This window comes from Dawidia cretensis, assembly GCF_018598175.1.
GTDB classification, from domain to species: domain Bacteria; phylum Bacteroidota; class Bacteroidia; order Cytophagales; family Cyclobacteriaceae; genus Ohtaekwangia; species Ohtaekwangia cretensis.
In genome coordinates, this window is record NZ_JAHESE010000006.1 from 115,344 (window position 1) to 173,014 (window position 57,671).

A 57,671-nucleotide genomic window follows, 5' to 3' on the forward strand; every position below is an offset into this window, starting at 1 on the left:
TGCCCGAAGCATCTTCTGTCAATGTTGGTGTGGCCGGTAAAGCATGCACCGTTACGTTCACTACCGCCGATAGTGGGCTGGGGCAGCCGTTGTCTACGGAAACATCATAGCCTCCGCTCTCGTTCACCTCAATCGAGTGAGTGGTGGCACCGTTGTTCCAGTGATATTCATTAAACCCTTCCGGGACAGATAGCGTAACGCTTCCGCCTGAGCAAAACGCAAGAGGTCCGCTTGCGGTAATCACCGGCTGGGCAGGAGAACCAAACTGCAAGGTTATAGTTTGCGACACGGTTGTACCACATTCATTTGTCATTGTGCAGACCCAGGTGCCGGCATGGGCTGATGTGAAGGCCTGGAACTGGAGTGTTGTGGTGGTTTGTTTATCATCCAGTACGCCGTCGTGTTTCCAGCCGGCGGCCGTGGTATTGTTGCTGCCAAGGTCGACCGTAAAGGGGGCATCAGCACAGACGGAGTAGGTTGTTTGTTCGAGTGGTGTGTAGGCAGGCTTGCGGCAAATAGGTATCAGTGACGGAGCGTAGCCTACGCCATGGAAGCGACCTGCCGTGCGCATGGCACCGTCGGTCGGATTGTATTCAAAGACGCCATACTGCGTGGCGCCATAGAGCTTCTTGTTCTTGCCGTGGATCAGTGGCGTGGGAAAAACACCCAGGTCATAGATCGACTGGCCTGCAATCGTGAAGCTATACTTCTTCGTGAAGATTTTTGTTGCAATATCGAACTCAAACAGTATACCACCACCGGCAGGAAGGCCGGGACCCGGCTCGGGGATACCACCACCGTGGGCGGTGCCATAGAGCTTGCCATTGCCAACCGATATCAACGACTGCACCTGGTAGCTATAGGGATAATCGACGAAGTCATAAAGTTTGGTATAGGTGTTTGCGGTAGGGTTGTATTCATAGATCACGCCGCTGTTGCCCGTCCCACCGTATGCCGTCGTTCCATAGAGCTTCCCGTTTACTTCGGCAAGAGAGCCGTCGTAGGAATAACCGTCCGACACCAGACAGCCGGCCCTGAAAAACACCTCGATGCCGTTGCCATTGGCGTCCATGCGCATAAAGGAGCCCGAATATGGGCTGGCAATGGGACATTGAGAATTGGTGGACGTGGTCGCGTACCAATAGTTACCAAACTTGTAGAACCCCCGGTTTAATTTATTTTGCAAGGTGCTGTTCATGGCATCGCCCGTATAGGTTGGGACAGTGAAAGGCCTGCTGAACTCGCCCGTGTTGATGTTATAGGAAAATACATAGCTTCCCTGACGCAAAAGTCCGTATAGCACGCCGGGTCGGATCTCTGTCAATACCGGCTTTCCTTCTGCCCGTGGAAGGGTCGGATTTGATGGGAGACCGGTGATGTTGGTACCGAAGACAGCCAGTACACGAAACTGATCGGTGGTCGGGTCGTATTCGAATAGCGTACCGCTGGAATATATACCCGCCGACGCCGAGCCACCCGAGGCCGCCATGCCATAGAGCTTATTGTTACCGGCCAGTGTCAGCGCGCTGATGTTCTCGCCGTCGATGTCGGTTTTGAAATGGTGTACGATTTGCAAATTGTCGCCGATGGAGTCGGAGCGGAATATAAACCCATTGTTATAATTTCCTCCCGACATGGACGAGCCCCAAAGCTCACGCTGGGCGTATGAAGTAGTACAGATCGTGAAAAATGGCAGGAAACACAGTAGACTTTGGCGCAGGTAGAGCGGTAACACGGACGTATGGCGTTTAATTGCGGAAACGGAGAGTCTTGCGGTTATATCGTTTTCGGGCGGCATATGTAACCCGTGTACGTGTTTGCACGCCTGCTTTTTGGAACTGGAGAAATCAGGAATCCGGCTACATCCTTCGGGGGTTCGGATACTTTTGGACGCATCGTTATGTGGAGCTTTGTTTCATGAAAACAGCATTAACACACCTCTCACTCGGTAGCCAGGGGCTCATCGTCCCGGCTATCGGACTAGGCTGCATGGGCATGACCGGTTTTATGGACAACGACATGTATGGCCGGGCGGACGAGGCCGAAGCCATTGCCACCATCCACCGGTCATTCGAGCTGGGCGGCAACTTTCTCGATACGGCCGATATGTATGGTCCCTTCCTGAACGAGCGTCTTGTCGGCAAAGCGATTCAGGGGCAACGCGACCGCTATATAGTAGCGACGAAATTTGGTTGGGAGATTGACGACGCAGGAAAACTGACGTGGGCAATCAATGGCAAGAAAGATTACGTCCGGAAATCGGTCGAGCGCTCGCTTAAGAACCTGAATACGGATTACATCGATCTATACTACCTGCACCGTCTCGACAAGAGCACTCCTATTGAGGAAACGGTAGAGGCCATGAGCGCCCTGGTGAAAGAGGGTAAGGTAAAATATATCGGCCTGTCGGAAGTTTCTTCCGCCACGATTCGTAAAGCGCACGCAGTGCATCCTGTCACGGCCGTGCAGAGCGAGTATTCGCTGTTTGAGCGGAGCATTGAAGAAGCCGGAGTCAATGGCACCTTGCATGAACTGGGTATTGGCCTGGTGGCTTATTCGCCACTCGGAAGAGGTTTTCTTTCCGGACAGTTCCGGAAGCCGGATGACCTGCCGGAGAATGACTTCCGCCGCGGCATGCCCAGGTACCAGGGAGAACAGTTTCAGAAGAACCTGGAGCTGCTGCAAGCGATCGAGCAGATGGCTGCTGATAAAGGTATTGCCAGTACGCAGCTCGCCATTGCCTGGACGATTGCGAAAGGGTCGTTGCCCATTCCCGGCACCAAACGCGTGAAATACCTGGAGCAAAACATTGCCGCGACCAGTATCACACTCACGCGCGATGACCTGGCAAAACTTGAAAGTATCATTCCGCTGGGCACCGAGACGGGCAATGCTTACGATGACTTTGGTATGCAGTTAATTGATTAATTTTATCTTCTTTCCATATGAAAACACCACATTACGTAGACTCCATCTCAGCACTGCATAGCACGCTGGGGTTGAATAAACCGAAACATCCGCTGGTGAGCGTGGTCAAGCTGGACGATGTCGTTTCGGAGCTTCACCGACTGGAAGCCTTTGCATCGTATAGTTATTATTGCATTGCCCTGAAGATGAATTTCGAAGGCAAGATGAAATATGGTCAACAGTATTTCGACTTTAACGAAGGGGTGATGACTTTCACGGCACCCAAGCAGGTTATTCAAATTGAGACGCTGAGTCCGGCACCCGTGTCGGGATATCTGTTGATGGCACATCCCGATTTTTTTCAATCCTATCCCCTTGCCACCAAGATCAAAGAATACGGCTTTTTCTCGTACGCAGTATACGAAGCGTTGCACCTGTCGGATACGGAAGAGGCGATGATTGCCGACATGATGCAGAGCATCGACCGGGAGATCGCGTCTCCCATTGATTCCTTTAGTCAGGATGTAATTGTATCGCACATCGATCTGTTATTAAATTACGCAAACCGTTTTTATAACCGTCAATTTATTACGCGCAAAACCGCCAACAACGATATTCTGACAAAACTAGAGACGTTACTGGAAGAATACTTCAACAGTGACAAAATACAAGCGTCGGGACCGCCGTCGGTGCAGTACATTGCCGGCAAGCTTCACATCTCTCCCAACTATCTGAGCGATATGCTGCGCGCCCATACGGGCCAAAATACCAAACAACACATTCAAAATAAGCTGCTCGACAAAGCCAAAGAGCTTCTTACCACCACTCCCCTATCGGTAGCAGAAATTGCCTACCGCCTGGGTTTCGAATTTCCGCAGTCCTTCAACAAACTTTTCAAGAGCAAGACCAACGTGTCGCCGCTGGAATACCGGCAATCGTATCAGTAATACGGGCTATTTGCCCATGATCTTTTTACGGTGGGCAAGTCCCCAAAAGTGCAGCTCTTCCATTACCTTTTCCAGCGAGCGGCCGTGCGGTGTAATGGCATACTCTACCGTGGGTGGAAACGTGTCGAATACCTCGCGGGTGATGAGGCTGTTCAGCTCCAGGTTCTTGAGCTCCTTTGACAGGATCTTATCGGATATACCTTCCACTTCTTTCGAGATCCCTTTAAACCGTTTCGGACCGGTGGCGAGCGAAAACAAGATCAGCAGCTTCCACTTTCCTTCCAGGGCTTCTAAAGCATCCCGGATCGACATCATGTTCTTCGGGCATCCTCCGCGTGTCAGCATTCGTGTGTACGTGTTTGTGATCCATTACTATCCTGGAGGAAAGCGCTTTCCCGCAGGATAGTGCTTTCCAGGAGAAAGCAAAGATACATTACCTTTGGCCATCTTACGAACATCATGACAAATCAACACAAACCTTCTAAAGCCTTGCACACCACCCTGTGGGTTGTGCAGATACTATTAGCGGTAATGCTTCTTTGGGCCGGCACGGTTAAATTGTTTCAACCGGCACATGAAGTCGCCGCGATGTGGTCCTGGGCGGGCGAAGTGCCCCTGGCATTGCTTAGGCTCACCGGCGCCGTAGACCTATTGGGTGGACTTGGTTTGATCCTGCCCGCACTGTTGCGCATACGACCGCGGCTTACGCCGTTTGCAGCCGTGGGCATTGTTGTATTGATGATCTGTGCCGGCATCTTTCACATCGTGCGCGGAGAAGGCTCGCAGATTGGTTTTAATGTGCTCGTTGCTGTATTGGCGGCAGGTATTGCCTGGGGTCGGTTTGGCAAGGCTGCTATTCCCGCCAGGCATCCCTGAGAGGCGGTAACTTTATTCACAGCGCTATGGCTGCAGCGTACTTCGAACCGCTTCGATACCGACCCACTTCACGTCGCGCTGACTACTAAAAAAGAAATAGGCCTCATCGGGTGAGAAGTATGGACAATACTCACGCGTGCCGGTATTAAACGTCGGGCCAAAGTGAACGGCGGGTTTCCATACTCCGTCATCTCCGCGTGTGGTGCCATAGAGGTCGGCGCCACCGAACGTATCGGTTCGCTTAGACGATGCAAACACCAGCAGATCTTCCCGCGGCGAAATGCCCGGATCGTATTCCGACATCTCTGAATTGATGGCGGGGCCAAGGTTCTGCGGCATGCCATAATTCCCGCCGCTGTATTCGCTCACGTAAATATCTTCCTGTCCCAGGCCTCCCGCGCGAGACGAGGCAAAGTATATATTACTGTTGTGCGCCACGGAGATATAATATTCATTGCTATCAGAATTGACGACCGCCAGGTTTTGGAGGGGTGACCATCCGTCGCCTTGTGGACTGACATACCAGATATCATAGTCTGCCAGTGTATCGCTTGAATCTTTCGGACGGTTGGAAATAAAGTATAGTTTACCATCAGGCCCAAAGGCCGGATCGGCCTGTGAGTAGCCGGCTTCGGTAAATGGCACCGGCACGGCTGTATGCCATATACTATCATACCGCGTGAAGTAGAGGATCAACTGCCCGTTTATGGACCGCGTGAAGTAGTACGCTTTGCCGTCGGGCGAAAAGGCTGCGTTAAAGTCCAGCGAGTCGGTCGAGACGATTCCTTTCAGGAAAGTAAGGGCCGTCGTATGGGGCAGCGGAAAGGGATATGGAATAGGGTCATGTTCTTTTTCTTCCCGCGTGGTGCATGCAAAGATGTTGAGCAAGCAGACGGCTATTAATAATCTTACAACATTCATGCTGTTCGTATTTATTTTACTCTCACCCACACATCTTTATCAAACGTCAGGAATTCTGTCACCGCGCCCTGTTCTCTCTTCCTGACTTTGATCGGAAAATGGAAGTCTTTGCAAAAGAAAGCAGTCTCTGATTCGGCTTCAAACATAACTTCGTCTCCATTCCACTCTTTTTTAAGGATCAACTTCTCGTCTCGTGATGTTAATTGCACATGCGTGTCAGGTCTGCCTACCATGGCGTATCTACCCTCCAGCGAGTTCCACTGCCGCGGATCGAGCTTGACAATCTTTTTGGGTGCCGGTATTTCAAATCCTTTCCAGTGATAGGCTACCGCTACACTGTTGAGCACTTCCTGCAGAATTGCGCCATTATCAGAGTTCACCATGATCGCTACGCCGTTGCCATCTTCGAAGCTACCGGAGTAAAAACACCGAAAGCCGTCGTTAGCACCGCCGTGCTCAAAATACCGGGCACTGTCGCGAATGGTAATAAACACTCCCAACCCGGCGGCGTCGCGATACGGCGTGAGTCTTTTTTCTGTATATGCCTGGGTCAATACTTTTGATGATTTGCCCTGCAGCGCCAGCTGTGTTTCGATTATATATTGAGCCAGGTCGGTGGGTGTTGTCCACAATCCGGCGGCCGCTTGTTCCGGGTAGATATGGAATTTTCCCGCTACCGGTTTGCCGTCGCGGTGATACGCTGTTGTTAGTTGCGCTTGTCTGGCCGCCGGTGGTGGCTGTGTATAGAAGCTGTTGTTCATCCCCAGCGGGGTGAGCACCGACTGCTCCATAAAAACATCATACGGTTGGCCGGTGACGTCCATGGCGATCAACTGACTGATGGTGGTGCCGCCGCCGGAGTATATGGACGTCTGATCGGGTTCTCGCATCGACCGCACAGCCTCCGAGTTAGCGGGTTTCTTTCCATCGAGGATCTGGATCACCGTCGGCAAGGAATCTCCCGGCGCATAGCCGCCAAAGCCGTGTACGGTGAGCCCGGCTGTATGCGATAGCAAATTGGTGATCGTGATCTTCTTGCCATGCGATGCGGAGTCATATGGAAATTTCCAGGAAGTGAGATAGGTATTAATATCAGTATCCAACGCTACCTTACCATCTTGCGCCAGCTTCAACAACCCCACGGCGTTTAATGACTTGCTGATGGACGCTGCCTGAAACACCGTTTCGGTGGTCACGGCCCGTTGCCCGGCGCTGTCCGCCCAGCCGTAGGCCTTGGCCCAATCGAGTTTGTAATCGCTGATCACGGCAATGCTCACGCCGGGGATTTTATGAAAGGCCAGGCGTTCCTCCACCGTCCAGGGGCCTTCTCCCGCTATCCGCACCGGAGCGAATAGATTTTCCTCCACCTGGCGAATGCGGCCCTGTACGCTGTCTGATGCCGGCTTAGGCTGGTGGCACGATAAAACACAACAGGCGGCGATGGCTACGCTCGCAAAAATGTTACGATTCATGGGAAACGGGGTAAGGTGAATACCAATATACATATATACTGTTACAAATACCAATGCTGTAAAGACCTTGATTACCTCCGTATGATTGTCATCCATCAAGACGTGACCTCGGCGGATGTGGGGTACTGTGTTACCGTAAGGGGTGTATAGTTACCTGGATTACCACGTGTCCACGGCAGTCGGAAGACTGCCATTAGACAGGCACAAGTCGCCCTCCCTTCGGTCGGAAGACCTTGCGCCAGATGCGTACCCGTGCGATCATATAATAGCAAGAAACAGGTTTTAGACGCGCCGTGTGTATGCCAGCTTTGTTATCAAAACAACACTATGCACCACGTCAGCAGTCCTTCCATTTTATATTTTGGTACACCCGTCGTAGTGATCAGTACCCTCAACGAAGATGGCACCTCTAACCTGGCCCCGATCTCGTCGGTGTTCTGGCTCGGCTATCGTTGTATGATCGGGCTCTCGGCACAGTCCAAAACCACCGAAAATCTTTTGCGTACACGCGAATGTGTGTTGAATCTTCCCTCCGTCAACCAGGCTGCTGGCGTGGACCGGCTAGCTCTGACGACCGGCTCCGATCCTGTTCCTCCGGGCAAAGCCAGTCGGGGATATCAGCACGAATCCGACAAGTGGCGTCGGTCGGGCTTTACACCGTTGCCGTCTAACGTAGTCGATACACCACGCATTTACGAATGCCCTGTGCAACTGGAAGCGTCGCTGGCGGCTATTCACCCAATGGGTGCCGATGCCGGCGCGGCCAACATTCGTATCCTGTCGTTCGAGCTCAAGATACTGCGCGTTCACCTGCACGAGTCCATCCTCGCCGACGGTCGTCCCCACCACGTCGACCCTGACAAATGGCGGCCGCTGATCATGAGCTTCCAGCAGTTCTATAGTCTGGGTGAGCGTGTCCATTCTTCTACACTGGCGCAGGTGCCAGAGCACTTGTATCGTACCGCCGACACGGAGTCTGCCGCTGTTAGATAAAAGAGAAGCCACAAAATTTTTCATATCGTCAGAAATCCGCTTCCATGTAATATCTACAGGCAATAGAAGTGGCTCGCAGGGAACATTTCTCCGGACCTTCGCGTAAATACGCACAGGAGAAGAATCATGAAAAACCCCTACTTTTCCCTGCTTGCCAAAGCATGGAAATATGCCCGTAAGGAACGAGGACGCTTTGCACTGATCTACGGGCTTTTTGTCCTCGCCAACATTACTATCGCCATGAACCCGCTCTTCTACGGTTGGTTCATCGACTCGCTGCAACAACAAGGCGCCGACATTCTAAAGCAAGGTTGGATCTACGCCCTTGGATTTCTCGGGTTGCGCTTACTGGAATGGGCTTTTCACGGGCCTGCGCGCGTTATGGAACGCAAGCTTGCCTTCAACCTGAGCACGAACTTCATTGATGAGCTTTACCACAAGGTACTGCACCTGCCGGTGAAGTGGCACCAGGACAATCACAGCGGCTCCACTATCAGCCGGCTGCGCAAAGCGCATGAAGGCCTCCGTGATTTCTTCCAACATGGCTTTATCTATTTCTACTCCTTTGGAAAGTTCTTCTTTTCGTTTGCGGCGATGTTGTATTTCTCGCCCCTGTTTGGCACCATCGGGGTGCTGATTGGCGTGTTGACGATCTTTATCATCGTGAAATTCGACAAACCTTACCTGCAAACGCTGCGCGAAACCAACAGCCGCGAGCACGAGGTTTCGTCTACACTTTTCGACAGCCTCTCCAACATTGTCACGGTAATTACGCTGCGGCTGGAGAAGAGCATGCAGCACAGCTTCATGCAAAAGGTGGCGGCCGTGTTTCCGCCGTTCCGCCGCAATGTGATCATCAACGAGTGGAAGTGGTTTGTGGCGCAGATGATGGTCGGCCTGATCTATGCCACCATCACCGTTGGGTACCTGTACCAGCATTGGCACGCCGGCCAGCCGTTCCTCATCGGTGGACTGGTGGTATTGCTCGGGTATGTAAACCAGTTTACCAGCGTCTTTAACGACATCGCGGCACAATACACGCAGATCATTAAATACCACAGCGACGTACAGAACGTAGCCGACATCGAGCGCGCGTGGGACGAGAAGCATACGCCGGAAGAAAGTACGCTGCCTGCCCAGTGGAACGAGATCAACATCCAGCAGCTGAGCTTCACCCGCGACAATGACCAGTCTCTCGGTCGCGCCACGGGCCTCGACAATGTACACCTGCGCATCCCGCGCGGCAAGCGTATTGCCCTGATCGGCGAAAGCGGCAGTGGCAAGAGCACCTTGCTCGCTACTTTACGAGGTTTATACACGCCGGCACCCGGCGTGCAGACGGTAATCGATCAGACAGAGCCGGTACCCTTTAGTAGCCTCGGCGGCACGGTGACGCTGTTCCCCCAAGACCCGGAGATTTTTGAAAACACTATTCGGTATAACATTACGCTCGGGCTACCTTTTAGCGAAGAAGATGTGATGGCCGCCTGCGAGGCTGCCCAGTTTGCCGACGTTGTGCGGACACTGCCGCATGGGTTGGAAACTAACATCCAGGAGAAAGGCGTGAACCTTTCCGGCGGACAAAAACAACGGCTGGCATTAGCCCGCGGCATCCTCGCGGCGCGCTCCAGCAGCATCATCCTGATGGACGAGCCCACCAGCAGTGTAGACCCGCGCACGGAGAAACGCATCTATAGCGCCCTGTTTAACACCATGCAGGACAAGGCTGTGATCTCGTCGCTGCACCGCCTGCACCTGCTCACCGAGTTCGACTACATCTATATCCTACGCAACGGCGCGGTCATTGAAGAAGGGACTTTTGAGGAATTGAAACGAAGCAGCCTCGTATTCAATGAGCTTTGGGCGCATCAGGCTACGACGGTCGATCCAGCGGCACCGGCTGTTGATGAAATATCGGCTGCCGGGTAACTCCCCTGGTTCTCGCAAAAAGAGGAAGAAGGCCTATTAGACTTAGGCCAGAAAAAAGCTTCGTTAACTGAGCATTCTCTTCCTCGAGTTGTCGCGTCAAAAACACTCAATCCTCCAAACTTCCAGTTAAGAACGTAGCTTGACTGATGTCGAGCTTTCTGTAAAATTCCTTCAACGGATGTACCGGTCTCAGCTTGTTGTATTGCAAAGACAATTTGAGTTTCTACGAACTTAGATTTTTCAATAAGCAACTACCGATTTAAATTATCAACAATTGCCCATTTCCCCCTACTTTTAAACCATATAGATTTCCGGGGAAGGTCAATATGTAAAATATGTAATTTTGTTTATATTCGAATGCCTGTACCAACTAGGAGAGTAATGAACAAAGCCGATTTTTTTATATCTCATGCGTCAGAAGACAAAGACTCTCTAGTTAGGGAATTAGCAAATAATTTAATGTTAAACGGTGCTCTTGTATTCTACGACGAGTATAGCATTAAGCTTGGAGACTCATTAACGGAATCGATCAACAAAGGCATTTCAAATTCTAATCACGCAATTATTGTTTTGAGTAATTTTTTCTTCGAAAAGGGTTGGACTAATGCTGAATTACAAGCTCTTTTTAACAGAAGTATCAAAGGGCAATTTAAACTACTAATCATATACCATAATGTCAACCATTCAACGGTTGCCGAAAAATATCCTCTATTAGCAGATATCAAAGGCATCGATAGTTCAAAAGGAATAGACAAGATATCTCAAGATTTATTTGACGCAATCGGAAAGAAGGGACAACTTTCTTATTTGAAACATGACTTTGCCCGCAGTAATGGGGATCATACGGATGGTTTCTCAATATCAATGTATGTAGGCTTTCCAAATTTTGCAAATCGACGGTTTGAAAAAGTATTGTTTGATCTAGGGAATAGAGATTCCTTTCACTCAAGATTGAGATTGATTTATGTAAATGATAGGATCTATTTCGAGGTAATAGATTCCGACTATCACAAAGTATCCATTTCCGCGGACATTTCAAATTGGAAAGTAGGAGAGAAAAAGTTCCTACACGCTAATTTTAATATTCGGAATAAATCAACATTTCTATTCATTGACGATGAGATAATAGATCGACTAAGCTTTAACGAATTAGTAATTGACAATGCCTTCTTAAAGACGGCTACAGGTATCATTGGCAATTCTTTAGAACTTCAAAATCCGTGTCAGTTTTTTATAGGAACACATTCGATAGGTAAATCCATGGAAATTGAGATGGTTATCAAGTTATCGAGCATAATAAAACAGCGTCTTGGAGCAATGGGATAATAACTGGTCCTGGCAAAATCTGTTAGCCTGTTTTGCCGAATACAGCATGAAGAGAAACATAATTTGGCGGATTGGTATTCGAGTTTAAAGACTGGTAATGCCATATAACCACGAATAGGATAACTAAAAAATTGATATGGCAATATTGGATTTATTCTCAGAAAAGCAGAAAAGGCTTAGAGGTGAGGTCAATGATGTGTACCAATACAAGATCGTCCCACAGGAATTGCGCGTACAAATAGTACATATACTTAATGATTCAATTGGTAGTGCAAAGTCGTTTTATAGAAGCGACAAGAATGAGCCTGAGGACATCTTTAAATTCATAAATGACACTCTTAGCCGGGAATACGGGAAATTTTCCCTTATCGGCGACTACAGAACTTTTAGAGATACGGTGTTTAAATACTTGCTACAGGAAGAAAATATGGAAAGAGTGATAGATGTTGTGCAACTTTCATTTCAGTATATCGATAAGATATTAAGACCGGATTTTCAGAATTACGCTTACCGGAATGAAGTCAAGTGCGATCCCAATGATGCGATTGGAGAATTAAATGGCAGATTTAAAGAGCATGCTGTAGGATTTCAATTTAATGGAGGGGAAATAACCAAAGTAGATTCGACTTATAATTAAACGTATTAATATTTAAATCATTGCAATGCCAGACAATTTACCTGCTTGGGATATAACCTTAAATGTTTACGGACCAATAACCGTTGAGAAAAAGTTTAGCTTTAGACAGCGAAAGGACTTTCATTTTGATGACAAACTTTATAGCGATATTGATGTATCAAAAAATGGCTTACTTGGAATAACTATTAACTTAACAGCATTTGCTGTGGAACAGACCATTGCCAGAAAGGCTGGACTTTATTTTTGTGGCCAAGCGTTAGATGTATTGTCAATTGACATTAATCTGCCGACAATTTTGACACTTACCAACACCATAAACATCCCTGTAAGAGCGGAAACGGAACGCAGGCGATTGACTGAGGATGAGCTTAGTAATGCTTTCAAAACTGCAAGACTTTGGGTTTTAACAGAACCGACATTTTTGAGAGCAGTTGGCTGGTATCGAAAGGGGTTATACACCGACGATCCATTTGATAAATTTCTTGCATTTTTTAATAGCATAGAAATTTTATGTAATAAATATAATCCCAATCGAGTTGTCTGTAATAATCCTGGAACAAATACTAAGTGCCATATGTGGGAAACACTTAAGGCTGTTTGGGGAGAATGCCCCGAATGGCCTATAATTCCAAATCAGAGCGCTTGGATTGATAACAATTACTCAATGCGAAAGGATATCGCCCATGGCATTGCTTCCATTGATATAAATGTAGTCGAGAATGTGGTTAATCAAATCGACACGATCAAACAAGTAGCATATAAGCTTATTACAGACTGGAGACAAAACAGACTGCACCCGAACATTACTGAGGACGTAGAATCGAAACTACTATAACAGGCGACGCAAACCCACTTAACCGACAAAGTCCACTATTAACACTGACCGATTTTCGACATGGCTTTCTTTGCGATCACGCTTAAATGAGGATCATCGAAGAAGAAGCCGTATCAACCTTTCATGCGACTTCCTCTTTGATCTTTCTGAATTTTATTCGTCTACTCGTCCTTCAGCGACTTGGCCGGGTTGGTCAGCGCGGCCTTGATCGACTCGTAGCTTACGGTGATCCATGCAATGAACAGCGCTACGACAAAGGCAAATGCAAAGATGGTCCAGTCCAGCGTGATGTGGAAGGCAAAGCCCTCCAGCCAGCGGGTCATGGCGTACCACGCGATCGGTGCGGCTACGAACATGGCGATCAGCACCGGCTTGGTGAAGGTCGACAGTAGCAAGTAGACCAGGTGCGGGAGTGAAGCACCCAATACTTTCCGCACGCCCAGCTCTTTGGTACGCCGCTCTGCCAGGAAGGCTGAGAGGCCGTACAAGCCCAGGCACGAGATGAAGATGGCCAGCACGGCGAAGATGTTGAATAGATCCCCGAGGCGTTGCTCGGCCCGGTACATGTTGTCGAGGTCCTGATCGATAAATTTATAGGAGAACGGATACTCCGGATTCAACGTCTGGCAGATCCGCTCCAGCGCTTTGATGGTGCTCTCGGTCTCGCCGGGGGCTGTACGCACCACGGCCGCGCCACCCCAGGTATTTAACCGCAGAATGAGCGGCTCGATGGGTTGCTGTATGGGCTTAAAGTTAAAGTCCTTGACCACGCCGATGATCGCTCCCTTGTTGCCCCACAATGTGAGGGGCTGGCCTACGGCCGTCTCGACGTTCATGCCCATCGTACGGAGCGCAGATTCGTTTACCAGGTAGTTGGACGTGTCGGCTTTCGCCTCTTTAGAAAAGCCGCGCCCGTCGAGCAAGGTGACCTTAAACACATCGAGGAAGTTTTCGTCGATGGCCATATTGCAAAAGAGCGGCTGCGAGCTTTTATCTTTCCCCTCCCACTCGACGGACACCGTGCCGTTTACCACGTTCGTGGGAAGGTCTTGCACTACCGTGAAGTGCTGTGTCAGCGGTTCCTGCTCCAGGGATGTACGCAGTGTTTGATATTTTTGCCACAGGTCGCCCGTCATGGGCACATAGACCAGGTTCTCTTTGTCATAGCCCAGGCTGCGGCTTTGAATAAACTTCAACTGTTTATATACTGCCGCGGTACCGACTAACAGGATGATCGATACGGTAAACTGCATCACCACCATGGTGTTCCGGAAAAAGCTACCGGAAGCACCCGTTTTCAAATTCCCTTTTAACACGGTCGCCGGCATGAATGACGACAAAAAGAGCGCGGGGTAACTACCCGCCAACAGTCCCGTCAGGAAGGTAATGGCCAGCAAACCCGCCACCAGCTTGGCGTTGAGCAAGTCGATGCTCAATTGTTTTCCGGCCACCGTATTAAAACCAGGCAGCGCTGCAAATACGATGAGCACCGCCAGGATCAATGCGATGACCGAGATAAGCGATGACTCCGCCAGGAACTGACGGACAAGCTGCGCACGTACCGCGCCGGCCACTTTACGCAGTCCCACCTCTTTTGCCCGACGTGCGGAACGTGCCGTAGCCAGGTTCATGAAGTTGATGCACGCCACCACCAGGATGAAGATGGCGACCACAATAAAGATATATACATACTGCATGTTGCCATGACCGGGCAGGTCGGCCAGGAAGTTCGAATGCAGGTGGATGTCGGTAACAGGTTGCACGTGAAAGTCCACCTTCAGTTCCTTTTCATGGGCCCGATAGACGGCGGTGATTTGCTCACCCAGCTTGGCCAGCCCTTCGGGTGATGCGTCTGCCTTTTCATCCAGCTTGATATAGTCATAAAAATTGAAGTTGTCCCAGATACGTTGTTTCAGGTCGCGTTCCGTTCGGGCCAGGAACGACATGGGGATCACAAAATCGAACTGCAGGTGTGAGTTCGCGGGAACGTCTGCCAACACACCGGCTACGGCAAAGTCGTTCTTTCGATCGCTGCGAATGGTCATGCCCAGCGGGTCTTCGTTGCCAAAGTATTTCTTTGCCATGGACTCCGTGATCAAAATGGTCTCGGGGTTCTTGAACGCTTCCGCCGGATCGCCCGCCACGAGCTTAAAGGAGAACATTTTGAGGAAGGTCGAGTCAGCATAGAAGATGCGTTCTTCTTCAAACATCCGGTCCCCCACTTCCATCAGCAACGAACGCATACCATTCAACCGCACCGTCTGCCGGATGGCCGGCACCTGGGCCTGGAGCGCTTCGGGCAACGGCGCCGGTGTTACCGCCGCATGGATGTTCATTTCCGATAGGCTGGCCGTTACGCGGTATAGCTGCTCGGCGTCCTGGTGAAACCGGTCATAGCTCAGCTCATCCCGAACCCACAGCAGAATAAGAATGCTGCAGGCCATGCCGATCGAAAGACCGGCGATGTTAATCAGCGAGAAGCCCTTGTGTCGACGAAGGCTTCGGAAGGCAATTTTCAAATAATTATACAGCATAGGGAATGGTGTTGTTGTTTGACGCCAACAGCGCCAGGAAGGTTACAGCCACTCCAGCGCCAAAAACCGCGCCGGACGGAGCCTATGCTTTACAGATGCAAAATCGACGATAAGGGTTGCTTACCCGCTATATTTCGTACAGGGCATGTTCGGAAACGGACAGCGATTCCAACGGCGGGCGGGGAGTTATATTAGTTGCAATTCGCGTATTCGTAGGTAACGGTGTAGGAATTCGCCACCTCCCCGGTGGCATTCGTCGTTGTCGAGGTGTAGCCGGTGGGAAAGCCTTTTTCGTTGTAGTCATAGACATGGAGCTCCGAGGCTCTGTTTTGAAAGGCCGTCTCCCCGGCATTGGGTTCGAGGTATGTCGCGCGGGTGATATTGCGTATGTAGACAAATTTCGCTCTGTAATCGGGCACGACCGGGTGGCCCTTCGGCCAGGACTCTATATACCGGTTTGGGTTCTCGCGGGTGTCATATTCATAGATCCCTCCAGACGAAGGTTTACTGTTGATGTAGCGCTCTTCTTTGGCCACTTGCCCATCGGCAGTATATTCATAGCGATATTCATCGGTACCACCAGGCCAGGTATCAATCCATTTGGTCAGCCACCCCTTTGCATTGTACTGCACGAAAGGCGACGTGACGTTTCCGCCGCCATCGGTCTTCGTTATTTTTTGAATGATCTCGCCGTTATAGGTAATAGCGGTAGAGCTATTATTATATGTATTCGAATATTTGATCAGCTTACCGGCGCCGTCGTATTCATATTGAAATACATAGTTGGAAGGCTTTCCGTCGGTGGTATTGGTATACGCCTCTTTGATCAGGCGGCCATTCTCATATGTATATTCCTCATTGGTGGAAGAATTGCTGATCACGCCGTCCATGTCAGTCGAGTTGTATTGCCGTATGGTGCGCAGTAGAAAGCCGTCGGCATCGTACTGCATGCTGGTACTGGACGTGCTGGTGGACTTTTTGCCGTCGTTATACGTGTAGTCGTACTGAACGGTATTTCCTATCTGATTACCCTTGTCATCATATTCATACGTGAACACGGATTTGTAGCTGTACCCGTCAGGCTTGCCAGTACGTACCTGGGCTGCGGTTGTTCGATTTGCGACGAGGCAAGCAGACTCTTTAACCGAAGGCTCTGCGTCATCGTCCTTACACGATGTCGCCACGGCCAACGCCGTGATCAAAAGCATCGAAAAGACCCGCGCAAAATCTGCGCCGGAGCGGCCCCGAAGAGTCCGTATAACGACCGTTGTTTTCATGACCGTGTTTTTTCGCTAAAGGTAGCGGCAGGCTGCACACGGGGCTATAACCTTTTTGGGTAATTCGGGCTGTGCCGGTGGCTATATCAAAGCTGTTACAACTTCTTCTTATTACATTGTGTCTAAAGACAACAGGAACCTTCCTGTATTAAACTCGAATCCGGTCATTATTCCCTTATGAAAAGAATCTTTTTATTCGCCTTTGCCGCAATGGTTGCTTTTGGTTGTGAGGACCAAGCCAAGCCTAATGCCTGTGGTTTGGAGTTGACGCTTGTAAAAATGGCCTCTTCCTGGACCGGAGACCAAAGTACAGACGATGACCTGCCGTGGCAGGAGACGATTCTATTATGGAATGACAGCAGCTTTTTAAAACGCCGCACCTATGCGGACAGTGTCTCCGAGGCGGTGGGCCGCTATGCCTACGTAACCCTGGACAACAGACAATACGTTGAACTCACCTATACCCCCGGCGAGGACAACATACGCGCAAGCTGCTCCCCCACCGAGTTCATCGAGGTGAAGTCGTCCACACAATTCGAAAACACCGAATGGCAAGCCTGTGATGGCCCGATATTGGACTACAAGGCACATACCTCCCACTGCAGTGAATAGGCGAATTATCGTCTAGCGCCGTGATTTGGGTGGCTGGCTGGGCTTGAAGCGCATTTAAAGGCTGCCAAGGCATGTTTTCTTCCACAGAAAAAGAAAAGTGGTTAGCGAACCAGGCGAATAAAGGCGCTAACAGAGCTCCTGCATGGTAAAAGTGGGATTTTTTTGATGGATTGCCGGCTTTTTCTATTTTTGCACCCCACCATCGGAGTTTTTTCCTATTTCCGGTGTTTTTGGTTCCGTAGTACAATGGATAGTATTTCAGATTCCGATTCTGAAGATGCAGGTTCGATTCCTGCCGGGACTACTACTAAAAAGCCTTCTAATTGCTGAAATTAGAAGGCTTTTTTGTGTCCGACTGAAGAGGAATCGAACTGTATTGATCCGATATATCATGGCGTCATCTTATCTAGTCCGGAGGAGAGGCGGCAGATAGAATTTATGACAAGCGTAGATTTCTACGAATCCCAACGTTTCACGGCTCTGATAATTTTCCATCTTCCTTCGATGAGTTGCAAAAGAACAATTTCACCGGAGCCGCATTTGGTACCACACATGTACTCGTAATATATAGCGGCTCGGGTGCCATCCTTGCTTAGACAAGCTGCTGAAAAGGTAAAAATACCATTGCCCTTCATGTCGTGGAGGAAGCCCCGTGACGAGGTCTTTTTGTATGGTACTATGTTGATATAGTCTACCTGAAATTCGCTTGCCTTCTTTTTTGAAGGAACAGTAAGCGAGTCTGCAATTTGATCTACAGAAACCCCCAGAAATGAATCGATGTGTGTTGCGCCGATATCTTCATGTATGAGATCAACCAATTCTTGCGATAAACCGGCGATTCGATAGCCAACACCAAAATCGCCGCTGAGGTCAAACGTACACGTGACTGTGTCTTTTAACGAATTGGTAATTGTGCGCTCGAATTTAAAGTAGTCGATAGAGTCTATTTCGCCATCAAAATATCGCCGATATCTAGTGTTCAATTCATCCGCGTGTTCTTTTGAAAGTGAAGTGCAAGAAAATATAAATCTGTGTGTCACAAGTTCGTCCAACACCTGGCTGTATAAGTCGTTGCCGGTATGCTCATTGGGAGAACGCACACATGATGAGAGGATAATACCAATGATAAATCCAGTTATAGTGAATTCTTTTTTTCTCGGGCAGATCATACAGCGTTAATGTTTACGCTATTGTAAAGTCACAAATTCAAAAAGACTCTTGAACTGTTCATGGATTTTCAGCCTTTTAAGGAGGCGAGCAATTGTGACAATTCGTAGGTCTTATAATCCGCTTATATGTTAGGAGATTCCTAATTGTACTTAATTCCTGAATATTTCATTTGTCGAAATAACCATCTGATTATAAGTCATTTGTGAGGTTTTTATCTCTCTTCTGACATGATTTTTCTGTCAAAAGTGCAAGGTTTTGCCTAATTTTAGACCTAATCAAGAAAATGGATCTAATTATTTTCGATAAAGTTTTCGCCTTGGGACGCACGCGTGCGGCGGTACCTTTTTCGGCTATTCCAGAGCCGCTGCAAGAGGACTTTCGCCATTTTATGGTTGGTAGAACTATTACGAATAGGAATGGCGAATTCATTGCCTATCCAGCTGATTTCAGAGCATGGCTTGAAAAGCTTCGTAACGTTGGTGTAGAATTTTCTTCTGCGGCCATATCATAGGTATGGATTCGAAACTGCATGACAAATTTCAACTCCTTGTTGAACTTCAGAAGCGTTATCTCAATACTGGCTCCTTTTCACGTTGGGGTGAAAAAGAGAAAGAGGTCATCAGAAACAACTTCACCTACCATTCAACAAAAATTGAAGGTCTTACCCTTACCTATGGACAGACAATTAAATTTTTGAAGGACAACATCGTCAGAGTGGGAATGAGAATGAAGGATGTATATGATCTCAAAAACCACCGAGATGTTCTTGATAAGATTTTCTCCGCTTTTGAAGAAACTAGTCTGACTGAACAGACCATTAAAAGTCTCCACGGGGAGCTGATGAAGGACGATGCGCAATGGGAGGTTCAGGACGCTCTGCTGGCTGCAGCAGGTCACTATAAAACCGAGGATAACTTCACATTACGCCCCAATAACCAATATCACATGTACCTCGATTACTCAAAAGTACCTGAGGCTGTTCGAACGCTGATTGAGGATACTCAACAGCAACTGGATCAAGGGCCAGCATGGAAGGCTGAACAAAACTATTCCAAACATCCACTTTCTGTCATTGCCGGTTTTCACTACAAGTTTTTACAAATTCATCCGTTTTCAGATGGGAACGGCAGGCTAACCAGGTTGCTGACAACCCTTCTCTTATTAAAGCATCAATTGCCTCCCATTATCATTAGGGAGGAAGAACGGTTAGTTTATTTTCAAGCACTGATCGATTCAGAAAACGATTCGTTACAAATGCCGATCGTTCAATTTTTCGCGGATAAGGTGATCGACCTTATGAAACAGCGAATTGCGTTATCCGAACAACGCGATACCTCGGCGCCTGATTTTAGTGAACCGTCTATATAAGACCATAAAGGTAGTTATTTGGATAGTTCCGCCATTTTTTGAAAGTCTTGGTTCAGCAAGCACGAATGCAGCACCCACCGGTCTACTACTAAAAAGCCTTCTAATTGTTAAAATTGGAAGGCTTTTTTGTGTCCGACTGAACAGGAATCGAAACGCCCGTAAGTATTTGCATATCGAGGTTCAATAAGCCTAGTTGTAGTCGCAATTTATCTTGCTGTTCATAAGAAAAATGCTCACGCTTTTTTGCGCGAGGAGATGCTGAGTGTTGCACTTTTAACGTTTATGCTGATAGTAGTGCCCGATGACGAGATAATGGCTTATAGATACAATACATTATTAACTGACTGTACCGGTATCATTTGACCCACCCTACCGGTAATTATCTGACCCAGGCATTCCGGGAATAGTGTGACCCACCTGTTCCGCGAATGATCTGACCCACCGATTCCGGTAATCATTTGACCCACCCTGGACAGGGCTGTAAGTCGAATTCCGTGACAATTTCCAGCATGGCAGAGCCTGTTGCAACCGGAAAAAGCTCAACGGCCGCCCAGCAGAAGCAAACCAGCTATCGCGTGCGGTTGGTCGACAGCACGGGCAACGAGGTGGCGTATGCAGAGGGGCAAGGGGCGACGTCACTGGATACTAGCTTAGTCCCGAATGGCATGTACTACTTGACCGCCACCGGAGAACGAGGATCGTTCAGTGAAACCATCGTCATCGAGCATTAAGTGTCGCCATACGATGACCGACAGGTGTGACGATACCGTCTGTTCAAGCCGAAGGTTTATCGCATAGTCAAAACATGTAATCCGGTAGCGTGCTCCATGCTGCCGGATTTTCTTTTAAATGCCCATCCCATCATCGCATGCAGGTGGTATCGAAGCTCGGTATACGCGACGTCATCCGCTCGGTCCAGCCAACATCATTCACGTTATACACCCCGAATTCTCTTCCATTTTTACACGGACTGTTTCCGGCTTTTGTGTTTATGATGGGCAAGCTCGCCCGGCACATCGCCCTCCGACTCGCCCACACGAAGAACGGTTTCCCCCTTACGCGTTGCTTCAGGAACCCGATATATTTCCGTGGGGCTCGCCCATCCGGCGACGTACTGTTCGGGCGGTAAAACACTTTCCTTCGTATCAATAGTATATTTTTCACTCGCAACATGTCCCCAGGATACGGAGTTTGCCGTTGCACTATTTTTATTTCTCTCTTTTACAGGTCCACCGCAACCGAAAAAAAATGAGCAATAATTAAAATTGAATAAAGGAGTGATATCCTGTTCCTGAAAAGTTTCATACGCTAAAATTGGTTTTATCTTCATGATCTAAACGTACGCAACCGCTTGCCGCTTGTTGTCTGATGGCATTCTCGACCAGATTATTGTTGACCTGCAGGCTGGCGTCTGTAGATGTTAAGCTTATCCCAACGTCGGAAGCTATAAGCTATTGTCACCTTCGGCTGTCTGGTGCAAGCGGCGAGCTGACGGCAGCTTATGAATTTTCGGGCAATTTCTCTAATAATTGGATCACTTCCCGTTGATCGGTTAGGTAGTATTGTGCCGTCGTTTGTCCCGGTCCTATTTTTAGTGTGTAGGCTTTGTCGCTGAGCACGCGAAACATATCCTCGTCTGTCTTGTCGTCGCCAAGGGCAAGGATGAAGTCGTATTTACCATCATCTGTAAATTTTTTGGCTACTACACCTTTATCGATTCCTGATACACGAATCTCTATAACTTTGTTGCCATCCAAAACGTGAAGATTGGCATTTCGAACTAAATGATGCAAATTATCCAGCAATTCACGTGAGCGTATGAATCCCAGTTCTGCATTTACGTTCCGATAGTGCCAAACTAAGGTATGAAGTTTGTCTTCCACGAAAGAGCCCGGGCTGCGTTGCGAAAACGCATCCAGCATCGGCCTGATAAACGATTTCCAGGATTGATCGATATCCTGACCGTATTGCCAGGCGCAATTCTTAAGCCGTATCCCGGCGCCATGCTCGCTAACCAAATTAATCGGCAGTGCTCCAAACCATTCCTGGAGGGATTTTCCATCTCGTCCGCTGATGATGGTTACATCATTTCTTGTGTCCGAAGCCAATCGTGTGAGAAGTTCAATAAGGTTTCGGTCAGGCATTGCTAAGATTGGGTTCTTTGAAAACGGAACAAGCGTTCCGTCATAATCCAGTAGTAACAAACGGCTATCCGACGATCTATATTCCTCAACAAGTTTATTTAAAACCTTACCCGACAGATGTTTGGTTTGCTGTGTGCGCTGATGTTGTTTGGTTTCCTCCAACTGCCGTAAGAAATCCGCGAGCCAATGCGTGACAGTATAATCCTTTAGGCGTTGTTGAAGCACCTGAATCTTTTGTCGTTGTGTTTCCGCCGGCATAAGAACAGCCTGGAGGATCGCATCGGACATTTCATCCTTATCCATTGGATTTACCAGAATTGCCTCACCGAGCTCGTTTGCTGCGCCTGCCAGCTCGCTGAGAATTAAAACGCCACGATCTGTCTGACTTGCCACATACTCTTTGGCCACCAGGTTCATTCCGTCGCGTAATGGTGTTATCAATCCAATGTCAGCGACGTTATACATGGATACCAACTCGTGGAACGAAAGGTAGTTGTAACGATAGATTATCGGCTGCCAGCCCAACGTTGCATATCGGCCGTTTATCCCTCCTATCTCCTCCTCGATCAACTTCTTTCGTTCATTGTATTTGGAAACAATCTGCCGGGAAGGCACCACCACCAGGATAAAAACAATCTTTTCCCGCCATTCCGGGTGATTCTCCAAAAAGGATTCAAACCCCGCTAGCCGATGGGTAATTCCTTTCGTGTAATCAAGTCTATCGACCGAGAAGATTATTTTCTTGTCGGCGAAGTTGGACTTGATTTCGGTCTTTCGTTCCATCACCTGATGAAGCAGTGCAGCGTTATGAAATTTAGAGAAATCAATCCCAAGCGGGAACATCTCCGCTTTCAATACGCGATCGGGCAGAAGAATCGTTCGAAATTGGTGATCGTAGCCTTTCACCATTTGCACAGTCTTGAGAAAATGCTGAACGTACTCATGTGTATGAAATCCAATCAAATCTGCACCTAGCAAACCTTCGGTTAGTTTCTCCTTCCACGGGCGGTGAAGCAATCTAAATATTTCGAATGATGGAAACGGAATGTGTAGGAAAAAACCGATGGTAGCATCCGGCAACTTTTTGCGGACCATTGAAGGAAGCAGCATTAGCTGATAGTCATGTATCCAGAGAATGTCTCCAGGGGTGAGGGTCATTAAAATCCGCTCGGAAAATTGTTGGTTTACTTCTTCGTAAGCCGCAAATGTTTTATTATCAAATTCTACGAACGACGGAAAATAGTGAAAGAGTGGCCACAGCGTGGCGTTACAGAATCCGTTGTAATATTTATGATATACCTTCTTATCTATGAATATTGGTTCGACTGTGTACGGTAGCTTTTCCAGCTCGTCTTTGTCGAAATCCATCCACGCTTTTTCGCTGAATTCTGCCGACCCAATCCAAAGGATAGAGTCAAATTGTATTTGTCCATCTCGGTCACCTTCAAAGTAGCTTTTTAAAGCACTTACCAATCCACCGTCGCTCTCTTTGATCTCGGTTCTATTAGCTTGTTTTATTAACTGAAAGGGTAGTCGGTTCGAAACAATGATTAATCTTTTAGGAATCCGTTCAGGCATAATGTTACTTACTTGAAGAAAAATCCACTGCCAATCGTTTCTGAGTGAATAAGCTATAAAGGTAGCCAGGTATGGTCCCGAACCGGATGCTGAGGACATTAAAAGCATATTAAAAGGACATTAAAATGCCAAATTGCCACTACGTGTATGAATCCCCCTTCTGTGAGTATATACTTTGTTTATGTCTTATACATCTGACCGTCATTATCTGGTCAACGTCAAACGTAATCGAAAGCTGTAGCAGCATAGCAGGTGTCATCCGCATGCCGGGATTAAAACGAAGTTAAATCGACATTAAAGTGATCGCGAAGGGTTTATTCTACCTGTAAATGACGGTAGTTTTGACCCATGGCGTATCTGGCAAAGCGACACGCAAATTACACGAGATGCTTTCGATCTTTTCTGATCGGCATCTGTATCGCGTCGGTATTTACCGCTGGCGTGCTATACGTACGCCATATTCAAACGCGCCAGATTTCAGAGAACGTAGCGCAATTGTCACGATCGGCTAAAATTGCGAATGGTAGTGATCGATTTCAACGGAATTTCAGAAGAATGGCTGGGGGGCTTCGCAATTACCTCTCGACTGGCAATGTCACCTCACGCCATATCTACGAGGAAGCGGTTGCTGATAACAACATGGTACTTCATGAATTAGGAACAGTGGTGCCGGATGGGTCCGAGCAAAAGATATTGCTGGACGACATACGGGAATTACAGCAATATTGGATCGACGAAGTGGCATCGCCGCTGCTTAAGGTCAGGGAGGCGATTGTCGATGAGCAGGGCGAGCGCTACTTTCAAGAGTTGTGCAGGCAAAAGCAAGTAAGAAAGTTGGAAGTGGATGTAGGATTAAGTCTTCAAAGAAAGTTTTCTGATCTTCTCCTCCACACCCGTGAGGCTTACTTGTCCGGGCCGGCAAACTGACATATTTTTTTTTCAAACACTGGAACCAATGACATCCATGCAACGCGTTATTCATATCATGGTAGTTGAAGACGATGTGTTAGACCAAATGGAAATCAGACGCACGCTGGAAAAAAGGGGCATTCTTCATCGTCTCACGATCGCGGGCACGGCAGAGGATGCACTCGATAAGCTTCAGTCATACGGCGAATATGCCGACGAGCTACCAGATGTTATCCTGCTGGATCTCGATTTGCCAAAAATGAGTGGACTTGATCTCCATGCGCATTTGCGAAAACATAAACTCTGGCGCAATATCAAGACGTTTGTGCTTACCGGCGCGGACGGACGCGAAGAGGCCGCCGCGGTTGTGCAACAGGGCATTGCCGGTGTCATTACTAAACCCTTGCGCCTCGAAAATCCCTTTTCGAGCGGTGCATTCAATTTAATGATTGATTTGATGAACATCTGATACCGATTTCCAAAGGCAAAAGTTCTGAGATGCTTTGCCTTCCCGCCGGAATTGGTAAATTGACAGGCATGAAAGTGCTTGTTATTGAAGACGAGGTACAGGTATCAAACCTGATAAAGCAAGGCCTGGAGGAACAATCTTTTCAAGTAGATGTTGCCTATGATGGCAGCATCGGCAAAAGGCTGGCGCTGAGCCGGGACTACGACGTCGTTTTACTCGACATCGTCATTCCGGGCATAAATGGTTTTGATCTTTGCCAAATACTGAAACATGAAAAGCCAGCAACGCCTATATTGATGCTTACAACGCTTGGTACGACCGCTGACAAAGTGACTGGCTTCGAAGCTGGGGCGGACGACTATCTACTGAAACCATTTGAATTTGAGGAGTTGACGGCACGTTTACGCGCATTGGCAAGAAGGCCAGCCTTTGCCGGTGTGACCCATGGCAGCCTACTCCGGTATGAGGATTTAAGATTGGACCTTGAAAAAAAGGTCGCCACACGGTCGGACAAGGTCATCAAGCTGTCCGCAAAGGAGTTTACGTTGCTTGAATTTTTCATGCGGAATCCTGAGCGAGTAGTTTCGCGCGCTGAGCTTGCTGACAAAATATGGGGTATCCGTTTCGAAACGGGGACCAACGTTGTTGAAGTCTATATCAATATGCTACGAAACAAGATCGACCGCGGGTTCACTGTTAAATTTCTGCATACGCGTATTGGCATGGGGTATGTCTTAAGCAAAGACGAATGAACATCAGGAGCCGCCTCACATTGCTATTCTTTTCGTTGGTTATCGTCGTCCTTTCGGCAATTTGCCTTTCGGTATATGTGCTTTCTGATAATTACCGGGAGGAAGACTTTTATCGCCGGTTACGCAATCGGGCCGTGAATACCGCGAAGATTTTAACAGAGGTTAAAGAGGTCGATGCGACGCTGCTCCGAAGGATGGAACAAAACAACCCCGCGAGCCTGCCCAATCAATACATTATCATTTATGATGACCACGGTGAAGAGGTATACAGATCTGGCGGAGTTCCTCCCGTCGAGATCGAAGCGGATATTCTCGAGCAGGCGAAAGCAAAGATGGAGGTGAGCTTTCAGAAAAATAATACTGAAGGATGTGCGTTTATTTTTGACAATGTGGGTAAAGCCTATACTATCGTTGCTATTGCAACTGATATCTATGGACGGGATGCGTTGCAAAATTTGCGGAATGTCCTCACCGGTACGTTTTGCATCAGTGTCATCCTGGTTTCAATTCTTGGTTGGCTCTATGCAGGTCGGGTGCTCCGTCCCATCTCGCGTATTGTGAATCAAGTAAGCCATATTACCGAGGTAAATCTAAATCAACGTTTGGATGAAGGTAATAAACGGGACGAATTGAGCAAATTGTCACAGACGTTTAACCGCATGCTCGGAAGACTTCAAAGTGCTTTTACATCACAAAAGAACTTTATTGCTAATGCGTCTCACGAAATCAAAACACCTATAACGGCCATGTCAGCAGAGATTGAAGTTTCGTTACTTCAACAACGCGACCCGACCTATTATATAGAAGTATTGCGGTCCATTCGCGCGGGACTGCGCGGCCTGAACGACATTTCCACACGCCTGTTGATTTTGGCGCAGACCAGCGTAGAGCAGCCGGAAATGAACTTCTCGGTGTTACGTATCGACGACCTGTTGTGGGATGTAAAAGAAGAACTTTTAAAAGCCTATTCGGACTATAGCATCAATATCGAGCTCGATCTCGAACTACAATCCGATGCCCTTGCTATTGAAGGCGACGAACAGTTGATGAAAGTCGTTATCCTGAACCTTGTAGACAACGGCTGCAAATATTCACCAAATCACCGAATTGATATAAAATTAGCATCAGCCGATGGGAGCTCACTCGTCGTAAAATTTGAAAATGCAGGTGGTATTCCAGCCGACCAGCTTCCACGTATCTTCGAGCCTTTTTTTCGGGGACGGAATCATCGTCAGGTAAAGGGTTCAGGCATCGGATTGTCTTTAGTTAGTCGTATTGTTGCCATCCATGGTGGAACAATTAGTGTGAACTCAACAGCCGAATCGACCGAGTTCGTTTTGCGACTTCCCGTTCCGAATCAAGCGGGTTAAGATGTCCACATTTTTTATCGCCGACTTCCCAGCTGGTGCATTGAATTGATGCCAAAGAAGCTTTAATCTCGATTTAATTCCGATTTAATTGCTGATCATTTTAGTGAAGATCAAATTATCGTTTCTTGTACACAAGAGTTCTCAACGTTGGCAAAGTTTAAAGTTCTCCGGCATGGCACATGCCATGCCGGATTATTCATTACAATATGAATCTATTGACAAAATCGTGTTTATTGATAAGTGGGGATCCGCGCGATCACGAAGTGTTTATTGACGTGCTTAGCGACCTGGCACCCAATGCCCATTTCATGTTGGCAGACAATGCCATGGATGCGTTGGATTTTCTTGAGCAAGATTCTATCACGCCGGATTATATTTTTGTGGAGCTCGACATGATTGGAATCAACGGAGTAGAATTTCTGCGCGAGTCAAAAAGAGTCTCGTTATTGCGAAATGTTCCGGTCATCATTCATTCCCCGGAGCCCGTTCCTGAAAAAATCAGGATGCTCAAGGAGATGGGAGCATTTGCTATTTTCTTTAGACCTTACAGTTACTGGAGTGTTCACAATGTCCTGAGTCTTTGTTTTCAGGATGGCTACAAAATGTGCCTTAATTAATACTTACTCTCCCTTGGCTAATAGTTGGTTTTTCGTAGAGACCTGGTTTGTGCCAGGTCTTTTATTATTCGGACCAGCCTCCTCCGACCGCACGGTAAAGGATTGCACGATTTTGAAGCGCTTCTTTTTTCAGGTTGGTCAGCTCGAGCTCAACATCCAACAATCTACGCTGGGAAGTAATGACTTCCAGGTATGTCGCGTATCCCACGCTGAACAGATCATTTGAGTTGACGGATGCTCGTCGCTGTACGGCAACTTCCTGTTCCTTGAGCCCGATCTGTTGGTCGAGGTTATAGTGATTGTGAGCCACGGCGTAAACTTCCTGGTAGGCAGTGAGAAGAGATTTCTGATAGTCGGCCAGGGCTATGCGTTGTCGGGCATTCGCTGCCGCGAACAGTGCCTTGATCCTGCCGCGTTGAAAAACAGGCGCGGTTAATCCTCCGCCCAGGCTATAGATGGCTGAACCGGGAGCAAGAAACCATTTCGATACGGTGAAGGCGGAGAATCCCGCTGCAGCGGAGATTGATAGTCCTGGGTAAAACGCGGCACGCGCTACCGCCACATCGGCACCCGCCGCGTGGAGTTCGAGCGCTGCCTGGCGTAAATCGGGACGGCGATCAATCAACTGATCTGGAGAGCCTACAGATACATGGAGCACAGAATCGTATTGATTGATCGTCCAACGTGGCAAACGTTTCGGATACTGGCCGGCCAGACGGTTAAGAACCGATTCTGTAACCAGAATCTGCTGGTCTACCCGCAGCAGACGTGACCGGGTGTTTAGTAACTGTGACTCAAACTGGTCGACACCGAGCTGTGTAACCTTACCTCCTAGTTTTTGAATCTTTACCAGGTCAAAGGCCATTTCCTGCAACTGAAGATTTTGTTCCAGTACCTTTTTCTCCTGATCGAGACCAAGGAGTGCGTAGTAGTACTGGGCTACGTTACTGATGAGCATTGTTACTGCACCGTGTCCTGCTTCCTTTGAAGCCATGAAACGCGCCAGCGATGCTTTTCGTCTATTGGAAAGCTTGCCCCATAGATTCGCTTCCCAGCTAAAGTTCACACCGGCAAAAAATTCAGGATAAGGGTCTGGAAGCTTTTTGTCTTCTGGCAGTGTTTCAGAGCGGTTCGTATCGTCGTTGCCCACACCGTTCATGGTATATTCACCGAATCGGTCTACCCGCGCGTTGACGGCCCCATCCATACGGGGGAAGAGTGCACTGCGTGTAACGGCATACATACTCTGTGCTATACGGATATTTTCCATGGCAATTTGTACGTCGGGATTGTTCTGCAGGGCGGCGCCGATAAGCGCCGTCAGACAAGTGTCGCCATAGAAGACCTGCCACGGCTGGGCGGCGATGGTAAGCGAATCTGTCGTCGGGGCAAAATCAAAAGACGACGGCAGCGGATTGGCCGGCTTAAGGACGCGGTTGGAGACTTTGCACGAAGAAACCGCAAACAATAAAAGAGCCGGGACAATGTAGCTATAACAAGATTTGATTTTCATGCGGTGGAGTTCTCATGGCTGAGAGCATGCGTTGTGCGCCGGCTTCTCAGGGATGTGGAAAAAGATTCAAAGATGAAATACAGGCCCGGCACGAGGAAGACGCCGAACAATGTGCCGACGAGCATGCCGCCGGCAGCGGCCATACCGATGGAACGGTTGCCGATGGCACCGGCGCCGCTGGCGATACACAACGGAATGAGACCCGCCACGAATGCCAGCGAGGTCATCAGGATCGGCCGAAGGCGTGCGGCGGCTCCGGCCACTGCGGCGTCGAGCACGGAGTACCCTTCATTCCTGCGTTGAATGGCAAACTCTACGATCAGGATGGCATTCTTACCCAGCAGGCCAATGAGCATCACCAGCGCTACCTGAGCGTAGATGTTGTTCTCAAGGCCTGCCATGAGGAGAAACAGGTATGAGCCTACAATGCCGGCGGGTAGTGACAAGATGATCGAAAGTGGCAATAAATAACTCTCATATTGCGCCGATAGCAGGATGTACACAAAGAACAGGCAGACCATGAAGATGATCAGTGTTTGGTTGCCGGACTTAATCTCCTCGCGCGAGACACCAGACCAATCGAACGTGTAGCCCCGCGGTAACATCCCTAACGCAGTTTCTTCGACGGCAGCGATAGCGTCGCCACTGCTGTAGCCTGGTGCGGGCTCTCCGTTAATCATCGATGAGGTAAACATGTTATACCGCGTCAGCTGCTCGGGTCCATTGGTCGGCTCCAGCGTCATAAAGCTGGAGAGCGCTACCATCTCGCCATAATCGTTTTTGACGTATAGCTTCAATATATCGCGCGGATCACTTCGAAATCCTGGCGCGGTTTGCACCATGACCTTATACATCTGGCCGAAGCGAATAAAGTTCGAAGCATAAAAGCTACCGACCAGTGTCTGTAGCGACTCCATCGCATTTTTTACGGAGATCCCGAGTTTTGTGGCTTTATCGTAATCCATCCGCAATAGATACTGCGGAAAATTTGGATCGAAGCTGGTAAAGGCATTTTGTATCTCGGGACGCTCGTTCAGGGCTTTGATAAACGTCTCCGTTACCTCGGCTGTTCCGAGCAATGGACCGCCTGTGCGGTCTTGTAGCCTGAGCTCAAACCCGCTGGCATTTCCGAAACCCGGCACGGCAGGTGGTGGGAAAAATTGGATGTCGGCACCGGCGATACCAGATGCCTTGTGCTGAAGAACATCGATCAGGTCGTCGACAGATTGACTGCGGCTATGCCACGGCCGAAGGTTGATCATCACCATGCCATACGAGGCCCCGGCTGATTCGGTCATAAGGCTGTACCCAGCGAGCGTTGAAACAGATTCTACCGCTTTTTCAGGTTGCGCGAGACGCTGAAGATCTTCCAGTATTTCCTGTGTGCGTTCTACGGTAGCACCCGCTGGCAGGGTTACGTTGGCGTAGATCATACCCTGGTCTTCGGTGGGAATAAAGGATGACGGCAGCAGGCGATTCAGGAAAAATGTACTGACGATGAAACCGCCCAGCAGCAGGGTGATTAGCATGCGTCTTCCCGCAACGCGCGTCAGCAGTTTTCCATAGCCATGTTCCAGGGCGCTATAGCGGTTATTAAATGCTGCGAAAAAACGATGGAGCCAGTTGCTTTTTTTGGGGGTTGTATGCTGAGGACGTAACATGAGTGCGCACAGCGCCGGCGAAAGGGTCAACGCGTTGACGCCGGAGATGACAATGGCGATGGCAAGGGTTAACGAGAACTGGCGGTAAAAAACCCCGACCGGGCCGGTCATAAAACCTACCGGCACAAATACCGCCGACATTACCAGCGTAATGGCAACGATGGCGCCGGCGATCTCTTTCATCGCGGCGAGGGCGGCGTCAGTAGCCGAAAGATTTTCTTCATGCATCTTGACGTGCACGGCTTCCACGACGACGATGGCGTTGTCCACCACGATGCCAATCGCAAGCACCAGCGCGAACAGGGTCAGCAGGTTAATGGAAAAACCAAACATATCCATGAAGAAGAAAGTACCGATCAGCGACACGGGCACGGCAATGGCCGGGATCAACGTCGAACGGAAATCCTGTAAGAAGATAAACACGACGATCGACACCAGGATAAACGCTTCAATCAGCGTGCGGACAACCTCTTCGATGGATGTATCCAGGAATCGCGATACGTCATAGGAGATGTTATATTCCATACCCGGCGGGAATGATGTCGCCTTAAGCTCATCCATGCGCGCTTTGATATTCTGAATTACCTCGCGTGCATTTGATCCAGGACGCTGTTTGATCATGATCGACGCGGAGGGACGTCCGTCGGTGGTCGAAATCATATCATAGTCCAATGAACCGAACTCTATGTCGGCCACATCCCGGATACGAACGATCGCCCCATCGGCGCCCGATTTGATGGCAATCTTTCCATATTCTTCTTCGGCCGTAAATTTTCCGGTGTAGCGCAGCACGTATTGCAATATCTGCGGTTCCTTATCAGAGCTGATGCCGGTGGCGCCTGGCGCCGCTTCAATGTTTTGATTTTGCACGGCATCTATAATGTCCTGGGCAGATATGTTATAGACTGCCATTCGGTCGGGCTTCAGCCAGATGCGCATGGCGTAGTCGCGTGCACCCATGATCTCTACAAAGCCCACACCGTTAATGCGTTTCAGCTCCTGCAAGATGTTGATGTCCGTGAAGTTGTAGACGAACTTCTCGTCTTGTGTCGTGTCGCTGCTCGTAATATTGAGATACATCAACATACTGCTGACTTCTTTTTCTGTGATCACGCCGGCCTTGATGACTTCTTCCGGTAGCTCGTCGAGCACGCTGGTCACGCGGTTCTGAACGTTCACCGTCGCCAGATCCGGATCGCTGCCCGACTCGAAGAACACCTGGATCAGGGTTATGCCGTTGTTACTGCATACGGACGACATATAGGTCATGCCCGGCACTCCATTAATGGCACGTTCTAAAGGAGTTGCTACAGTTTTGGCACACACTTCGGCATTCGCACCGGTGTAGTTGGCCGTGACTGTGACGGATGGAGGTTCAATGGCAGGGAATTGCGTGATTGGCAGCTTGACGAACGCCAGCACACCAACAAAGGTAATAAGGATCGATACGGCCGTAGCAAGTACGGGCCGGCGTATAAATACTTCCAGCATAGTTATTCAGAATGTTGTGGACAGATAAATTATCAGGACTGCATTAACCGCGCACTGTCGACGGAAAGATGCCGTGGTTTTATCGGAACGCCATCACGCAGCTGTTGAAGTCCCTCGGTAATAATACGGTCGCCCTGGCGAAGTCCGTTAACCACAAAGTACTTGTCATACCGTGCCAGTGCGCTGAAATTCCTAACGCGGGCCACGTTGTGCTCATCGAGTACATATACATAGCTCTTATCCTGAATGGCAAAGGTCGATTCCTGGGGCACCAATACTGCATTCTGCCAGGTCTTATGCAGCAATACCTTGCCGGTCGAACCATGCTTTAACGTCTTGTCTGGATTGGGAAACCGCGCCCGCACAGCGATCGAGCCGGTCTCCTGGTCAAAATCGCCAGCAAGTGCTTCGATCTTCCCTTCAAAGGGATAGGTCGATCCATCGGCAAGCACTAACGAAACGGTTTGATGCTCTTCTTTGAACTGACGCCCCTTAATCTCCTTTCCAAGCAGCCGCAGATATTCGGGCTCCGACATTTGGAAATACGCGAATACTTCCTGGATATTTGATAGCGATGTGAGAAGCGTTCCCGAGTTGATCAGGCTTCCCTTCTTAAAGGGAATACGGCCCAGAATTCCATCGAACGGGGCACGGATAAAAGTATAGTTCAGATTGATGTGTGCATTTTCCAGAACTGACCGGGCTTCTCTGACAGTCGATTCGGATGCCTCTTTCTGCGCGGTGGCCACCTCAAGCTCCATCTTTGAAATGACATTTTTGTCTACCATCAGGCGAATGCGGTCAACTTCGAGACGTTTTGTTTTTGCTTCTGCGATGGCACGTTGCAGGGCAGCTTCTGCTTTTGTGACCATTTCGGAATAGGCATGCGAGCTGATACGGAACAGCGGCTGATTCTTTTTTACAAACTGACCCTCGTCAACCAAAATATCTTCGAGATACCCCTGTACACGGGCGTGGATTTCTACGTACTCCACGCCATTTATTTCACAGATGTAGTCGCGTGGTATCGTCACGTTTTGTGCCTTTAAAGTAAGGACCTCCAGCTCGGGAAGCTTTTTTTCCCCGGACGTCGTCGCATTGCCCTGGCTACAGCCCGTCAGCAACAGTGTTGTGGATACTATTAATAGGAAGGGCATGTACATCTTCATACGCTACAGATTTAGTCGTTCGTGGTCAAGAGGTACAAAAATCTTACCGCCGAGGTCATCAGGCCACTGCAAAAGCAAGATTTAAAGAATTTTTACAGTGGCTTTAATCTTGTTTTAATACGGCTTTAATATCCCCCGATTGTATCGTTCTGTATAGCCTTTAATCTCGATTTAATTTCGATTTAACCTCTTTCACCGCTCAACCGGGATCGTTTGGACTGTTCTTTGAGTTTATATCTAAAAAGTACCAGCATGTCAGCAAATAAAAAGATTATCATTATTGACGGTAGCGTTACTGATCTGACATTGCTGGAAGGTATCATCTATAGCATCTCTCCGGATGCTCAATGCATAAGCTTTGTCTATGCGGATGAGGCGGTGAAAGTAATCTTGCACGACATGAAGCAACCGCCTCAATACATATTGATCGATGCCGATACGGCCAGGATGCCGGTATTGAAGTTCTTACAGTGCTTTCGTCAGCTGCCGGAATGGGATTCCTGCTGCATCGGAATTTTCTCTACCACGATGCCTTCCGCCGTGGTGGAAGCTTATAAAAAAGAGGGGGCGGATTTTGCTTTTCAGAAACCCCTCAACAAACGCGAAGGCATGAAGCTTCTAGTCGCTATTCTGGCGATGACGCGCGTTATTGATAAACCTATTATGCAGGTAGTATGAAGAACGAAATAAAAAATGTTTTAGTGGCAACAGATTTTTCGGCCTATGCAACCCGGACACAACATGCAGCCGGCACACTGTGCGCTCAAAACGATTCTCGCATAACGCTGCTGTACGTGCTGGAAACATCTCCATATTTGATTCCTGAAAATAGACTGACGCCGACTCTTCTGCCGGAGCTGGCTAGTATAGCAGACGAGAATTTAAGAAAGCGAGCAAAAATCTTATCGCAGCAGTATGGAATTGCCGTTGACGCTCAGGTTGTATGCGGGAACTCTGCTGACGAAATACTGAAGGTCGTCAAGGCCGAAAATGCCGACATAGTAATTACTGGCATTGAAGAAAGGCACGCGGGGGATTCCTCACGCAAGGCCATTGCACGTCGCGTTGCCGCCAGGACGGCTTGCCCCGTATTGGCACTCGACGATACAAAAGAAGTCAGTACGTTGTCAGACGCGGCAAGCGTGATCAACACAAAGATCAAACTATACGAGGGCGAAGCCAGCCATCGTATAAGAGCGACAAGGGGCGTGCGGCTGGAGTAGAGCCGTACGTTACTCTTGTTCGTAGAATGTTTTTATGTGCTGAGCTGATATCCTTTGTCGAATCCATGATTCTATCCGTTGTTTTTCTGCGCTCCGCAGGTGTGGGCGCCGGGTGGACATCACCACAACGGAAATGCGTGAGGAATCGGAAGGTGCCTGGCCAGTATATTGAATAGGATTAGCGTAAGCGAGCGAGACGACCTGGGGATACAATGCTTTTAGCTCAAGCAGCACCTGGCGGGTCTGAATATTGCCGATCTCGGCGTTTATGCGCTCGTCACGGCTTCTTTGCAACGCCAGTGCCAGTCGACCTATCTCGGCACGAAGACTTTGATCGACCTCGGTGATGTCGTGACTGATTTCGCTGGTCGAAAAGCCCTGCTCAATTTCGAGTTGGGCGTGCGTAAGATCATAACGGTCGGCTCGACGCTGGATGGTGTCTTTCGTCGACTGCCGGAGACTAACGCCACCGTAAATAAGCTTGATGCTATTACTACCCGGATTAACATCGTATCTGAGTAGGTAATTACCATCCAATGCACTGATGGATGCGATGAGCTTGTTGGCGTTTACTGTGAATCGTTCTTTTTGAACGAGCAAGTAACCAAAATAAAGACTCGGAATAACGGTAATAGCAATCACGGCGGTGGTCCATCGGTGCACCTTCCGCTTCTTCTCTTCTTCGACGACGGTGCGAATTGGGAAGTCAAGAAATTGGGAGAAGAGCACGGAGGAGATGGCAATGAAGACAGTATTAATCGTAAAAAGATAAAATGCGCCAAAGAAATAGGCGAATTGAAAGGTGGCCAGCCCGTACCCCGCAGTGCATAACGGCGGCATGAGCGCGGTGGCAATAGCCACGCCGGGAATGACATTGCCTTTGTGCTTACTGCTGATGGCAACAATGCCGGCGAGACCTCCGAATAAGGCGATGATTACGTCATAGATCGATGGGCTTGTCCGTGCGAGAAGTTCGGAATGAGCAATCGACAAAGGCGTGATAGCAAAGTATGCCGTCGAAGCGGCTAGACTGGCTGATACCGCGAAAGCAAAATTTCTAAGCGCCCGCCTGAAAAGCGGAAAATCGTAGGTGGCAATGCTGTAGCCCATGCCGTTGATGGGGCCCATAAGCGGAGAAATGAGCATCGCGCCGATGATAACAGCGGTTGAGTTCATGTTCAGGCCGACGGACGCAATCACAATCGCAAAGACCAATATCCACAAATTGGTACCCTTAAAGATTATAGCGTTTGTGATGGCTGCATGGATGGCATCCATATTATCGAGATCGCTTTGTATGCGTAGGAAAGTCGAAAGCTTTTTTACAATCATAGGCAGTACGTGAGTTTGGTCAGCACTTGTCATTGCTGGCCGGTGAAATAATACGTTAACATACCAAAGTCGAAAAAGTTATGAAAACGAAAACAACAATTCCGAGATTCTCTTCAGCGGTTGCGATGCTAGTGGTTACGTCTTGCGCCGCCCCGAAAAGTTACACAGCCTTCGCAGATTGGGATGCCAGTAGCAATAGTGCTGTCGAGCGAAATGAATTCGTGCAAGGCTACACGGCCTTAAATTATTTCGAGAAATGGAGTAGAGATAAGAGTTCGATCACATACGATGAAATGGGACGAGGGGTTTTCATGTCACTTGACGGGAATAATGACGGCAAGCTCAGCAACGAGGAATTTACTTCTCAAATCAATCTATTTTATTTTGGTCTCTTTCATGATCGGTTTGACGGATGGGATGATGACCACAACAATAGTGTGAGCCATGCAGAATTTGACAAGCACGTCATAGCATCTGGTTTCGCGTTGACCTGGGATACAGACGGCGACGAACTGATCTCTAAGCGGGAGATGGCCGGGGGGATGTTCTATGTCAGTGATGCCAACAGTGATGGTAGGGTAACGGAAAGGGAACTGGATGCATGGAAAGAAAGTCGCTAATGTTCAACACCGGTTTACTATGTGGGAACGTTCCAACGCGTTCCCACATTACCATCCTTTAGACGTTTGCGTTCGTACAAATGTTTTTAAAACAAATAAGCCCAGAATACCGGAAATTAATGACGCTACTAAAATACCGTATTTTGATTGGGCAATAAGTTCCGCGTTGCTAAAAGCAAGTTCTGTAATGAACAAGGACATGGTAAAGCCAACGCCAGCCAAAAGCGATACCCCAAAAATATGAGCCCACTGTGCGCCGGCCGGCAATCCCGCCAACCGGAAACGCACCATCATCCAGGTGAAGCCGAAAACGCCGACACCCTTACCCACCACAAGGCCACAGACGACGCCCAGGCTGACGGTTGTGCCCATGGCGTTGAAGAAGCCAGCGTCGAGATGAACGCCCGCATTTGCCAGGGCAAACAGCGGCATGATGATAAAAGCTACCCAGGGGTGAAGCGCATTTTCAATCTTTTGGAGCGGCGTCTCGGCATCGAGGCTGAGTTGCTTGACCCGCTCCAGGATGTGGTATTGCTCGAAGGTGATTAATGCTCCGTCTTGCCGGATCGCGCCTTCGAACGTGGTGGCATTTTCGCGTAGGCTAGTCACATATTCTTCTTCGTCAATTTTCGGTCTGGCGGGGATGGTGAGCGCAACCAATACGCCTGCTATGGTAGCATGTACGCCTGACATAAGAAAGCACGCCCAAACAATGATGCCAATAACCAGGTAGAAAATTACCGATCGAACACCCAGGTAGTTCCCCAGACCTAATACGAGTAATAACGCGAGTGCCAGAAGCAAGGGAAGAAAGGAAATCTGCACCGTATAAAAGAAGGCGATGACCATAACCGCCCCAAGATCGTCGGCCACCGCTAATGCGGAGAGAAAAACTTTTATGGACGACGGAATGTGCTTGCCCGCCAGGGAGAGCAACGCTAAGGCAAAGGCAATGTCGGTTGCCATTGGAATTCCCCACCCGCTTGCTGAGGCATGTCCCACATTAAATGCTGCATAGATCAGCGCGGGCACGATCATGCCACCGAGCGCGGCTACCATGGGGAGCGTGGCCTTTTTTACCGACGACAGCTCCCCTGCCATAAACTCGCGCTTCAACTCCAGGCCAATTACAAAAAAGAACAGGGCCATCAGGCCGTCGTTGATCCAGATATGCAAGGGTGCATCCAGCCCGGTGCCGGCAAGGCTAATGTTGAGGTTTGCGTCCCATACGGCGTGGTAGGACCCTGCATACGGCGAATTCGCCCATAAAATGGCTATCAAAACACTGGCAAAAAGGACAATACCACCTGTGAATTCCTGGTGGATGAATTTGTGGACTGGCTGCAGTAGCTTGTCGATCGGTGTTTTTGCCATCGCGCGTGTTTGACGTTATGCTGATAAAGATATCGACCTCCGGCGGAGCGGCGTTAATTTCACGTTAAATTTTTTTGCTCTGTTCTGCTTCCATCACTCAAAGATTTCGGCTATGCAAGAATGCCCATTAATTGAAGAAGATAGGCGACAGAGAAAAAGATAAAACAGATAGCACCACTATGTAGGAAAGGCGAATAAGATGAAGAGAAGCAAGTATTGTTTAATACTGGCGAAGATTTTCAGCAGCTACAATCGCCATCACACGTGGTGGCGGATTATATTTTCTCCTGATTTCAACGACTTTTGGTTCGACTCCTGAGGGATAGTATCTTACAGGAAAATTCCTACCAATGAGAAAAACCTGGTTGGCCATGATTGCCTTGGGCGCAATGGCTTGCGCGTGTAGCAACGACGACAACATGGTGCCCGACACCAGAATCCTTACTTTTACCGTTCCGGACATCGAAGCCTCCAAAGAAGAAGGTTGGATTGTTCTTTCGGCGCAGGACGGCACGGTGTTGAACACTGCGCAGCTTCAGAAGGGGGTGGCCTATACCTTTGAAGCGCCCGGCGACCTTAAGGATGCCGACCTCACGATTACGATCGTGCGTACCCAGATCAATAACGATGGCCAGTATACCAGCAGCGAAATTCAGAGCTATACACATGTGCCGTTTGGTGAGTATGAAACGAACGTAGTGAACGTTCCTTTCCCCGAGGGGCCACCTGCGAAAGATGGCACCTCGTTGCTGGTGAAAGGCCTTGTTTGGGAAGAAACCCTGAACACAATAACTATGAATTGCCCCAATTCCAGAATGTTGTCGTCATCGCCGATGCACGAGGGCGAAACAGAGATCGGCGTGAATTACTACGTCGAACCCGCCACCGATCAGACTGCGATTTTACTTTCACGTGGCAAAGAGCCGTTTCAGTATCTCTATGTAGAGGTTGAGCCCGGGGAAAACATATAACAGGTCGGTAGAGGATTTCCAAGAGTCGATTACCCATACCATCGAAATACCGAAGAACACAGACATATTCAGTCACGACATATCGGGATGGAATGATTACGGGCGCTTTCGGTATAGTTCCTTGTCGGAAGGCGTCCAGGGCACGACCAGGCTTGTGCCGAAGATACCGGGCTTTATGTTGTTCGAGACTACGCTGACAGCCTTTTCGGATACATGGTATGATATCTATAGGACTACAGGAGACGATATTCCCGGCAAGATGAAACGCCTTGACGGCCCGTTCGAGTATAGCGTCAATGCCGATGCACTCTCCTGGAAGACGAGTGGAGACGTTGATTTTGTGCAGTTGTATGCCGCCGAGTATTCGGGGTATTCCACCGCATGGCTTGCCATTGGCCCCGGCGGTGAACAGAAGATAAAATTGCCCACTATACCCGACGACGTACCAATGCAGCAGAATGCCGTTCGCACATTCGCCGCATTGGCGGCCAACTATTTGGGGAATGCCGTCCTGACGGAATATCCTGAGTTTGTCGGCTACCAGGAAGCGTTGGTTAAACCGTACCTGGCGCCTGAAAATACATCTTTCCCGAATGAGCAGATTCTGCGTTTTTATTCCGATGGGTACAATGGCGGACGTCTTGACGCCTTAGAACGAAAGGCAAAACATTTTCTCACCGATATTCGTCTGGGTAAATAGAAGAGGCCGGGCCGCAACTGGAGAAGATCAGGCGGGTAGTTCTATCGAAAGATTTCAAAGCGTTTATCATCCGGAGAAATACTCTCTTTGTTTTTTTGGGAAAGCGAAAAAGCAATCCAGAAATGGCGAAATCTGGAAATGCATGGAAAAGCGCAGTCAAAGGGCAGAGAGTAGAAGCATTTTATTTGGCAAGCTTGTGACATTGTGCTGTTATCTGCGAATAATGAATAAACAAACCCGCGCAACGTGAGCTTATCCGAAAAAGAGAGGTTTATCGGTATTCTCCGCGATTATAGAGGCATCCTTACCAAAATAATTCGCTCGTACTGTAAGAATCCGGACGACTGGAAGGACCTGGAGCAAGAGATCGTTATTCAACTATGGCGCGCGTTGAAAAATTATGACGCCACGTATAAGCTGTCTACCTGGGTCTATCGCATTGCTTTGAATGTCGCCATTAGCCACTACCGGCAGGGCCTGAAGCGAAAAAACGATGCCCCGCTGGAGGAGGCACTCTTTCAAGTGACCGCCGACCCGGCCGAGGAGCTGTATACGGAAAGAAGAGAGCTGTTGTATGGCTTCATTACTAAACTGAATGAGTTTGATAAAGCAGTGATCATTCTGTATCTGGAAGCTAATAGCCAAAAAGAGATAGCCGAGATCATGGGTATTTCGGAGACAAATGTGAGCACCCGGCTACATAGAATTAAAACCAAACTGAAATCGTTATTCTCAACATTTAATCATGTGTGATATGGAACTGGACAATCTGAAAGAAATCTGGCAGGAGGAAAGTAAGGCACTCGAAGCGCGGATCGCAGTCAATGAAAACATTATCCGTAAAATGAATCTCGACAAAACCGTGGGTGAGTTCGATATCCTTGTAAAACGGTCGCTACTGGGGCGAAACCTGGCGCTGGTATATTGTTTTATTTCCGTTGTCTTAGCTGCCAGGGCCTATAATGACCTTGCGTATAGTGTGCCGGCACTCCTGGCGGGTGGGGCTATGCTATGGTCGTTCATTTCCCATCTTGCCATTACGCGGCCGGCGTATGATCAACTATCGGTTGTGGCGCTACAGAAACTGATCTGCGCGTTTAGAATTCATACCGCAGAAAATGCTGTCTATGATATCGCCATCGTATCGGGCTGGTTGTTGACGCTGCTGCCATTAATGTTGAAGGTGACACAGGGCGTTGCCATTTATAGCAACACCAGCTATACCATGCTGTTTTTCGGGTCATCAATTGTTGTAATCGTTTTGATCGCCGCCTTTAGCCGTATAGCTTATGGGCAGTATAATCAGAAATTAAAGGAGGCCGAAGCGCAGCTGAATACAATCCTGGAGTTTGAGAAATGAGTTGATCGGCCCGAAACAGAGGCATTGGGCGGAAATGACGGTGCACAAGGATATGGTCGGCCTTTTCGGACATGATTGCCGTAATAATGCCAATCACAATGGACGTTACTATCAGTATTGTTTTTCCTTTAGTCTTTCGATAATCAAGGATGAAAAACTCCTAACCCCTATCCTTATACTTTCTTCATCAACATTAAAATTAGGTGCATGATTCATGGCGACTATTCCTTTTTCGCTATCGGAACCGCCTAAAAAGAAATAAACGCCCGGTACTGTTTGTTGAAAATAGGCGAAATCATCATTAAAATAAGGAACCTGTCCATAATCACGTACAATTAAGTCATTCCCGTAAATTTCGCTTAGGATCTTCATGGCCCGTTCGGTCAATTCCTCGTCATTCATTACGGTCGGATTCTCCTGTATAAAGGAAATGGAAAGCAGCTTTTCCTTATATTTTTCTTCCTCAATGACATGTTCAATTTCGGGTATAATTTTTTTAAGATTCGATTGATCCATCTCGTATAAATACGCTTCCAAAAAAAGCTCGTCTTTCTCTGAATAGATGCTAAAATTTCCATCTATAATCAAGTAATCCTTGAAAATCGTATTTGGATTCATTAATCCAATTTCCGGATCATCGATATGTTGTATTTCCCAGGGCTTACTATTCATTTTCAAACGGGACAATGAATGATGGATTTTTCCAGCCAGTTCTCTGGCTTCTTTTTCTGATAGTTCATTTTTCAACATAACGCGTATTCGTTTTTGGTAAGCGAACATTTCTTTTGGCTTCACCATAATTTGTCCTATCGGTAACGCTGTCACATGTAAACCGTAAATCTCGTCGGGATGTATCCGAGAAAATAAACCGTGGCTGATCATGTTTTTTGCACCAACAAACGTTTCTTCTTCCGGCTGAAATATAAAATAGATTGTTCCCTCTATTGATTCTTTGTTCCTTGCAAGGACTTCCGCTATTCCCAGTCCAATGGCCAAGTGTACGTCATGGCCACAACCATGCAGGATTCCCTTTATGGTAGACTTAAACTCGACCTGGTCCGGAAAATCACTTGGTAAAGCATCCATGTCAACTCGCCAGGCGATCGCCTTTTCTGACCCCTTCCCTTTTAGAATACCTACAACACTATATCCGTAAATATCCGTTTCAACCTCAATTCCCAAATCCAATAAATATTGTTTTATAATATTTTGGGTACGCTTTTCATTTCCAGCGAGTTCGGGGTTTGCATGAAAATCTCGTCTGATTTTTACAAGCTTGTCATAAACATTATCAGTTTCTATTTTAACCGATTTGTGCGATAACCCTTCTTTTCTCTTTTGCTGACATCCGGTAAAGACCGATAGTAGTACTGATAACAGAAGTATTATCTTCATTTTATTTTTTATATTAAATTTTGTCCGAATGCCAGATAATGTTAGACGCTTTGCAAGGACCGACGTTTGGACCTCGTCGGCTCGATAGACGTTAAATTCATATCAAATGACGGCTTACCTGTCTTTGAATGATCGGGAGATCCATGTAGTTTGTCTATCATAGTCAGGTTAGACAAGGGTTGGTAACGGAATGTTGCAGGAAAATTAAAAAAAGGAGAAATACTCACTCAGGCACTTTACGATGCCGCCAATCTGCGATTAACAGGGCCCTGTCAGGAATCTCCAACCTCAGCGTCCCTTATTTTTGGCGCATAGCCTGCGCGAAAAGCATTTACGATTGAATCCGGCGTCAGTATTGTCAACAGGGAAGCTTCAGGCACGGCGATACTATTTTCGTAACCAAGGGTGCTGAAAAGATAAGGATCTTCATTCATTAATGTAAATGTTCCTTCCGGGATGGCAGAAGGCAGGCGTTGATGCATGACCTTTTTCGCCTCCTGAGTGATCCTCTCCCGGTGGATGATCGCGTCAATTTCTTTTATTGACGCCGACATGCTGATATTCTATAGGGGATTTCCCTATATCCAACAGGACTTAAATATTTTTGTATCTTCTCTCCGGCATCCAAAACAAGGTCGATGGCCAGCAGCAAAGGCGGTAGCCGCATCCAGAAATAAGAGTCCTATCCAGCGACCGATAGTCATTACCGCTCTTTGTTGGATTGGGAATGTGTAAACCAGCACTATTGAGATCCCCGTGAATAAATATCGTTTTGAACGAAATAAAAATTGCACATCAGCGCTGTCCGGTATTGAAGCGACGACTAAAGGTGAAAAAAAGAAAGATGGCGCAATGCCAAATATAGATGTATCAGGCCGGATCACTCACAATCATCAATGCTTCTGTTCCCCGGGCAGCAAACGCTGCTTTGGTTTCGTTGAAAATACAGGAAACAAATGAACTTTACGGTCTATTAATTGTACAGATCGGCGGACGGACAAAAAAGTCATCTAAAATTCTTCATATCTCATTTGTATGTTAGTTTTATTACTATATCTTTAATTCGAGGTTGTAGATATAGGTAATTGAGATATCCATAACAACATCGTTGATCTTACAAATGTATACATACATAGTATATTGCGTTATATGAACAGACACTTGATGAATTTTTCTTGGCATCAATGCTAGCTTTAGATTCAATCTTCTTCATTATCTGCGAGTTATTCGTTTACCTTTTATAATCGTTAAATTAATTATTTATGAAAAAGAATCACGTCATAGTCTTTGTATCGAGTCTTATGTTCTGTGCATGCGCTGAAGACTCCATGAACACAACCGGAACTTCTGCTCTTACGGCAGAAGTGGGAAAAATTGAAACAAGGTATTCTCAAGGGGATGTGGAAAAGAAACCAACCAACGGCCCCAAAATTGAAACACTCATGGGCAAGGACGAGCTGGAGAAATTCTATAGTAAATTAAATAACAGAATTTCTGCAGATCGTGGTGACAAACGGGATAAATATCAAATTGCCAGTACTCTTTTCGATGGCTATGATGTAGGTGTTATACCTAATGCGAACCAGTGTCCTTCATGGTCTGAAAAAATTGTTTTTAATATGGATTGTGAGGATAGTGGGGGGATTACCGGTTGGGACGATAATAGCACTGTCACTTCAGATGATTACCGAGGAAGCTGGACTACACACAATACAGATGTTACCATGGTGTTCTGTCGTGTCGACGGTCGATTTTTCAACAATCCTGCAGGTACATACAAGCCCAGCGCTGTCTTAAAGCTCGGTACACTCTTTACTGGCATGGGAGAGATCGTAAGATTTTTTGACAACGAAGATTCGTCTAATAGTAATACATATTCGGGTGATATAGGTCCGAACTATATGGATGGAAATACTACGCTGCGCTTTGCCAGTTTAACCAGCTATGGCTCCGGAGGCTGTTGCGCACCCTACCCAGATTTTTCGTTTGGATATGGCCTGCTGGGCTCTGGTGGTTATTATGGCAATCTTCTCATCGATGATGAAGATAGGCGCAATGCTAATGGGTTGAGCTATCGGGGGGTTAATACGGATCACATTGATAATTTCCTTTATGGAGGTGGAAATACGCGTATTTTTATCACTCGCGCCAGAGAGTAGTATTAGGCTATTATAATATCTAGTAATAAGGCAGACTGCCCAGACAGGCAGTCGCCTTCTTTTAATGTAGTACATTATGAATAACACTGTTATCTGCTCAATTTGCTTTTTGGCATTTTTGTTGTCGTGTACAAAAGATACTGCCATACACCAAGATACTATTGCGTCTATCGGTAGCGAGCGCATTACCGTGGATAAGGTGGATGCCATAATTCAGAACCAACTTTATGAGAGCTTATATGGCATATATTATAAGCGAAAGATCGCTACTGAAGAATATCTGGCTCATAGTCTTATACTTCGAGAGGCTGAAAAGGAGTCAATCACCACGGATGCGCTCCTGGAGCGAGAGTTAAAGATTCGCGCCAAAAAAAAAGACACGCTCGCTTTCATATCGGAGCATCATCTTGAAAAAGGAATTATCGACCCTGAACGTCCCTTCAACTATTTTGACGTAAGGAGCCCGCAAGGGAAACGGTTACTACGTGATATTTACTATAAGAAGATACTACAGGATTATATAGCGGAATTAATGACCAAATATGATGCAAAAATTACGCTAATACCTCCGCTTCCGCCTCGAAAGGATGTTGCCGGACTTCATGGATTTCCTGTCTCAAGTATGAATGGCGATAAGCCCAAAATCTGGCTTATTTCAGATTACGATTGTCCCAATTGTCAAAATTTCTCCCCTATCTTCAAGGACCTACGAATGAGGTATGCGTCAAGATTTGACTTCGTCCATACCAGCAGTGTAACGCAAGGAAGTCTCCCGGAGAGGGTCTCGGCATGTGCTGATGTTTATGGAAGATTTTGGGAAGTGCATGATTATATTTTCGAAAGATTGCCATTTGATTCGCTTGATTTTATTAAGGCGTCTTCCAGGCTTAGTCTTACTGAAGCGCAAGCTAAACAGTGTTTAGCGTATAGTGGAATGGATGCTCGGCAAAACGATGTCCTTCAAAAACTTGGAATATCCCTTACGCCCACATTAATTATTGATGGCCGAATATATTACGGCGATTATTCATTAGAAAAGATTTGCGAATACATCGATGCCGCTTCACGGTTTCAATAAAACGTTATGCTGGCAAAATAGGATTCTTTTGCGGTAACACAATATTCTTTATATTGGAGTCAGATTCCTTGCCCACCTGATCCAATCCGATCTATAGCCCACTGGGAGTCAATCATTCATCAATTCTAATAGTCTCTGAAAGAAAATTATGTCCAGTGCAAAGATTAAAGACCTGTTTAACGGTAGATTTTTTGAAATACCTAAATATCAACGAGGCTATGCATGGGAAGCCCAAAATGTTCAGGACCTTTTCGACGACATTTCCGAATCCATCGAATCAAATTCAAGCCACTATGTCGGTACAATTGTACTATCAACCGACGGAGATGATGACGAGAAATTCTATGTTGTGGATGGGCAACAGCGCATCACAACGTTGACGTTAATTATTTCAGCTCTTGTTAAAAAACTTAGCAAGGACGATTCAATTTATTTTACAAGGTCATATATTGAAGATGAGGGCCGCTATAAGCTATCGCCAGCCACCCGGGATAAGGCGTATTTTGTTGATCTTCTTAATGGGATAGGGGTCGCCCCGCAGAACAAAAGCCAACGCACGCTTCATGAGCGATTTAAAGAAATTGAGCTTAGAGTCGAGACCATACCCGACAAAAAGAAGTTTTTAAAGTCACTCGAGAAATTAGAGATTGTGGAGTTCATTGAAAACTCCGAAGGCGATGCCATCCGGATTTTCCAAACTGTAAACGACAGGGGTAAGCCATTATCTAATGTAGAGAAAGCGAAAAGCTTATTGATTTATTTCTCAAACAGATATCTAAACAGAAAACTCGATGACACGATTAATGACTATTTCAGTGATATTTTTGAAACCTACGATGACATAAAAATTCTTGGCGAAAGCTTGGGAATCCGGCTTATCAACAACAAAGATTTTAATGAAGATAACCTGATGAGATATCACTTCGTGACCTACAGTCAGGAGAACTATGATCCAAGCGCGGAGTATGTTTTTCACTATTTAAAAACCAAGCTTTCGGATTTACGGAAAGACAATATCGATGCAGGTTATGTCCAACTTGAAAAGTTCATTAATTCCTACACCAGCAGCTTAAAGATATTTTTTGAAAGCTTCCGAAAAATCATTTCGATGGCATCAACAGACAAGAATTACTATAATATTTTCGTAGTCCTAAATTTGTCTGCAACGCTTTACCCCTTAATTACGGAGCTTGCCACGGCCGACCTTTTGGATAAGCCTGTATCAAAAGACGGTAAAGATGTCACGTTTCTGAATCTGGTTGAGCTTATTGACGTAAGGGTATATAAAACGCGTGGCACCGACCCCAAAGCCGATATCGCAAAAATCGTAAACGCAATACGAATTAACACTCCGAATCAAATCGCTGAATCCCTGATGTGGTTCAATCAGCGTTGGATGACTAAAGAACAGTTTCAGTCTAATCTGCATGCAAATATCTACGAAAACCGGTCACTGAACCATATCTTCATCACCTACTCGGAAGAGTTACATGGCACAGAATATACGCTAAAAGAGTTTAAGGAATTTGTTTCTAAAACGCCCAACATCGAGCACATCTTGTCTCAGACACCAAATTTCGATCCTCAGGCACTTGGCTTTCAGAACCTTCAGGACTTTTTAGATCATGAACACCAGCTTGGCAATCTCACAGTTCTGGAGAAGAGTTTAAATTCGGCGATCCAAAATAAAAGTACTTTTGATAAAAGCGTGACTTATAAAAGAAGCCTTTTCAAAATGACAAACAAGCTGTCTGCCGAGATAGATACAAGCAAAAAATTCACTAAAACTGAGCTGATAAACAGAACAAAAGAGATTGCTGATTTCTGCCTGAAAAAATGGTGGTGTTAAAAATCCACTGCGCCGGAACTCTATAGGAGATAATCGCAAATACACGGGGGCCGAAGACGAAAATATACCAAACCACCATCGTGCTCACGGGGAATCTCCAAACTCACCTCCCTTTATTTGTGGGGCATAGCCTGCGCGAAAAGCATTTACGATTGAATCAGGTGTCAGTATTGTCAACAGGGAAGCTTCAGGCACGGCGATACTATCTTCGTAACCAAAGGGAGTCCACCGATGCAGTTTCCCTTTGCTGAAAAGATAAGGATCTTCATTCATTAATGTAAATGTTCCTTCCGGGATGGCAGAAGGCAGGCGTTGATGCATGGCCTTTTCCTCTTCATGCGTGATCCTCTCCCTGTGTATGATCGCGTCAATTTCTTTTATGGACGTCGACATGCTGAAATTATACAGGTGATTTCCCTGTATCCAACAGGACTTAAATCTTTTTGCATCTTCTCTCCGGCATTCAAAACAAGGTCGATGACCGGCAGCAAAGGCGGTGGCCTCATCCAGGAAAAATAGTTCCGTCCAGCGGCCGGCAGTCATTACCGTTCTTTCCCTGCCTTTAAACTCCAGCACACACGTGATCCATGCTATATGTTTAAATTCGCGGATAATTTCTTTGTGTTCATTGTGTATAACACCACGATTGCCCATCCAGGACCCACGCGCGCTGGTTTTAATGATTCTTCCTAACGGGTCAACACGATTCTGAAGCATGTCCTAAAATTAAACAAGCAGATGCTTATTTCCGAAACAGATGCTTGGAGTGTCAATGTTCTTTACAAAGCACATTTCCTCTAACGACTCGACATGCAAATACTGTATGCAGAAGATGATGCAGAGGGTTATGGCTTCTTTCTGGTGGTTTTAAAATTCCTGAGCATGTTTTCGTCCAAAATTTGCATGAACTTCGTAGATCTTACTTATGCACCGTTTCGGATAATTCCGTCCGCCAGGATTCCAAAAATAGCGTGTACTTTGTGCGTACGAGGGCAGCGGTATTCTCCCTCTGTCCTACCTATATGCGATACGTTACCTGCAGTCTGTGCCAGGCTGATCAGATCCCTCAAAATTCCGCTCTTCGCGTCGACAATGCATTGTACTGCGAAAATTGCTTAAAAGAAACATTTCCTGACGACGCGTCCTTGAAGGGTAAGCAAGTCTTCCGGGAATACGACCCAACCGTATGCTTTAATTGTGCCCAGGATTTTGGCGAGCGGCCACTCGAAAAGTTAGGTAGTTATCCGGTTTGCCGGGACTGCGACGACGCCATCAAACAAAAAGTATTCCCTACCTGGGTGAAGGCCTTTTTTATGGGCGTGCTCGTACTCGTGGTTTTTTTCCTTTGTCTGGAACTGGCGATTTATACACGCCCATTTCCTGTTGAAGGAGTTGGATAAAACAGTGGCTGCAGGCGACCTTGATGCGTCGGCCGCACACTTTCATACCATAGCCGGAAACGTCCCAGAGATCGAGGATTTTACATTTCTCTCCGAATTCTATCGCGGCCTTACTCTATTGCGAGACGATCAGTCAGCAGAGGCCGTGAAAGCGTTTGAGAACAGCGTCAAACTACCCGAAGCGTATAACGTACCCCGCTATCTGCTGCAGGCCCGCGTCGGTGCTGCATACGATAATCACGACTACCGCAACTTCCTGGAGTTTTCAAAACAAGGACTTGTATACGATACATCGGCCACCGCGTGGGCCAGGGTCGCGTCAGCCTATTCGTGCCTGTATGTGACCGAAAAAAGCGACTCACTTCTGACAAGCACCCAGCTGTACGTTGACAAAACCCGACTGGTGGGCGATACAACACGCGAACTTGCTGTGTACCTAAATTTAATCGAATACCGGGTGGCCATGAACAAAATCGTCGACCGTAAAGACTTTGAAGAAAAATTCCCCAACGGGTGGACTAAAAACTAATCATTATGTTTTTTATACCAGGACAAGTTATTGCTGCACTCACCTTCCCCGGTGTTATCGTACACGAGTTTGCGCACATGATATTTTGTAAGATCCGAGGAGTAGCTGTGCTGGACGCATGTTATTTCCGAATCGGAAACCCTGCAGGCTATGTCATTCACGAGCGCACCACAAACTTCTATTCTTCTTTTCTGATCGCGACCGGTCCTTTTCTCGTGAATTCTATTCTATGCTTCCTCATCTGCCTCCCGGCATACGTGCCGATCTCGGTCTTTGATGTAACCAGTCCACTATCAGCCGCATTGATGTGGTTAGGGGTTTCAATCGGCATGCATGCCATACCGTCCACCGGCGATGCCAACAACATGTGGCAGGATGCCAAGACCCACGTACGATCGCTAAACCCGCTGGCAATACTGACGTTCCCGCTGGTTGTAGTAATCTATGTCTTCAACGTGCTCCGCGTAATATGGGCCGACCTGGGCTACGGCATTCTGATCGGCGTAGGGCTGCCTTCCTGGATTTTTGGCAGCTAGTATTTCAATGCAGTTAGCGTAGCTTGAGTACACTTCTCAGTGAGATCTATATATTCTTACTGAAGGAACCAAGGTTACGTTATAGGAATTTAGAAAGTGCATTAACAAAGAAGGCTGGCTCACTTTTGAGACAGCCTTCTTTTTAGAGGGGGTATGTCCTAAAACTTGTACGCTACGGCTGCTGTGAAGTTGCGTTGTTTTTGCGGGTTTACAGACCAGTAGCCGATGTAGTACTGCTCATCTGTAATGTTGTTTACGCTAAAGTTCACACGGTACTTTTTTGCATTGTAAAATACGGTACCGTTCAGCAGCATGTAGCTTGGCAGGTCAAACGTACCCGTTACGCTGTTGTCAACAACACGGTATTCGCTGGCATAGTTGCCGCCAACGCCTACGCCAAAGTTTTTGAGGATGCTGCTGCTAAACCGGTATGTAGCCCAAAGGTTGACCTGGTCCGACGGGCCCTGCCCGCCTGATGCACGGCCAACCTCATTGTAGAAATCTGTTGGGTTTTCCGGGTTGGGGTCTACCACCTTGTTGGAATTATGGCTAAAGCCAGCGATCAGCTCAAGCCCATGAGCCGGCTGTGCGCTTAGATCGATCTCAAAGCCTTTGCTGCGGACGGCACCGGTTTGCAATCCAGTACCCGCGGGGGTATCCACAACCCGGTCGGATACTTTGATATTGTAATAAGAGACCGTAGCAGAAAATTTTTCTGAAAGGTATGTTTTCACTCCGAATTCAAACTGATTGGCATGTTCCGGCTTGTACGATCTTACTTCACCGGTAGGCTCGAATGTTTCTTCATCGTAAACGGCCCTTGGTTCAACATTCACAAAAGCATTCATGTAGTTCGCAAATACCGATACCTTGTTTAAGACAGGTTGGTATTGCAGCCCCAATTTTGGCGATACGGAAAACTGACTATAGTCATCATCGGGGTTAGATTTATCGCCGTTTGAATCGAAATGATCTGCACGAAGACTTACCATCGCCGAAAATTTCGGCGTAAAATTGATCACATCGGATACATACATGCTTGCCGTACTATTTTCAATGTCAGTAAGCACTTCGCCTGTTGGGCCAACCAATGCGTCAACCGCACTCCGCGTGAGCGGTATAGGCGCTTCTTCCCCAACAAAATTACCATCTTCATCAAAAATAAGATCGCCGCCTATTTTATCGCCTTGTGGCGTTACCCTGCGGCCTACACCATAGCCACTGCCTTGATCCGTGGCGTTGCGACGGTAATAATCAAACCCCACCAGTAACCGGTTGCGCAATCCGCCTATTCTAAAATCACCGTTAAAGTTTTGCTGGATATCAACGGTTTTCATATCGTAATCAGCCACATGAAAAGAAAGATCAAAGTACTCGTCGTTCGCATTTTCATCATCATAGATGTAGCTGTAAATGCCATCCGATTTGGCGCTTCCACCGGATAGTACCGTTTGCGACTGCCACTGGTCGGATATTTTGTAAACGGCCTGCGCCTGAAAATTCAGTCTTGGGTTTTTAATGGTCAGATCGTTATCGGTAAAAGAAAGTTTGGGATTGAGATTAAGCGATTCAATGCTGTTAAAAGGAAGCGGATTTACCCTGTCTGTATTAAAAAATACCGGCGCTACCGCGCGTTTCTCGCTCAGTATTTCGGCCATCACTGTAAAGCTTAGCTTATCGTTAACCTCCCATGCCAGGGATGGTGCAATGAAGAAGGATTTCTTGAAGCCCGCATCCTGAAAACTTTCCTCGGTATGATACGCTGCGTTTAACCGGAACGCTATTTTTTCGGTTTTGCTCAGTGGGGTATTTATATCAATACTTACCCTGTGCAGGTCAAAGCTGCCTATGTTATAGGCCACCTCACCACTAAAGCTATCAAATACAGGCTTTTTTGTAATGGTATTTATCATACCCCCATAAGAATAGGTGGTACCGCCAAACAGCGTTGCCGATGGACCTTTTATTACTTGTATCTCCTCTACGTTGGCGATGTCCAGGTTGCCATTGGTCAACCCCGGCAGACCGTTGGTTAAGGTAGGCTGCGTCTCGAATCCACGCAACGCAAAATATGCACCGCCATCACCTTCGCGACCGGTTGATCCCCACGTGCGCGAGATACCCGGTACGTTACGAAAGGCATCATCATAATTTACGATGCCCTGCTCTTTCATCAGCTCGGCAGGCACTGAGCTATATACCTGGGGGTTCTCCAGATCGGCAAGCGGCATTTTGGCCACAATGGTATTATTTTTTGCCTTAAAGGCCGATACGTTAACCTCCTGCAGAAGAGCCGAGCTTTCTGCCAGTAAAAAATCTACTACGGCGTTGCCGCCGGCGGTAACTGTTACGCTCTGCTCCTTCTTCTCCAACCCTACCCCGCTTGCGACAATTACATAGTTGCCCGCTTTTATTGATTTAATAAGATAATTACCCTTTTCATCTGCGGTGGTGCCGATAGTTGTGCCTTTTACGGTTATAGACGCTTGGGTAGCCGGGGAATTGTCCGACATTTTTACATTACCGCTAATGGAGCCATTCTGGGCCAAGGCAAAGGCGGGCAGCATCAGTAATAGTGTGTAACAAAGTAGTTTTCTTGCCATGAGATGGAGGTTATAGGGGGGCAAAACTATTATTTATAATGATTCCAAACAACCCACTTCAACAAAAAAGGCCTGTTAAAGCCATCAATTCTTCTCAAGCTTTCAAAAATGTACTAATGGAAGCAACGTTCTTGCAATTCGCCGGTCTTTACCCTGTCCGGTGATTTAAATACTTTTCTTTTAGTCAGCATCGTTATCCGGAAGGCAGAGAATAAATTATACAAATAAGGTATGTATAAAAGCTACATCAGGATTGGGTGGAGGAATCTGCTAAAGAACAAAGCTTATTCCTTAATAAACATTGGTGGACTCGCGGCAGGGATGGCTATGGCGATTCTTATCGGACTATGGATCCAGGATGAGATGGCGTTCAACACTTATTATAAGAATTACCACAGCATCGCGCGCGTAATGCAGAACTATACCTTGAACGGGGAGACTTTCACGAGCGCAGCGTTACCCAGCGCCCTACGTAACGAACTGAAAAACAATTACAGCGACAACTTCACCCACGTAGTGATGGCACTGAGCGCGGGGAACCGCATCCTTTCTGCTGGCGAAAAGAATTTATCTATGTTGGGCGAGGTCATCGAGGCAGTCGGGCCGGAAATGTTCAGTCTGAATATGCTTCAGGGATCGCGGTTCGGACTGCGTGATCCTCATTCCGTTTTGCTTTCTCAATCTGCGGCCATGGCACTCTTCGGAAGTGACGACCCCATGAACAAATCCTTGCGTATCGATAATCGAATAGACGTAAAGGTGGCCGGTGTCTATGAAGATCTGCCGCACAATACACATTTTCATGGCGTAAAATTTTTTCAGCCATGGGAGCTGTTCGTGTCTGAAAATGCCTGGGTGCATCAGCCGAGCTTCACGGATAATTTCGCCAGCCTCTACGTGGCGATCGCGGACCGCACGAGCTTCGAAGCGGTGTCCGGTAAGATCAGGAACTCTATTTTGGACAACATCCGGGGGCATGCGAATTCGGCCTCCACGCCACAGGTTTTTCTTCATCCGGTGGCGCAATGGCATTTACGTTCCGAATTTAAGAATGGCGTCAACACAGGGGGATTGATTCAAACGGTGCGGCTATTCGGTATTGTCGGTGTCTTCGTTTTGATGCTTGCCTGCATCAACTTTATGAACCTGAGCACGGCACGTTCCGAAAAAAGAGCGAAGGAAGTGGGCATACGGAAATCGGCCGGATCTGCGCGCACGCAGCTTATGAGCCAGTTTTTCATCGAATCGTTTTTAGTGGTGTTGCTTGCTTTCATGCTGGCACTCGTTGTGGCATCGTTCTCGCTCAACTGGTTCAACACGTTGGCCGGGAAGCACATCGGAATGCCGTGGACAAACGTATACTTCTGGTTGTGCAGCATGGCCTTTGTTTTTATTACAGGGATGCTCGCGGGCAGCTACCCCGCATTTTACCTGTCTTCGTTCAATCCTGTGCACGTGTTGAAAGGAACTCTGCGCATTGGAAGGTTTGCATCTTTACCTCGGAAAGTGCTCGTTGTAATACAGTTCACCGTTTCGGTGATATTGATCATTGGCACTATCATTGTCTACCGGCAGATTCAGTTCGCTAAAGACCGTCCGGTAGGTTATGACAAGAGCGGTTTAATAATGATCCCCATGACCACACCAGATTTTCAAGGGAAGTACGATGTTTTTCGAACGGAATTGAAAAACACCGGAGCCGTCATGGAGATCGCAGAATCATCGAGTCCCCCCACGGATATATGGAACAAAAACGGAGGGTTTGACTGGAACGGAAAGGATCCCGCCTTCGCTCCGGAATGGGCAACACTAACGGTAACGCCTGAGTATGGAAAAACAGTAGGCTGGCAGTTTGTGAAAGGCCGCGATTTTTCGCGCGACATCGCCAGCGATTCTGCTGCTTTTATTATCAATGAGGCCGCGGCAAAAATGCTAGGATTTGAAAACCCCGTGGGAGAAATTATCCGGTGGCAAAGTGGGTGGCGGAGTCGGTACGCAAGCTTTACCGTATTGGGCGTAATTAAAGATATGGTCATGAAATCACCTTACGACCCGTCCTCACCTGCTGTATATTTTTTAAGCCCCTATGGCACTAACTGGATTAACGTGAGGATCAACCCGGAGATGAGCCTGGGGGAAGTGCTTCCGAAGATTGAATCCGTCTTCAAAAAAATAGTTCCGACAGCACCGTTCGACTACAAATTTGCCGACCATGAATACGCATCAAAATTTGCTGCAGAAGAACGCATCGGGAAATTAGCCTCCGTGTTCGGAGCACTCGCCATACTTATCAGTTGCCTCGGCCTTTTTGGGCTCGCCTCCTTTGTCGCCGAGCAACGCACCAAAGAGATCGGTATTCGCAAAGTGGTGGGCGCTTCTGTCTTCAGCTTGTGGAAAATGCTATCGAAGGATTTTGTCGTGCTGGTGATCATCTCCTGTGTTATCGCCATTCCTGCAGCGTATTATTTACTGGCAGCGTGGCTCCAAAAATTTGAATACCGCACGGAGATATCGTGGTGGATATTTTCTGCAACGATGATCGTTGCGTTGGTCATCACGTTGCTGACGGTAAGCTACCAAGCCATAAAAGCTGCTTTGATCAATCCCGTGAAAAGCCTGAGGTCGGAATAAGTGAGGGGCATCCCGACCAAGGAGGATTTGCTTTCGAGATTTTGCATAGCTTTGGCTGTAGAATCATGACAAAAAAAGGCTCATGTTTTCACATGAGCCTTTTATAGCAGATGCCCAGGTTTATAGTTCTTCCGGTTGGAATACGTTCACTTTGCCATCACCTTCGCAGCTTGAAACGAGGAGGCTGTGTCCGGTCGGGCTGTCTTCCGCCGAGATAAACAATATACCTTCCGGCGCATCGCCGGTGTGTAAAGCTTGCAGTAACTGCGGCGCGGCCGGGTTGGTGACGTCCACCACCACTACCACGTCGGCGCGCTCCACGCCGACAAATGCCAGCGTCTTATCGCCGATCTTACCGACGGTTACGTTCTCCGGCTCTACACCTTTGTCGTCGCTGCGGGCATCATCGTATTGAGCGGGTAATTTTTCCACGATAAATTTCTCCAGCTGGCTGCCGCTATCGAATACCAGTTCTCCGGTAGTGCCATTCCAGATAGAGAAAGAGCGTGCGCCGAACGTATATAGTTTATCGTATAAGCCGTCGCTGTTAGTATCACCCATCGTGTTGGTGATTTTCAGTCGCCCGATAACTTCGTCGTCTTGCAGGCTTTCGTCTGTGAAAACAGCCGGATCCAGATCGACGCTTTTAATGCGGCTTTCTTCATTGTAAAGATCACCTTCTTCATAGCCGTCCAGCGCGTCGTCGCTCGTCGGACGGATCCGGCTATCACCCTCGTTGGCGGTGATCAGATAGGTTGTACCGCCGATCGCAAAAGAAGCAATGCCGTCGGGCATATAAATTCCCTGCACCGGGCGTGTGACAAATGTCACGGCACCATCTTCATCGCTGGCGTCGAGCTCGTTGCCCGCCTTGCTGTGATCCTTGAAACCCAACGGAAAGATGTTCTCGATTGTTTTACCGGTAATGTTAATACGCGCAATGGCGTTGTTCTCCTGAAGTGTGACCCAGGCCGTCTTTGAATCGGCCGAAATAGTGATATATTCGGGCTCCGTATCCTTCGCCAGTGTATTGGATTCACGGCTTTGACCCGGCAGGCGGAAACCTTTCTCGCGAAGCGCGTCGGCCTGACTTTCAAAGCCGCTAAAGTCCAGGGTTGTTGCCGTGTAGCTGTTCTTGACATCAATAATGGAGATTGAACCGACGGGATCGATCTCGTATGCTTCGTCCGGCTCACCTTCGTTGGCCGAAAGAATATAATTGCCGTCGGCACTGAAGACAACCATGTCGGGCAGCGCGCCGACCGTCGGGCTGGCCTTCACCGTCATGTCGGCTGTGCTCCACACCACGACTTTGCCAGGGTTGGTCTTCGGGTCAGCTTCGATGGCGGCAGCCAGCAAACCATTTTTTACCGCCACGCTGTTCACGCCGGCGCCAAAAGCAGCAATGTCCAACGAGGTGCCTTGTCTCTTCGGCGCCGAAGGGTCGGTCATATCGATGATGTCGATGGCGGAGCTCACCGCATTGACGACAAATAGCTTTTTCGTAGCAGGGTCATACGCGGATATTTCGGCCGCGGTCTCGCCTCCCACCAGTGTAATCTCGCTTATGGAATTAAACGCAGCCGGGTTTTCCGCAGGAGTCTCGGGTTCTTCCGTGTTCGGGCTATCGTCATCGCTACAGGCAGCTATAAATAATGTCGCTGCCAGCAGCGCATACGTAAACATTTTTTGCATAAGACTACGTGAATTAAGTAATGGATTAAGAATGTTTGATGGGCAACGCCCAGGTTGAATTTGGCAGCAAGTTCCTATCGAACATGTATTAAGACCGCGATCTCCTGGTTAAATTATTATTAAGTGATTGTTATGCCTTACAGGGCATACCCGTGGTGCCTGCAGGTTTCTTTTTTGAGGCCCGGTTATTAAGCGGCCAGCGGCAATTATTGAGTGGTAACGACGGACGTTGGCGAATGCTCGTACTTTATGCCGGCTTCCCCAAAATCGTTAAACATTCAATTCAAGAATCATGAAACTGAAAATTTTACAGTCTGCAGTATTGACACTCGCCCTGTGGCTATCCATTGCCGGTGCGGCCATGGCCCAGGCCAAGGTGGTTGGGTATGTGCCCAACTGGATCGACATTAACAGCTATGCCAATACCTTAGATTATTCGAAGGTTACGCACCTCAACATCGCATTCGAGAATGCCAACTCCAGCGGTAACCTGTCGTTCAATTCTGCCGGAAACAACCTCATCACGCGGGCTCATGCCAACAACGTGAAGGTGCTGGTTTCCATCGGTGGCGGCAGTGCTTCTGAAGATGCCAACCAGCGTAACATTTATTTTAATCTGATCAGCGCTTCACAGCGAGCGGCCTTTATTCAAAAGCTTACGGCCTATGTAACAGCCCATAACCTGGACGGCCTTGACATCGACCTGGAAGGGCCCGCTATCAATGGCGACTATGGTGAT

Annotated in this window: 50 protein-coding genes and 1 tRNA gene (2 of these 51 cut by a window edge); 32 read left to right on the forward strand and 19 right to left on the reverse strand. The window is 47.7% G+C overall.

Annotated elements, in window-relative coordinates; all coding sequences use genetic code 11:
- Positions 1–1,735: the 5' portion of a choice-of-anchor tandem repeat GloVer-containing protein gene (locus KK062_RS30905; protein WP_254083964.1), read on the reverse strand. It extends 440 nt beyond the left edge of the window; 1,735 of the gene's 2,175 nt are visible here — the first part of the coding sequence; its start codon is at positions 1,733–1,735; the stop codon falls past the left edge of the window.
- A 182-nt stretch (positions 1,736–1,917) separates the two neighbouring features.
- On the opposite strand from KK062_RS30905, the gene KK062_RS09075 reads away from it, so the two are divergent.
- Together KK062_RS09075 and KK062_RS09080 are read left to right on the forward strand one after the other, a co-directional pair.
- On the forward strand, positions 1,918–2,928 hold the full coding sequence (locus tag KK062_RS09075) for an aldo/keto reductase (protein WP_254083965.1): 1,011 nt from the start codon (positions 1,918–1,920) through the stop codon (positions 2,926–2,928).
- 17 nt (positions 2,929–2,945) lie between these two features.
- Positions 2,946–3,854, forward strand: a complete 909-nt coding sequence (locus KK062_RS09080; protein ID WP_254083966.1) for a helix-turn-helix domain-containing protein — start codon at positions 2,946–2,948, stop codon at positions 3,852–3,854.
- Between the two features lie 6 nt (positions 3,855–3,860).
- Here the strand turns inward: KK062_RS09080 and KK062_RS09085 are convergent, their stop codons facing one another.
- A complete protein-coding gene (locus KK062_RS09085) occupies positions 3,861–4,199 on the reverse strand; it encodes a winged helix-turn-helix transcriptional regulator (protein ID WP_254083967.1) in 339 nt (112 codons plus the stop codon).
- A gap of 114 nt (positions 4,200–4,313) precedes the next feature.
- On the opposite strand from KK062_RS09085, the gene KK062_RS09090 reads away from it, so the two are divergent.
- Positions 4,314–4,730: a DoxX family protein gene (locus KK062_RS09090; RefSeq protein ID WP_254083968.1), complete on the forward strand. Its 417-nt coding sequence runs from the start codon at positions 4,314–4,316 to the stop codon at positions 4,728–4,730.
- A gap of 24 nt (positions 4,731–4,754) precedes the next feature.
- On the opposite strand, the gene KK062_RS09095 is transcribed toward KK062_RS09090, so the two are convergent.
- Positions 4,755–5,651: a TolB family protein gene (locus KK062_RS09095; protein WP_254083969.1), complete on the reverse strand. Its 897-nt coding sequence runs from the start codon at positions 5,649–5,651 to the stop codon at positions 4,755–4,757.
- An 11-nt stretch (positions 5,652–5,662) separates the two neighbouring features.
- Complete coding sequence (locus KK062_RS09100) at positions 5,663–7,123, reverse strand: serine hydrolase domain-containing protein (RefSeq protein WP_254083970.1); 1,461 nt, start codon at positions 7,121–7,123, stop codon at positions 5,663–5,665.
- 327 nt (positions 7,124–7,450) lie between these two features.
- Here KK062_RS09100 and KK062_RS09105 point away from each other — a divergent pair, with 327 nt between their 5' ends.
- The 5 genes from KK062_RS09105 to KK062_RS09125 all read left to right on the forward strand — a co-directional run bounded on the left by KK062_RS09105 (position 7,451) and on the right by KK062_RS09125 (position 12,843).
- Positions 7,451–8,116 (forward strand): flavin reductase family protein, encoded by a 666-nt coding sequence (locus tag KK062_RS09105; protein WP_254083971.1) that lies wholly within the window; start codon positions 7,451–7,453, stop codon positions 8,114–8,116.
- 126 nt (positions 8,117–8,242) lie between these two features.
- Positions 8,243–10,045: an ABC transporter ATP-binding protein gene (locus KK062_RS09110; protein ID WP_254083972.1), complete on the forward strand. Its 1,803-nt coding sequence runs from the start codon at positions 8,243–8,245 to the stop codon at positions 10,043–10,045.
- A gap of 381 nt (positions 10,046–10,426) precedes the next feature.
- Positions 10,427–11,371 carry a toll/interleukin-1 receptor domain-containing protein gene (locus KK062_RS09115; protein ID WP_254083973.1) on the forward strand — a complete coding sequence of 315 codons (945 nt, stop codon included), beginning with the start codon at positions 10,427–10,429 and terminating at the stop codon, positions 11,369–11,371.
- A gap of 136 nt (positions 11,372–11,507) precedes the next feature.
- Positions 11,508–12,008 (forward strand): AbiJ-NTD4 domain-containing protein, encoded by a 501-nt coding sequence (locus KK062_RS09120; protein WP_254083974.1) that lies wholly within the window; start codon positions 11,508–11,510, stop codon positions 12,006–12,008.
- A 25-nt stretch (positions 12,009–12,033) separates the two neighbouring features.
- Positions 12,034–12,843, forward strand: a complete 810-nt coding sequence (locus KK062_RS09125; protein WP_254083975.1) for a methylamine utilization protein MauJ — start codon at positions 12,034–12,036, stop codon at positions 12,841–12,843.
- 161 nt (positions 12,844–13,004) lie between these two features.
- Here the strand turns inward: KK062_RS09125 and KK062_RS09130 are convergent, their stop codons facing one another.
- Positions 13,005–15,377 (reverse strand): ABC transporter permease, encoded by a 2,373-nt coding sequence (locus KK062_RS09130; RefSeq protein WP_254083976.1) that lies wholly within the window; start codon positions 15,375–15,377, stop codon positions 13,005–13,007.
- Between the two features lie 191 nt (positions 15,378–15,568).
- On the reverse strand, positions 15,569–16,654 hold the full coding sequence (locus KK062_RS09135) for a hypothetical protein (protein WP_254083977.1): 1,086 nt from the start codon (positions 16,652–16,654) through the stop codon (positions 15,569–15,571).
- A gap of 177 nt (positions 16,655–16,831) precedes the next feature.
- Here KK062_RS09135 and KK062_RS09140 point away from each other — a divergent pair, with 177 nt between their 5' ends.
- Both KK062_RS09140 and KK062_RS09145 read left to right on the forward strand, forming a co-directional pair.
- Positions 16,832–17,266 carry a hypothetical protein gene (locus KK062_RS09140; protein ID WP_254083978.1) on the forward strand — a complete coding sequence of 145 codons (435 nt, stop codon included), beginning with the start codon at positions 16,832–16,834 and terminating at the stop codon, positions 17,264–17,266.
- A gap of 232 nt (positions 17,267–17,498) precedes the next feature.
- Positions 17,499–17,570: transfer RNA gene (locus KK062_RS09145), tRNA-Arg, on the forward strand.
- 151 nt (positions 17,571–17,721) lie between these two features.
- On the opposite strand, the gene KK062_RS09150 is transcribed toward KK062_RS09145, so the two are convergent.
- Positions 17,722–18,435: a hypothetical protein gene (locus tag KK062_RS09150; RefSeq protein WP_254083979.1), complete on the reverse strand. Its 714-nt coding sequence runs from the start codon at positions 18,433–18,435 to the stop codon at positions 17,722–17,724.
- A gap of 284 nt (positions 18,436–18,719) precedes the next feature.
- Between KK062_RS09150 and KK062_RS09155 the strand changes: the two genes are divergently transcribed.
- The 3 genes from KK062_RS09155 (at position 18,720) to KK062_RS09165 (ending at position 20,535) form a co-directional block, all read left to right on the forward strand.
- Positions 18,720–18,947: a hypothetical protein gene (locus KK062_RS09155; protein ID WP_254083980.1), complete on the forward strand. Its 228-nt coding sequence runs from the start codon at positions 18,720–18,722 to the stop codon at positions 18,945–18,947.
- A 2-nt stretch (positions 18,948–18,949) separates the two neighbouring features.
- Positions 18,950–19,804 (forward strand): Fic family protein, encoded by an 855-nt coding sequence (locus KK062_RS09160; RefSeq protein WP_254083981.1) that lies wholly within the window; start codon positions 18,950–18,952, stop codon positions 19,802–19,804.
- Between the two features lie 509 nt (positions 19,805–20,313).
- Positions 20,314–20,535 carry a T9SS type A sorting domain-containing protein gene (locus KK062_RS09165; protein WP_254083982.1) on the forward strand — a complete coding sequence of 74 codons (222 nt, stop codon included), beginning with the start codon at positions 20,314–20,316 and terminating at the stop codon, positions 20,533–20,535.
- A 230-nt stretch (positions 20,536–20,765) separates the two neighbouring features.
- Here KK062_RS09165 and KK062_RS09170 read toward each other — a convergent pair whose 3' ends face one another.
- Entirely contained in the window at positions 20,766–21,134 is a 369-nt protein-coding gene (locus tag KK062_RS09170; RefSeq protein WP_254083983.1) for a hypothetical protein, read from the reverse strand.
- Between the two features lie 169 nt (positions 21,135–21,303).
- A complete protein-coding gene (locus tag KK062_RS09175) occupies positions 21,304–23,526 on the reverse strand; it encodes a bifunctional alpha,alpha-trehalose-phosphate synthase (UDP-forming)/trehalose-phosphatase (protein ID WP_254083984.1) in 2,223 nt (740 codons plus the stop codon).
- A 348-nt stretch (positions 23,527–23,874) separates the two neighbouring features.
- Here KK062_RS09175 and KK062_RS09180 point away from each other — a divergent pair, with 348 nt between their 5' ends.
- The 5 genes from KK062_RS09180 (at position 23,875) to KK062_RS09200 (ending at position 27,643) form a co-directional block, all read left to right on the forward strand.
- On the forward strand, positions 23,875–24,453 hold the full coding sequence (locus KK062_RS09180) for a CHASE3 domain-containing protein (protein WP_254083985.1): 579 nt from the start codon (positions 23,875–23,877) through the stop codon (positions 24,451–24,453).
- A 37-nt stretch (positions 24,454–24,490) separates the two neighbouring features.
- Positions 24,491–24,904 (forward strand): response regulator, encoded by a 414-nt coding sequence (locus tag KK062_RS09185; protein ID WP_254083986.1) that lies wholly within the window; start codon positions 24,491–24,493, stop codon positions 24,902–24,904.
- Between the two features lie 68 nt (positions 24,905–24,972).
- Positions 24,973–25,656, forward strand: a complete 684-nt coding sequence (locus KK062_RS09190) for a response regulator transcription factor (protein ID WP_254083987.1) — start codon at positions 24,973–24,975, stop codon at positions 25,654–25,656.
- Entirely contained in the window at positions 25,653–27,026 is a 1,374-nt protein-coding gene (locus tag KK062_RS09195) for an ATP-binding protein (protein WP_254083988.1), read from the forward strand. The genes KK062_RS09190 and KK062_RS09195 overlap by 4 nt, the downstream gene beginning before the upstream one ends.
- 206 nt (positions 27,027–27,232) lie before the next feature.
- On the forward strand, positions 27,233–27,643 hold the full coding sequence (locus tag KK062_RS09200) for a PleD family two-component system response regulator (protein ID WP_254083989.1): 411 nt from the start codon (positions 27,233–27,235) through the stop codon (positions 27,641–27,643).
- Positions 27,644–27,707: 64 nt separating this feature from the next.
- Here the strand turns inward: KK062_RS09200 and KK062_RS09205 are convergent, their stop codons facing one another.
- The 3 genes from KK062_RS09205 to KK062_RS09215 are packed head-to-tail and all read right to left on the reverse strand — an operon-like array spanning position 27,708 to position 33,477.
- Complete coding sequence (locus KK062_RS09205; RefSeq protein ID WP_254083990.1) at positions 27,708–29,156, reverse strand: efflux transporter outer membrane subunit; 1,449 nt, start codon at positions 29,154–29,156, stop codon at positions 27,708–27,710.
- Complete coding sequence (locus KK062_RS09210) at positions 29,153–32,308, reverse strand: efflux RND transporter permease subunit (RefSeq protein ID WP_254083991.1); 3,156 nt, start codon at positions 32,306–32,308, stop codon at positions 29,153–29,155. Before KK062_RS09210 ends, KK062_RS09205 begins: the two co-directional genes overlap by 4 nt.
- A 32-nt stretch (positions 32,309–32,340) precedes the next feature.
- Complete coding sequence (locus KK062_RS09215; protein ID WP_254083992.1) at positions 32,341–33,477, reverse strand: efflux RND transporter periplasmic adaptor subunit; 1,137 nt, start codon at positions 33,475–33,477, stop codon at positions 32,341–32,343.
- A gap of 252 nt (positions 33,478–33,729) precedes the next feature.
- On the opposite strand from KK062_RS09215, the gene KK062_RS09220 reads away from it, so the two are divergent.
- The gene (locus KK062_RS09220) at positions 33,730–34,155 is read left to right on the forward strand and encodes a response regulator (protein ID WP_254083993.1); all 426 of its coding nucleotides are present in this window, start codon (positions 33,730–33,732) and stop codon (positions 34,153–34,155) included.
- Entirely contained in the window at positions 34,152–34,700 is a 549-nt protein-coding gene (locus tag KK062_RS09225) for a universal stress protein (protein WP_254083994.1), read from the forward strand. The genes KK062_RS09220 and KK062_RS09225 overlap by 4 nt, the downstream gene beginning before the upstream one ends.
- Positions 34,701–34,709: 9 nt before the next feature.
- Here KK062_RS09225 and KK062_RS09230 read toward each other — a convergent pair whose 3' ends face one another.
- Entirely contained in the window at positions 34,710–35,978 is a 1,269-nt protein-coding gene (locus KK062_RS09230) for a DUF389 domain-containing protein (protein ID WP_438835852.1), read from the reverse strand.
- 134 nt (positions 35,979–36,112) lie between these two features.
- On the opposite strand from KK062_RS09230, the gene KK062_RS09235 reads away from it, so the two are divergent.
- Positions 36,113–36,652, forward strand: coding sequence for an EF-hand domain-containing protein (locus KK062_RS09235; RefSeq protein ID WP_254083996.1), 540 nt, complete (start codon positions 36,113–36,115; stop codon positions 36,650–36,652).
- A gap of 48 nt (positions 36,653–36,700) precedes the next feature.
- Here KK062_RS09235 and nhaA read toward each other — a convergent pair whose 3' ends face one another.
- Positions 36,701–38,026, reverse strand: a complete 1,326-nt coding sequence (gene nhaA, locus KK062_RS09240; protein ID WP_254083997.1) for a Na+/H+ antiporter NhaA — start codon at positions 38,024–38,026, stop codon at positions 36,701–36,703.
- 350 nt (positions 38,027–38,376) lie between these two features.
- Here nhaA and KK062_RS09245 point away from each other — a divergent pair, with 350 nt between their 5' ends.
- The 4 genes from KK062_RS09245 to KK062_RS09260 all read left to right on the forward strand — a co-directional run bounded on the left by KK062_RS09245 (position 38,377) and on the right by KK062_RS09260 (position 41,057).
- Positions 38,377–38,997 (forward strand): hypothetical protein, encoded by a 621-nt coding sequence (locus KK062_RS09245; protein WP_254083998.1) that lies wholly within the window; start codon positions 38,377–38,379, stop codon positions 38,995–38,997.
- 121 nt (positions 38,998–39,118) lie between these two features.
- Positions 39,119–39,697, forward strand: a complete 579-nt coding sequence (locus tag KK062_RS09250; RefSeq protein ID WP_254083999.1) for a hypothetical protein — start codon at positions 39,119–39,121, stop codon at positions 39,695–39,697.
- A gap of 246 nt (positions 39,698–39,943) precedes the next feature.
- Positions 39,944–40,450, forward strand: coding sequence for an RNA polymerase sigma factor (locus KK062_RS09255; protein WP_254084000.1), 507 nt, complete (start codon positions 39,944–39,946; stop codon positions 40,448–40,450).
- 1 nt (position 40,451) lies between these two features.
- The gene (locus KK062_RS09260) at positions 40,452–41,057 is read left to right on the forward strand and encodes a hypothetical protein (RefSeq protein WP_254084001.1); all 606 of its coding nucleotides are present in this window, start codon (positions 40,452–40,454) and stop codon (positions 41,055–41,057) included.
- Positions 41,058–41,168: 111 nt separating this feature from the next.
- On the opposite strand, the gene KK062_RS09265 is transcribed toward KK062_RS09260, so the two are convergent.
- Both KK062_RS09265 and KK062_RS09270 read right to left on the reverse strand, forming a co-directional pair.
- A complete protein-coding gene (locus tag KK062_RS09265) occupies positions 41,169–42,452 on the reverse strand; it encodes a M20 metallopeptidase family protein (protein ID WP_254084002.1) in 1,284 nt (427 codons plus the stop codon).
- 272 nt (positions 42,453–42,724) lie between these two features.
- Positions 42,725–43,006 (reverse strand): hypothetical protein, encoded by a 282-nt coding sequence (locus KK062_RS09270; RefSeq protein ID WP_254084003.1) that lies wholly within the window; start codon positions 43,004–43,006, stop codon positions 42,725–42,727.
- A gap of 708 nt (positions 43,007–43,714) precedes the next feature.
- Here KK062_RS09270 and KK062_RS09275 point away from each other — a divergent pair.
- The 3 genes from KK062_RS09275 (at position 43,715) to KK062_RS09285 (ending at position 47,538) form a co-directional block, all read left to right on the forward strand.
- Positions 43,715–44,611: a hypothetical protein gene (locus KK062_RS09275; RefSeq protein WP_254084004.1), complete on the forward strand. Its 897-nt coding sequence runs from the start codon at positions 43,715–43,717 to the stop codon at positions 44,609–44,611.
- Positions 44,612–44,687: 76 nt separating this feature from the next.
- On the forward strand, positions 44,688–45,689 hold the full coding sequence (locus KK062_RS09280; protein ID WP_254084005.1) for a DsbA family protein: 1,002 nt from the start codon (positions 44,688–44,690) through the stop codon (positions 45,687–45,689).
- Positions 45,690–45,837: 148 nt separating this feature from the next.
- Positions 45,838–47,538: a DUF262 domain-containing protein gene (locus KK062_RS09285; RefSeq protein ID WP_254084006.1), complete on the forward strand. Its 1,701-nt coding sequence runs from the start codon at positions 45,838–45,840 to the stop codon at positions 47,536–47,538.
- Positions 47,539–47,622: 84 nt separating this feature from the next.
- Here KK062_RS09285 and KK062_RS09290 read toward each other — a convergent pair whose 3' ends face one another.
- A complete protein-coding gene (locus KK062_RS09290) occupies positions 47,623–48,255 on the reverse strand; it encodes a hypothetical protein (RefSeq protein WP_254084007.1) in 633 nt (210 codons plus the stop codon).
- Between the two features lie 666 nt (positions 48,256–48,921).
- Between KK062_RS09290 and KK062_RS09295 the strand changes: the two genes are divergently transcribed.
- Both KK062_RS09295 and KK062_RS09300 read left to right on the forward strand, forming a co-directional pair.
- Positions 48,922–49,467: a hypothetical protein gene (locus tag KK062_RS09295; RefSeq protein ID WP_254084008.1), complete on the forward strand. Its 546-nt coding sequence runs from the start codon at positions 48,922–48,924 to the stop codon at positions 49,465–49,467.
- Between the two features lie 5 nt (positions 49,468–49,472).
- Positions 49,473–50,003 carry a metalloprotease family protein gene (locus KK062_RS09300; RefSeq protein ID WP_254084009.1) on the forward strand — a complete coding sequence of 177 codons (531 nt, stop codon included), beginning with the start codon at positions 49,473–49,475 and terminating at the stop codon, positions 50,001–50,003.
- 158 nt (positions 50,004–50,161) lie between these two features.
- On the opposite strand, the gene KK062_RS09305 is transcribed toward KK062_RS09300, so the two are convergent.
- Positions 50,162–52,606: a TonB-dependent receptor gene (locus KK062_RS09305; protein ID WP_254084010.1), complete on the reverse strand. Its 2,445-nt coding sequence runs from the start codon at positions 52,604–52,606 to the stop codon at positions 50,162–50,164.
- Positions 52,607–52,837: 231 nt separating this feature from the next.
- On the opposite strand from KK062_RS09305, the gene KK062_RS09310 reads away from it, so the two are divergent.
- The gene (locus tag KK062_RS09310; RefSeq protein WP_254084011.1) at positions 52,838–55,237 is read left to right on the forward strand and encodes an ABC transporter permease; all 2,400 of its coding nucleotides are present in this window, start codon (positions 52,838–52,840) and stop codon (positions 55,235–55,237) included.
- A gap of 120 nt (positions 55,238–55,357) precedes the next feature.
- Here the strand turns inward: KK062_RS09310 and KK062_RS09315 are convergent, their stop codons facing one another.
- Positions 55,358–56,932 (reverse strand): choice-of-anchor I family protein, encoded by a 1,575-nt coding sequence (locus tag KK062_RS09315; protein WP_254084012.1) that lies wholly within the window; start codon positions 56,930–56,932, stop codon positions 55,358–55,360.
- A 292-nt stretch (positions 56,933–57,224) separates the two neighbouring features.
- Between KK062_RS09315 and KK062_RS09320 the strand changes: the two genes are divergently transcribed.
- A protein-coding gene (locus tag KK062_RS09320) for a discoidin domain-containing protein (RefSeq protein WP_254084013.1) crosses the window boundary here: on the forward strand, positions 57,225–57,671 show its 5' portion. 1,869 nt of this gene lie beyond the right edge of the window; 447 of the gene's 2,316 nt are visible here — the first part of the coding sequence; its start codon is at positions 57,225–57,227; its stop codon lies beyond the right edge, outside the window.

Coding starts and splice junctions, on each gene's coding strand:
- KK062_RS09080 (WP_254083966.1), top strand. CDS start 2,946: ATGAAAACACCACATTACGTAGACTCCATCTCAGCACTGCATAGCACG.
- KK062_RS09315 (WP_254084012.1), bottom strand. CDS start 56,932: ATGCAAAAAATGTTTACGTATGCGCTGCTGGCAGCGACATTATTTATA.
- KK062_RS09130 (WP_254083976.1), bottom strand. CDS start 15,377: ATGCTGTATAATTATTTGAAAATTGCCTTCCGAAGCCTTCGTCGACAC.
- KK062_RS09220 (WP_254083993.1), top strand. CDS start 33,730: ATGTCAGCAAATAAAAAGATTATCATTATTGACGGTAGCGTTACTGAT.
- KK062_RS09170 (WP_254083983.1), bottom strand. CDS start 21,134: ATGAAGATAAAACCAATTTTAGCGTATGAAACTTTTCAGGAACAGGAT.
- KK062_RS09140 (WP_254083978.1), top strand. CDS start 16,832: ATGAAAAGAATCTTTTTATTCGCCTTTGCCGCAATGGTTGCTTTTGGT.
- KK062_RS09285 (WP_254084006.1), top strand. CDS start 45,838: ATGTCCAGTGCAAAGATTAAAGACCTGTTTAACGGTAGATTTTTTGAA.
- KK062_RS09085 (WP_254083967.1), bottom strand. CDS start 4,199: ATGCTGACACGCGGAGGATGCCCGAAGAACATGATGTCGATCCGGGAT.
- KK062_RS09175 (WP_254083984.1), bottom strand. CDS start 23,526: ATGCCTGAACGGATTCCTAAAAGATTAATCATTGTTTCGAACCGACTA.
- KK062_RS09245 (WP_254083998.1), top strand. CDS start 38,377: ATGAGAAAAACCTGGTTGGCCATGATTGCCTTGGGCGCAATGGCTTGC.
- nhaA (WP_254083997.1), bottom strand. CDS start 38,026: ATGGCAAAAACACCGATCGACAAGCTACTGCAGCCAGTCCACAAATTC.
- KK062_RS09150 (WP_254083979.1), bottom strand. CDS start 18,435: ATGATCTGCCCGAGAAAAAAAGAATTCACTATAACTGGATTTATCATT.
- KK062_RS09095 (WP_254083969.1), bottom strand. CDS start 5,651: ATGAATGTTGTAAGATTATTAATAGCCGTCTGCTTGCTCAACATCTTT.
- KK062_RS09280 (WP_254084005.1), top strand. CDS start 44,688: ATGAATAACACTGTTATCTGCTCAATTTGCTTTTTGGCATTTTTGTTG.
- KK062_RS09090 (WP_254083968.1), top strand. CDS start 4,314: ATGACAAATCAACACAAACCTTCTAAAGCCTTGCACACCACCCTGTGG.
- KK062_RS09215 (WP_254083992.1), bottom strand. CDS start 33,477: ATGAAGATGTACATGCCCTTCCTATTAATAGTATCCACAACACTGTTG.
- KK062_RS09310 (WP_254084011.1), top strand. CDS start 52,838: ATGTATAAAAGCTACATCAGGATTGGGTGGAGGAATCTGCTAAAGAAC.
- KK062_RS09075 (WP_254083965.1), top strand. CDS start 1,918: ATGAAAACAGCATTAACACACCTCTCACTCGGTAGCCAGGGGCTCATC.
- KK062_RS09185 (WP_254083986.1), top strand. CDS start 24,491: ATGCAACGCGTTATTCATATCATGGTAGTTGAAGACGATGTGTTAGAC.
- KK062_RS09135 (WP_254083977.1), bottom strand. CDS start 16,654: ATGAAAACAACGGTCGTTATACGGACTCTTCGGGGCCGCTCCGGCGCA.
- KK062_RS09230 (WP_438835852.1), bottom strand. CDS start 35,978: ATGGATGCCATCCATGCAGCCATCACAAACGCTATAATCTTTAAGGGT.
- KK062_RS09290 (WP_254084007.1), bottom strand. CDS start 48,255: ATGCTTCAGAATCGTGTTGACCCGTTAGGAAGAATCATTAAAACCAGC.
- KK062_RS09110 (WP_254083972.1), top strand. CDS start 8,243: ATGAAAAACCCCTACTTTTCCCTGCTTGCCAAAGCATGGAAATATGCC.
- KK062_RS09225 (WP_254083994.1), top strand. CDS start 34,152: ATGAAGAACGAAATAAAAAATGTTTTAGTGGCAACAGATTTTTCGGCC.
- KK062_RS09165 (WP_254083982.1), top strand. CDS start 20,314: ATGGCAGAGCCTGTTGCAACCGGAAAAAGCTCAACGGCCGCCCAGCAG.
- KK062_RS09200 (WP_254083989.1), top strand. CDS start 27,233: ATGAATCTATTGACAAAATCGTGTTTATTGATAAGTGGGGATCCGCGC.
- KK062_RS09305 (WP_254084010.1), bottom strand. CDS start 52,606: ATGGCAAGAAAACTACTTTGTTACACACTATTACTGATGCTGCCCGCC.
- KK062_RS09300 (WP_254084009.1), top strand. CDS start 49,473: ATGTTTTTTATACCAGGACAAGTTATTGCTGCACTCACCTTCCCCGGT.
- KK062_RS09125 (WP_254083975.1), top strand. CDS start 12,034: ATGCCAGACAATTTACCTGCTTGGGATATAACCTTAAATGTTTACGGA.
- KK062_RS09260 (WP_254084001.1), top strand. CDS start 40,452: ATGGAACTGGACAATCTGAAAGAAATCTGGCAGGAGGAAAGTAAGGCA.
- KK062_RS09195 (WP_254083988.1), top strand. CDS start 25,653: ATGAACATCAGGAGCCGCCTCACATTGCTATTCTTTTCGTTGGTTATC.
- KK062_RS09270 (WP_254084003.1), bottom strand. CDS start 43,006: ATGTCGGCGTCAATAAAAGAAATTGACGCGATCATCCACCGGGAGAGG.
- KK062_RS09120 (WP_254083974.1), top strand. CDS start 11,508: ATGGCAATATTGGATTTATTCTCAGAAAAGCAGAAAAGGCTTAGAGGT.
- KK062_RS09275 (WP_254084004.1), top strand. CDS start 43,715: ATGAAAAAGAATCACGTCATAGTCTTTGTATCGAGTCTTATGTTCTGT.
- KK062_RS09155 (WP_254083980.1), top strand. CDS start 18,720: ATGGATCTAATTATTTTCGATAAAGTTTTCGCCTTGGGACGCACGCGT.
- KK062_RS09115 (WP_254083973.1), top strand. CDS start 10,427: ATGAACAAAGCCGATTTTTTTATATCTCATGCGTCAGAAGACAAAGAC.
- KK062_RS09210 (WP_254083991.1), bottom strand. CDS start 32,308: ATGCTGGAAGTATTTATACGCCGGCCCGTACTTGCTACGGCCGTATCG.
- KK062_RS09160 (WP_254083981.1), top strand. CDS start 18,950: ATGGATTCGAAACTGCATGACAAATTTCAACTCCTTGTTGAACTTCAG.
- KK062_RS09190 (WP_254083987.1), top strand. CDS start 24,973: ATGAAAGTGCTTGTTATTGAAGACGAGGTACAGGTATCAAACCTGATA.
- KK062_RS09100 (WP_254083970.1), bottom strand. CDS start 7,123: ATGAATCGTAACATTTTTGCGAGCGTAGCCATCGCCGCCTGTTGTGTT.
- KK062_RS09235 (WP_254083996.1), top strand. CDS start 36,113: ATGAAAACGAAAACAACAATTCCGAGATTCTCTTCAGCGGTTGCGATG.
- KK062_RS09265 (WP_254084002.1), bottom strand. CDS start 42,452: ATGAAGATAATACTTCTGTTATCAGTACTACTATCGGTCTTTACCGGA.
- KK062_RS09105 (WP_254083971.1), top strand. CDS start 7,451: ATGCACCACGTCAGCAGTCCTTCCATTTTATATTTTGGTACACCCGTC.
- KK062_RS09205 (WP_254083990.1), bottom strand. CDS start 29,156: ATGAAAATCAAATCTTGTTATAGCTACATTGTCCCGGCTCTTTTATTG.
- KK062_RS09180 (WP_254083985.1), top strand. CDS start 23,875: ATGGCGTATCTGGCAAAGCGACACGCAAATTACACGAGATGCTTTCGA.